Source organism: Dyella lutea, assembly GCF_024158035.1.
GTDB classification, from domain to species: domain Bacteria; phylum Pseudomonadota; class Gammaproteobacteria; order Xanthomonadales; family Rhodanobacteraceae; genus Dyella_A; species Dyella_A lutea.
In genome coordinates this window covers 1-57475 of record NZ_JAMZEK010000002.1, presented here as the reverse complement: position 1 = coordinate 57475, position 57475 = coordinate 1, and the positions used below count along the sequence as shown (strand labels likewise).

Genomic DNA, 57475 nt, shown 5'->3' with positions numbered 1-57475 from the left:
GCCGGGAATGCCCAGGTCGAGCACGGCCTGCGCAGCTTCCGGGCTCATCTGTCGCTTCAGGTAGGCGAACTCGCGACTGGAACGCTGCTCGAGGTAAGTCCGCAGCTGATCGGTGCTGGTGCCGAGCGCCGCGGCGAGCGCCGGCAGATGGTCGTCGCTCTCCAGCACCTGCGAGGGCACGGCAGTGATCGAGACCATCGGCGTGGAGACCGCCAGCGGCTCGCCATTGCGGTCGAAGATCGCGCCGCGCGAGACCGGAATCGGCACTTCGCGCAGGAAGCGGGCATCGCCCTGCTCCTGATAGAAGTTCTTGCGGATCACCTGGATATCGAACGCGCGCGCGACCAGGCCCAGCGAAGCCAGTCCGAGCAGGCCGACGACCAGGGTCAGACGGCGGCGCGCACTCGGTGCCCCGACGCGGCGACGGCTACTGCCGGAATTCGCGGGGACGACCTTGCGTGGGCGACTCATCGGCGCACCAGCTGGATGTCCTGCGGCGCCGGGGTGACCATCCCGAGCTTGCTGCGCGCTTCCTCGTCGATGCGGCGCGGTTCGGCCCAGGTGGCCTGCTCGAGCTCGAGCCGGCCGTATTCCACGTTGAGCGCGTCGCGCTGGTTCTGCAGGGTGGTCAGCCGCACGAACAGCACGCGGCTCTCGTGCCGCGTCCACACCACGCCCAGGGCGCTCAGCAGCACCAGGCTGAGCAGGCCGACCAGGGCGATGGCGCCGAACACCTTCATGCGAGCTTCTCCGCCACGCGCAGCACCGCCGAGCGGGAGCGCGGGTTGGCCACCTGCTCCGCGTCGGAGGGAAAGTGCGCCTTGCCGACCGCCTCCAGGCGGGCGGGTGCCGCGGCCACGGGTGGGCCGCGGCGGCTGCCCTGGACGCGACCGGAGTGATCGCGGATGAACAGCTTCACCGCGCGATCCTCCAGCGAGTGGAAGCTGATGATCGACAGCCGCCCGCCCACGTTCAGGCGCTCCAGCGCCGCCTCCAGCCCGCGCTGCAGCGACTCCAGCTCTCCGTTCACGCGGATGCGCAGGGCCTGGAAGCTGCGGGTGGCCGGATGCTTGCCCGGTTCGCGGCGGCCGACGATGCGCTCGATGAGCGCCGCCAGCTGGCCGGTGCGGGTGAACGGCGTGGCCTCGCGGTCGGCCACGATGGCGCGGGCGATGCGGCGGGCCTGGCGCTCCTCACCGAACTGCCACAGCACGTCGGCGATCTCGCGTTCGTCGGCGCGGGCGAGGAACTCCGCCGCGCTCTCGCCGCGGGTCGGATCCATGCGCATGTCCAGCGGCGCGTCGGCCATGAAGCTGAAGCCGCGGGCGGCCTCGTCCAACTGCGGCGAGGACACGCCGAGGTCGAGCAGCACGCCGTCGAGCCCGGCCGCGGTCTCGTCCCAGTCGGCCAGCGCGGAGAAATTGTCGTGGCGGATCGCAACCCGCGGGTCATCGGCGAACGCGGTACGCGCGGCGGCAATCGCCTGCGGGTCGCGGTCCATCAGCAGCAGGCGACCGCCGGGGCCCAGGCGCGAGAGCACGGCGCGCGCGTGTCCGCCGCGTCCAAACGTGCCATCTAGGTAGCGCCCGCCCGCTTTCACGGCGAGACCCTCCACTGCCTCTTCCAGCATCACCGGAATGTGCTGCAGCGGGGCGGAGCCTGATTTTGTCATCCGGCTCTCGCCCATACCGCACTCCCGCTCCCGTCCCGCCTTTGTCGTTGCGCCGCCTGCAATCTCAGAGGCGCAGATCTGCCATTTCGTGGGTGATGTCGTCTTCGCCGAGGGTCTGGCGGATCTTTGCCAGATGGGCCTGCTCGCTCCACAGCTCGAACTTGTTGCCCATGCCCAGCAGCACCGCCTTCTTCTCGATCCCCGCGGTACTTCGCTGGCTCGCCGGCAGCAGGATCCGCGCGGCGCTGTCCGGCTCGACCACCGCCGCGGCACCCACCAGCTTCATCTGCAGGTTGCGGTGGGCGGCCTTGACGCTGGGCAACGCATTGACCTGGTCCCGCACCTGCTCCCATTGCGCATGAGGAAACAGCCAGAGACAGCCATGCTCGAAGGGGTTGTAGGTCACCACCAGGCGATTGGCACAGGCGCCCGCGACCAGCTCCCGATACATCGTCGGGATGGCCAGCCGGCCCTTGTCGTCAACACTGATGGCGGTCTCGCCCTGAAACACGGCCCAATGACTCCACAAAAACCCACGATTTCACACCGAAACCCACGATAGTCTCGCCCCATGAGACTGTCAAGGGAATTTCTTTTGTGAATCAAGGAGTAAAGGCAAAGAGGTGACCAAATTTCACCTCTTACCTGAGGAAGCCAAGCAAGATGCTTGAAACCATGGAATTTTTGTCCCACGCCAGTGGCGCAGTCACACGCCACCCGGGATGAACCAGCATTCAGAACCGGCCACACCACAAAAAACCCCGGGCGGTCGCCCGCCCGGGGTGGAAAAAGGTGGAGTCGGCCTGTAAGCCGGGTTCTGTACGCCTTGCGACGCGACAGTCATTCCTCTCGGCCAGGCGTCGCCGCCTGGCTCCAGCAACCTACCCGGGAACAACGCGGGCCGCGTTATCGTTCCCCTATTTGGTCTTGCTCCGAGTGGGGTTTACCGTGCCGTACGGCGTTGGCCCCGTACGCGGTGCGCTCTTACCGCACCCTTTCACCCTTACCTGTGCCCTTGCGGGCCATCGGCGGTCTGCTCTCTGTTGCACTGGCCGTCGGCTCACGCCGCCCAGGAGTTACCTGGCACTCTGCCCTGTGGAGCCCGGACTTTCCTCGACGCACTGAAATGCGACGCGACTGCCCGGCCAACTCCGCCTCGTATTGTAGGGGGCGGGAGCGGGAATAGGGAGAACGGATCGGGAACGGACCGCGCAGGCAGCGCTCAGCGCTACTCGCGGTACAGCAGCTTGCGCGGAGCGCCGCTGATCGCCGCGGCCAGCTTGGCCGCCCTGGCCGGCGGCAGCTCCTCGCGCAGGATGGCGAACACCCGCTCCCCCTCGGCCAGCCGGGCGTCGACCTCCTCGCCGCGCCCGGCCACCAGCACCACGCATTCGCCGCGCTGCTGGTCGGGGTCGGCGGCGACCCGCGCCGCCAGCTCGCCCAGCGGCTCGCCCAATACGGTCTCGAACAGCTTGGTCAGCTCGCGGGCCAGCACCGCCTCGCGCTGTGCGCCGAAGGCGTCGCGCATGTCCGCCAGGCTCTCCGCCACGCGGTGCGAGGACTCGTAGAAGATCAGCGTGCGCCCTTCCCCGGCCAGCTCCTGCAGGCGGGCGCGCCGCGCCGCAGCCTTCGGTGGCAGGAAACCCTCGAACACGAAACGGTCGCTGGGCAACCCTGCCACCGACAGCGCGGCGATGGCCGCGCAGGCGCCCGGCACCGGGATACAGCGCACGCCAGCAGCACGCGCAGCGCGCACCAGCCGGAAGCCCGGATCGGAGATCAACGGCGTGCCGGCATCGGAGATCAGCGCCACCGACTCGCCCTCGGTCATGCGGCGAACCAGTCCGTCCACGATTTCGCGTTCGTTGTGCTCGTGCAACGCCACCAGCGGCGTATCGATGCCATGGTGCTGCAGCAGCGGACGGCTGTGCCGGGTGTCCTCGGCGGCGATCACCGCGACGTCGCGCAAGGCCTGAATGGCCCGTGCGGAAATATCGTCGCGGTGGCCGATCGGCGTGGCGACCACCCACAGGGAACCGGATTGGCTGGATGGCATCGACTGGGATCCTCGTCCGCCGCGGCGCGACGGATTGATCGTCTATCATCGCGCAGTCCTACCTTTCCGATCACGACCCAAGGGATTCTCCATGCGCCTGACTCGCGCCGCCGGCCTCGGCCTGCTGATCAGCCTTGCGCTCACCGCCTGCGTACCGACGGCCACCCAGCGCTCGCCCGCCGAGACCGCCGCCTTGCACCAGGCCGACACGCTGCGCCAGCAGGGCAATTTCGACCAGGCGGCCCAGGCGTACCTGACCCTGGCCGGCAATAGCACCGCCCATGCCGACGCCTACCGCCTCAACGCGGCGGAGGCCTACCGGCAGGAAGGCGACCTGGACAAGACCGCCGCCGTGCTCGCGAACATCCGCCGCGATCGCCTCAGCGGCGACGAGCCGGTACGGCTGGACCTGCTGCGCGCCGAGATCGCCCTGCACCACAACGATCCGCGCAGCGCCCTCAACCTCACGACGCAACCCAGCCTGCGGGTGCCGCAGGATCTGCAGTTGCGGTTGCTTGAGATGCGTGCACGCGCCCTAGATGCCATCGGCGACCACTGGACCGCGGCGCGTACCCGCGCACAGATGGACGACTCTCTCAGCGGATTGGACCGCGCACAGAACCAGCGCGAAGTGCTGGCACAGCTCGGCAAGCTAAGCGTGGCCGAACTGCAGCAACGCGCCCGCGCCATGACCCCGTCGGACCGCATGCTGCCGTGGATCAACGAATCCCTCTCGCAGCGCGGCATCACCGTCGCCACGCCGCAGCCATCGCTGGACCAGCCGGTCGGCACGATGATGCCCGGCGCCGACGCCAACATCCGCGAGGGCTACCAGATGCCTGCGCGGATCGCCCTGCTGCTGCCCGACTCGCCGGAGTTCGCCAGCGCATCCACGTCTGTCCGTGAGGGCTTCTTCGCCGCCTATACCGACGCCAGCCGCACCCATGCACCGCGGGCGGAAGTGCGCGTCTACGGCAGCGACGGCACCGCCGCCGGCGCAGTGAAGGCCTACCGGCAGGCTGTCAGCGACGGCGCCGAACTGGTGGTCGGGCCGCTTACTCGCGCGGCGGTCACCGCCGTCGCCACCCAGGCCAGCCTGCCGGTGCCGGTGCTCGCCCTGAATCAGGCCGACGACAACACGCCGCCCTCGGCCAGCGTGTCCGAGTTCGGCCTGCTGCCCGAGACCGAGGGGGCCCAGGCCGCCGACCACCTGATCGAGCGCGGGCTGCACTCGGCCTACGTGATCGTGTCTGCCCAGGATTTCGCCCAGCGTGCCGCCGCGGCGTTCAAGGCCGAGCTGGTCGCGCGCGGCGGGCAGGTGGTGACGCAGGCATCGCTGGCCGTCGGCGCCATCAACTTCACCCAGACCATCGCCGGCATGAACATTCCGGCGACACAGCCCGATGCGGCGATCTTCATCAGCATGCGTCCCGAGCAGGCGCGCCTGCTGCTGCCGCAGCTGCGCGTGGCGCACATCACGTTGCCGGTATTCGGCACCTCCCACATCTACGGCGGCACCGACGATGCCGGCGACGACCGCGACCTCGAAGGCGTGGAGTTCTGCGACGCCCCCTGGCTGTTCGACGCCCAGCCTGGGCTGCCGCCGCACGCCGGCATCGCCGCCCTGCTCCCGGCTGCCAGTGGTGGTGCGGCGCGGCTGTTCGCCTTCGGCATGGACGCGTGGAACCTGGTGCCGTACCTCGGCTGGTTGCGCGACCACCCGGGCAGCTACCTCCCCGGCGCCACCGGCCAGCTTGCCGCCGATCCCTTCGGCCACGTGCGGCGTGTACTGGTGTGGGCGAAGTTCACCGATGGCGTGGCGCGCCCGCTGACCGGCAGCCTGCAACTGGATGCCCCGTCGGTTGCTCCACCGGAACCGGCCCCGGGCAGCGGACTGCCGGCTCCGGCCAGCAGCGCCGGCCAGCCCTGATGCGCAAGGCCGGCGCCGCCTTCGAGGCGCTCGCCCAGCGCGATCTGGAACGCGCAGGACTGGTCCTGCTGTCGTGCAACTACACCACCCGGCATGGCGAACTGGACCTGGTGATGCGCGACGGCGAGCAGATCGTCTTCGTCGAAGTGCGCCAGCGTGCGCGCAACGGCCACGGCGGTGCCGCGGCGTCGATCACCGCTAGCAAGCGCGGGCGCCTCATCCGTACCGCCTCATTGTGGCTCGCCGCCCATCCGCAGCATGCCCGGCGAACCTGTCGCTTCGACGTGGTCAGCTACGACGGCACCGGCGAGGAAGCCCGGATGCGCTGGCTGCGCGGCGCGTTCGAGGCCGACTGAGCCACGGCGCCTTCAGGCCGGACGGTCGCCCAGCAGCAAGCGCAGGCCGAACAGCACGAACACCGCACCCGCCAGCGCATCGATCGCGCGGGCCATCCGCAGGTAGCCGCGACGCACCGCCGGCAGACCGAAGCACGCCGCCACCAGGGCGAACCACGCCAGCGTCTCGCCCACCACCAGCCCACCGATGAGCCAGCGCGTGGCCGCGCTTGCGGCCGGCCCCACCAGCACCGAGAACACGCTGCCGAAGTAGACCAGCGCCTTGGGGTTGGAGAGATTGGTCAGCAGCCCGGAGCGCAGGCTGTGCCAGGCATCGGGCGCGACGCGTGCGGGCGTGGCGCGGCCGGAACCTCGCCAGGTGCTGCGCAGCAGTTGTACACCCAGCCAGATCAGGTAGACCGCCCCTGCCGTGGCGATCGCCTTCTGCAGCCAGCCCAAGCGCGCCATCACCAGATGCAGCCCGAGCAGGGCCAGCGCGGCCCACACCGCCACCCCCAGCGCGATGCCGCACACGCCGGCCATCGCCTGCGCGCGCGAACGGGCCGCAGCGGTCTGCGAGACGAACAGGAAGTCCGGCCCCGGACTTGCAAGCGCGAGCAGGTGGACCACGGCGATGGTGAGGAGGCTGCCCATGGAAACCGATCCGGCGAAAGCGAGGGCAGCTAGTGTAGGGGGCCATGCCCACCGCGGCGCGGCTTGCTCCTCGCCGGCCGGCTCCTCTACGCTGCGGCGCACTGCATCCCGCCCCGGCGGGACCGATCCGGGGAATGCCTCCTGTCGCTTCCGGTCGAAACCGTGGCCCTGGCCGCGATCGCCGCCGCGTGCAGAAATGCCCCTCCCACTTGCCGCATGAAGCCGACCGATGAGCATCAAGTTCCGCCTGGTGGTGATGAATTTCCTGCAGTTCTTCGTATGGGGATCCTGGCTGATCACCATCGGCGCGTACTGGTTCCAGAACAAGCACTGGGGCGGCGCGCAGTTCGGCGCGATCTTCTCCACCATGGGCATCGCCTCGGTGTTCATGCCGTCGCTGATGGGCGTGGTGGCGGACAAGTGGATCAACGCCGAGAAGCTCTACGGCCTGCTGCACATCCTCGGCGCGATCGTGCTGTGCATCGTGCCGACGATCGACCGGCCCGGCGTGCTGTTCTGGGTGATGCTGGTGAACATGTGCTGCTACATGCCCACCATCGCGCTGTCGTACGCGGTGGCCTACAACGCGCTCAAGCGCGACGGGCTCGACGTGGTGACTTCCTTTCCGCCGATCCGCGTGTGGGGCACGGTGGGTTTCATCGCCGCGCTGTGGACGGTGAGCCTGCTGCACCTGGAAACCACCCCTGGCCAGTTCTACGTCGCCGCCGGCGCGGCGCTGGTGCTGGGGCTTTACGCATTCGCCCTGCCGCCCTGCCCGCCCAAGCTCGAACGCATCGCCTCCAGCCGCTCGCTGCTGGACACGCTGGGCCTGACCTCGTTCAAGCTGTTCAAGAACGCCAAGATGGCGATCTTCTTCATCTTCGCCATGCTGCTCGGAGCCTCGCTGCAGCTGACCAACGCCTACGGCGACACCTTCCTGCACGACTTCGCCACGGTGCCCGCTTACCAGCACCTGATCGCGGTAAAGTACCCGGCGATCATCATGTCGATCTCGCAGGTCTCCGAAACGCTGTTCATCCTGGCGATCCCGTTCTTCCTCAAGCGCTTCGGCATCAAGACGGTGATGTTCATCTCGATGGCGGCCTGGGCGCTGCGCTTCGGCCTGTTCGCCTATGGCAACCCGGGTCCGGGGCTGTGGATGATCGTGCTGTCGTGCATCGTCTACGGCATGGCCTTCGACTTCTTCAACATCTCAGGCTCCTTGTTCGTCGAGGGCCAGAGTGACCCGGCGATCCGCGCCAGCGCGCAGGGCCTGTTCATGATGATGACGAACGGCATCGGCGCCGTGCTCGGCAGCTCGATCAGCGGCGTGGTGATCGAGGCCTTCTTCACCGCAGCGGACGGCGCCAAGGACTGGCGCGGCATCTGGCTCAGTTTCGCCGCGTATTCGGTGGTGGTCGCGATCGCCTTCCTGATCCTGTTCCGCCACAAGCACGTGCCGGGGCGCGACCTCGGCGGCGCCATCGCGCACTGATCGACGGCGGGGCTAGTCCATCCTGGCGGCGGCGACCGCCTGGTCGCGACCGGATGACTTGGCGGCATACAGTGCGGCGTCCGCCGCGCGCATCCAACCGTCCAGATCGAGGTGCCGAAGGGCATCGAACACCGCCACCCCGATGCTCACCGTCACGCGCTCCGGGCCGACCTTCGATGACAGGGGCAGCCCGGCCACGCCGGCCCGCAGCGTCTCGGCCAGCCGCATGCCGGCCTCGGCACCCAACGTCGGGCAAAGCACCGCGAACTCCTCGCCGCCGATGCGCGACACGCGGCCGTGCGTGCCGACCGCTTCGCACAGCAATGTCGACACCTGCACCAGCACCCGGTCGCCCTGCGGGTGGCCCGCACTGTCGTTGATGCGCTTGAAATGGTCGACGTCGATCAGCATCAGCACCGGCGCCGGCGCATCCCCGCGCAACGGTAACAGGGCGCCGGCGTGCTGCAGGAACGCCCGCCGGTTGTCGATGCCGGTGAGCGGGTCGCGCAACGCCTGCAGCCGCAGCTCGGCGGCATGCCTGCGCTGCGCCCGCAGCAGCAGGAACAGGAGTACGGCCACCAGCAGCAGCCCGGCCAGCGCGCCGCCGGTGACCCGGCCGACCAGCACGTCGCGCCGGCGCGCCTCTTCGCGCTGTCGAGCCTCGGCGCGCGCCGCCTGGAGGGCCAGGCCCTTGATGCGGTTCTCGCGCTCCAGGTCGTGGATCCGCAGCTCTTTCTCACGGACCGCGTAACGCGCCTCCAGCTCGGCCTCGATGGCGCGCAACGCAGGCGTGCTGGTGGCGGCCGTCCGCTTCAACGCCTCGCGCAACTGGGCCACCGCGTCGCGCATGTGGCCGGCCCGCTCGGCCAGTTCGCTTTCGCTGCGCAGGAGGTCGACCAGTTGCCCATCGATCCCGGCGGCACGAGCGCGCGCCACGGTGGCCTGCATCATGGCGTAGGCCTGACGGGGATGCCCCAGCTCCGCCTCGGCACGCGCGATGTCGGTGCTGGAATCGAGCGAATCGCTGATCCGACCCGCGGCCAGCTCGTGTGCCAGCGAGGTGCGCGACAGCGACAGCGCTTTGCGCGGCCGGGCCAGCTTCAGGTACATCTTGGACAGGTTGTCGCCGACCATCACCGCCAGCTCGGTGGCCCCCAGCCCGGCGAAACGGCGGCGCGAGCGCTGGTAGACCGCTGCCGACTCCCGGGTTCGTCCCAGGGTGGCCAGGGCGATGCCTTCGTCATTCTCGGCATCGGCGATACCCCAGGCATCGCCGACGGCGCGGTAGCTCTCCTCGGCCCGACGGCACAGCGCCAGCGCCTTCGTGGCGCTCTCGTCCAGCGCATAGGCGTCGCAAAGCTGGAACCGCGCCCACGCGACGATCTGCGCATCACCGCTGCCCTGCACCCGCGCGGCAGCGCGCAACGCCTCGCCCAACCCGTCGCCGATGCCGTTGGCCACGTCATGGCGGGCACGCAGGAACCCCGACGCGGCCAGCGCCACGGCGTCTCCCCGGGCGTGCCCGAGGCTGTCCAGACGCAGCGTGGATTCGGCGAATGCCGCTTCGTCGTCGGCGTTGATCGCCGCCGTGCCCATGCCCCAGAGCAATGCTCGCTCGTCGGCCGGCGCCAGGTTGGCGCCGCCACGATCGAGGCGCTGGCGCACGTCGACGATCACGCCATGCGGATCGGTCACGGCCCGACCGCGCAGTGCGTTGATCGACATCGCACCGCCGGCATGTGCCGCCAGCGGCAACAACAGCACCATCGCGACCAGGTGTCTGGACATCGGATCCCTGAGTCTCCCTTGGAGCGCCCAGCCACCGCGACCGCCACAGCCCGGCGCGGGTGCCTCACGGCACAGACGTTACACTAACGCCATGCAGATCGGCCCCTACCGCATCGACCCGCCGGTGGTGCTCGCCCCGATGGCGGGCGTCACCGACAAGCCGTTCCGCCTGCTGTGCAAACGGCTGGGCGCGGGCCTGGCCGTGTCGGAAATGACCACCGCCGATCCCAGCCTCTGGCACACCCGCAAGTCGCTGCGGCGGATGGACCACGAGGGCGAGCCGGAGCCGGTCAGCGTGCAGATCGCCGGCTACGACCCGGCGATGCTGGCCGAGGCGGCGCGCTTCAACGCAAGCCACGGCGCGCAGATCATCGACATCAACATGGGCTGCCCGGCGAAGAAGGTGTGCGACGTGTGGTCGGGCTCCGCCCTGCTGCAGGACGAGCCGCTGGTCGCGCGCATCTGCCGCGCGGTGGTCGAGGCGGTCCAGGTGCCGGTGACGCTGAAGATCCGCACCGGCTGGGATCGCGAACACAGGAATGCGCTGCGCATCGCCCGCATCGCCGAGGACGCCGGGATCGCCGCGCTGTCGGTGCACGGGCGCACCCGCGCCGACAAGTACGAGGGCGAGGCCGAGTACGAGACGATCGCCGCGGTGAAGGCCAGCGTGCGCATCCCGGTGCTGGCCAACGGCGACATCACCACGCCGGAACGCGCCCGCCACGTGCTCGACGCCACCGGCGCCGACGCGGTGATGATCGGCCGCGGCGCCCAGGGCCGGCCGTGGATCTTCCGGGAGATCGCCCACTATCTGGCCACCGGAGAAAAGCTTGCCGAGCCGCCCCCGGACGAGGTCGCGACCATCCTGCTCGGCCACCTCGAACACCTTCATGCGTTCTACGGCGAGCTGGCCGGCGTGCGCATCGCGCGCAAGCACCTGGGCTGGTACGCCAAAGATCGGCCGGAAAACGCCGCTTTCCGCCAGGTGGTGAACCGCGCCGACAGCGCACGCGAACAGATCGCACTGACCCGCGCCTATTTCGCCGCGCTGGCCGCACGCGAGCCGATCCGCGAAGCCGCCGCCTGATCTCCCGCCCTCCTCCGGAGGCTGCGCGATTCGGGGCATCCGAAGGATCGGCCCCGTCGCACAAAGGCGGTGCACAACATGGACCGCGCGCGTACGATAAGCTACCCGCCGTCCACCTGGCCCCCATGGAAGCCATCCCCACCGCAGCTGATGCCAGTGATGCTCTTGCACAGCTCGAGCGCAGCCGCGCGCAGTGGTCGCTGCTAGACGCGCTGCTGCGTCGCCTGGTCACCCGGCTTACCTACGCTGCCGACGGACGTGGTCCGGCCCTGGACGCTGCGCTGGCGACGATTCGCCGCCAGGTCCGCGAGCCGGTCGGCGAGGCGGAACTCGAACCCCTGCTCACCGAGCTCGGCGAGGCGATCAAGGCGCTGGACGAACCCGAGGCCACCGCCGGGCGCGGCCCGGATCCGCTGCCGTTCACCGAATCGCTCTCGGTCGGCCAGACGCTGCTCGCACTGGTGGACCGCCTGAAGCTTGGGGACGAAGCGCTGGACCGTCTCGAGGCCCTGCGCCAGACCATTTCCGAGAGCACCGACCCGGGCACGCTGGCGATCCAGGCGGACGCCATCGCCACCCTGGTCAACCGCCGGTGCGAACGGCTGACCGAAGCACGCGATGCCGCCGAGCGGCTGCTCAAGCATGTCACCGAGCAGCTGGAGGAACTGGCCGTCTACCTGGCGCGCGAGGACATGTCTCATCGCGACGGCGCCAGCGCGCGCGAACAGCTCGACCAGGAGGTGCTGGGCGAGATCCGCGAGCTGGAATCGGAAGTGGCCAGCGCGTGCGAACTGGGGGCGTTGCAGACCCAGGTGCAACAACGCCTCGGTGCGATCAGTGGCCACCTGAAGAACTTCCGCCAGCGCGAGGACGCCCGTGAGCGCGAATGGCAGGCGCGTACCGAGCAGATGAGCCAGCGCATCCGCGAACTGGAACGCTCGACCCAGGCGATGGAGACGAGCCTGCGCCAGGAGCGCGCGCTGGCATCGACCGACCCGCTCACCGGGGTAGCCAATCGACTGGTGTTCGAGCAGCACATCGCCGACGCGTGCCTGCGTGCGGCACGCTCCGGCGGCCAGAGCAGCCTGCTGGTGCTGGACATCGACCGCTTCAAGCAGATCAACGACAGCTTCGGGCACGCCGCCGGCGACCGCGCCTTGCGCATCGTCGCCGAACAGCTGCGCGCAGGGCTGCGCTCGGACGACCTGCTCGCACGCTACGGCGGCGAGGAATTCGTGGTGGTGCTGGCCGGGGTCGGCGCCGAGGCCGCCCTGCGCGCCGCCGAGTCGCTGCGCCGGCGGATCGAGAGCCTGGGTTTCCACGGCCAGCAGCGCCCGGTCCGCATCACACTGTCGTGCGGCGTCACCGTGCTGCGCGCCGACGACACCCCGGAGAGCGCTTTCGAGCGAGCCGACAGCGCCCTGTACCGGGCCAAGCGCGGCGGCCGCAACCGCTGCGAGCTGGCCTGATCCGGAATGTCTGCACGGCCGTCCAGACGGCTGAACGGGAGGCAGGCCGCCCCATCGGGCCGGCGCTGCAAACCTTCGACCGGCGTTGTATCATCCCCGTTTTCTTTTTATCTCTTTATCCGAAAGGAAGGATATAGCCCGCGATGAGCAGCCATCTCTTCACCTCCGAGTCGGTCTCCGAAGGCCACCCGGACAAGGTCGCCGACCAGATCTCCGATGCCGTCCTCGACGCGATCCTCGCGCAGGATCCGCGTGCCCGCGTGGCATGCGAAACCATGGTGAAGACCGGCGTGGCGATCGTCGCCGGCGAGATCACCACCAGCGCCTGGATCGACCTGGAAGCGCTGACCCGCAAGGTCATCGTCGACATCGGCTACGACTCTTCCGAAGTCGGCTTCGACGGCGCCACTTGCGGCGTGCTGAACCTGATCGGCAAGCAGTCGCCGGACATCAACCAGGGCGTGGACCGCAAGAAGCCCGAGGAACAGGGCGCCGGCGACCAGGGCCTGATGTTCGGCTACGCCACCAACGAGACCAGCAGTTTCATGCCGGCGGCGATCCACCTCTCGCACCGCCTGGTCGAGCAGCAGGCGAAGATCCGCAAGAAGAAGAATTCGCCGCTGCCGTGGCTGCGGCCGGACGCGAAGAGCCAGGTCACCCTGCGCTACGAGAACGGCAAGGCCGTGGCGATCGACGCGGTGGTGCTGTCGACCCAGCACGACCCGGACGTCAAGCAGAAGCACCTGATCGAGGCGGTGCGCGAGGAGATCCTCAAGCCGGTGCTGCCGGAGAAGTGGCTGCACAAGGGCACCAAGTACCACATCAACCCGACCGGCAAGTTCGTCATCGGCGGCCCGGTGGGCGACTGCGGCCTGACCGGCCGCAAGATCATCGTCGACACCTACGGCGGCTGGGCCCGTCACGGCGGCGGCGCGTTCTCCGGCAAGGACCCATCCAAGGTCGACCGTTCGGCCGCCTACGCCGCGCGCTACGTGGCCAAGAACGTGGTGGCCGCCGGCCTGGCCGACCGCTGCGAGGTGCAGGTCTCCTACGCCATCGGCGTGGCCGAGCCGACCTCGATCTCGGTCACCACGTTCGGCACCGGCAAGATCGCCGACGACAAGATCGAGAAGTTGATCCGCAAGCACTTCGACCTGCGTCCGTACGGCATCATCCGGATGCTCGACCTGATCCATCCGATGTACCAGCAGACCGCCAGCTACGGCCACTTCGGCCGCAAGCCCTACGAGATGAAGGACGCCGCCGGCAACACCTTCACCGCGTTCTCCTGGGAGAAGACCGACAAGGCCGACGCGCTGCGCGCCGATGCCAAGCTGAAGTAAGCGACCCGCTCTGCCGGGAGTCGCCCAAGGCCCCGCGCTCCGGCGCGGGGCTTTTTTTCGCCCGGACCCAACTGGTCCGCCGCCCGGCAGTCCGCCGGCTCAGGGCAGCGGCGGCGACTTGGCGGCGCCGAGCATGCTCAACGCCTCCTGGCGCTCGCCGCGCAGGCTCGCATTGAGCTTGCCCGGATCCATTGCTATAACCGGATCCATATAGCGCTGGCGCACCGCCTGGGCCGCCTGCGTGTCATGCAGGTGCTCCAGTACGCCGTACAGCCGCGATGCGCTCTCGATGGTGTGCGCGTCGCCCTTGCCGAGCAGCTCGTTGCGCCCTTCCAGTGCCTTCTCGTAGGGGCCGCGCGCGGCAGCCCAGTGGCCGGCGGCCGCCTCGATGTCGCCCAGCAGGTTGTAGGTCGCGAACACGATCGGATGCTGCGGCCCGAGCACGCGGATCTGGCCGGCCAGGGTCAGGCGCGCCTGGCTCAGCGCCTCCTGGTACTGGCCGTCGTAGCTGAGCAGATTGGCGAGACTGCCGTGGGCCATCAGTGTATCGGGGTGGTTCTCGCCCAGCTGCCGCTGGTGCGCGGCGAGAATCTGCTGCTCGATGGCGATCGCCCGGGCCATGAAGGCATGCCGCACGGCCTGATCGTCAGTGGCGTTGCCGCGCTTGGCCAACAGCCGGACCATCAGGGTCATCGAGGCGATGGTCGCGGGGTGATCCCGCCCCAGGACGCGGCTGCGCGCATCGATCACCGCCTTCACATCCTGGTCCGCCTTCGCATAGGTCGCCTCGTCTCCCGACAAATAGACCTCGTCCATCGCCAGCATGTGACGCGCGGCCAGCGTGTCGGGGTGGTTCGCTCCCAGCCGCCGGGTACGGATCGCGACCACCTCGCGCGCCAGCGCCAGGGATTTCTCGAAGTTGTGGCGATAATGCTGCAGCTGCGCCAGGGTGATCATCGCGTCCAGGGTCTCCGGCGCCTCGGCGCCGAACGTGGCCCGGTCCAGGTCGACCATCGGCTGGGCTAGGTCCAGTGCCTCGTCGCGCTGGCCCAGCCCGATCAGGGTGATGACCAGATCGCGTCGCAACCGCAGCAGCCCCGGGTCGGTGGCCGGCATCGTCCGGCTGAGTGCGTTGTAGAGCGACTGCTGCTCCTGGCGCGCCTCCTCCAGATGCCCCTGGCCAGCCAGCACCTTGGCGCGGCCGGCCTGGGCCCGGACCCGCACCGGATCGGCGATCGGCCGCAGCGCGGTGGCCGCGACCACACCGGAGTAGAGCGCGCCCGCCGAGGCCAGGTCGCCCTGCCGCAGGCGCACGCGCGCCAGGTCCAGCTGCGCCGACAGCACTCCGTCCGGATCGGCCGGCTGGAGCTTCTGGCGCGCCGCCAGCACCTGTTCCAGTTCGGCTGCCGCGTGATCGTAGCTGCCGATGTTGAGCAGCACCCGTGCCAGCGACTGGCGGACATCGGCGGCCAGACGTGGCGCGTCGGCGAAGTCGTGGCCGATCCGGTCAAGCGCATGGTTGACCACGAACGTGTCCAGCATCCGCCGCGCCAGATCGGTGGAACCGGCCGGGTTGGCGGAGGCATCGGCCTGATGCAAGCTGGCGATCGCATGCCCCATGGCGTCGATGTCGACGCTGTCGAGCATCGATTGCTGGAAGGTCACCACCCGCTCGAGTTGCTGCTGCCGCTGCTCCGCGAGGCTGCGCGCCGCACGCGCGTCGCCGAGGGCGACCAGCGACGCGAACAGGCCGGCCAGCATGGTGAGCAGCACGGCCGCCGCCGCGGTCAGTGGCCAGCGGTTGCGCCGCATGTAGAGGCGCGCGCGGTACCAGTGCCGGCCGCGCCTCGCCTCCACCGGCCGGCACTCGAGGAAGCGCCGCAGGTCCACCGCGAGCGCGGTGACGCTGGCGTAACGTTCGTCGATCCGACAGCGCAGCGCCTTGAGGATGATCGCCTCCAGGTCCGACGGTACCGCCCGACCGCGGGCGGGCGGCAGGCCGGCCTCCTGCCGCGCCAGGCGCGCGGCACGGCTGGGCGACACGAGGTTGCCGGCGATGATCGCGTTGGACAGCAGGTGCGGGGTCACCAGCTCCTGGTAGGGGCGGCGTCCCGCCACCAGCTGGTACAGCACCACGCCCAGCGAATACACGTCGGCCGCCGCGGTCAGCGGCAACCGCTCGATCTGCTCCGGACTGGCGTAGGCCAGTGTCATCGCCTGCGCGGCGGTGGCGGTCCGCTGGGGGTCGAGGTGGTCGCCGACCATCCGCGCGATGCCGAAGTCCAGCAGCTTTGGCGATCCGTCCGCGGTCACCAGGATGTTCGCCGGCTTGATGTCGCGGTGGATGATCAGGTTGCGATGGGCGTACTCCACCGCCGTGCAGACTTTCAGGAACAGTTCGATCCGTCCGGTCAGGTCCAGCCCGCGGCGGTCGCACCAGACGTCGATCCGCTCGCCGTCGACGTACTCCATCGCCAGGAATGGCCGGCCGTCGGCGAGCAGTCCGCCGTCGAGCAGGCGCGCGATGCCGGAATGCTCGAGCCGGGCCAGCAGCTTGCGTTCCTGGCAGAACCGCTCGGTCAGGACCGGCGAACCCTCGGCGGCGGCCGTCAGCAACTTCAGTGCCACCTGCTGGCTGAAGTCGTCGTCCACCCGCTCGGCCAGGTAGACCGTCCCCATACCGCCCTCTCCGAGGTGCCGCAGCAGCCGGTAGTGGCGAGTATCCCGCGCCTGTGCATCCTGGCCGGTCAGGTCCGGCGACGTGACCTGCAGCACCGGCAGCGGTGCGGTGTGGGTGGAATCGATCGCCGCAAGCATCCAGCGCACCTCGCGCAGCAGCGACTCGTCCAACCCGCATTCGCCCATGACGAAGCCGTCCCGCGCGGACTCCGGCAGGTCGGCAGCGGCCAGCGCCACGCGCTTGGCCTCGGCATAGCGATCGGTTTGTGCCCCCTTCATGCCCTCCCCCCGAGGGTCGCTCGACGCCCGGACTCAGCCGGGCTTGCGTGCCACCAGATCGATCAGCGCGGACATCCCCCGATGCCCGGCACCTTCGTCCAGTTCGGTATCGTACGACGCCAGATGTTCGATCCGCAGGTCGGCGAAGGCCTCCCGCAGCATCGGCTCGGTGTACAGATGGGCGAGCTCGGACGGCCCCCCGGTGCGGTATTCCAGCTGCTCGGGACGGTAACCCTCCAGCAGCAGCACGCCACCGGACTTCAATGCCGCCCGGATGCCCTCGAAGATCCGGGCACGCAACGCCGGGTCGGCGAACTGGAAAAAGATCGCCGCGATCACGTCGAAGCGCTCATGCCCGAAATCCCAGCGGGCCAGGTCGGCCAGCTCCCAGGTAAGGCTCACGCCGCGCTCGGCGGCCAGGCGGCGGCTCTTGGCCAGCCCGGCCTCGGAGGCATCCACGGCCAGCACGTCCAGGCCCTGTTCGGCGAGCCAGACACCGTTACGCCCCTCGCCGTCGGCCAGCGCCAGCGCGCTGCCACGAGCGGGCAGCCGATCCCGCTCGGCGCGGAGGAAGGCGTTGGGCGCGGTGCCGAACAGGAAGTCCGCGCCCGCGTAACGTTCATTCCATCGATTCATGACCGATCCCGGAGGGAAGCCGCCGGAGTCTAGACCACCCCGCCCGGCTCCGCATGTACCGTCCCCCAGACAAGCGCCCTGCACCCGTACAATGGGCGGATGTCCCTGATCCAATTGCAGCGCGTCGACTTCTCGATCGGCGGCCCCCTCCTGCTCGAACGCGTCGATCTGTCGATCGACCGCAACGAGCGCGTGTGCATCGTCGGTCGCAACGGCGAAGGCAAATCCACCCTGATGAAGCTGATCGCCGGCGAGCTGCAGGCCGACGACGGCGAGGTCCGCGTGCAGAACGGCGTGGTGATCGCGCGCATGGCGCAGGAGGTGCCGCAGGGCACCGAAGGCACCGTGTTCGACGTGGTCTCCGACGGCCTGGGCGACCTCGGCCACCTGCTGGCGCGCTACCACCACCTGCTCGCCGAGGGCGACCTGGACGCACTCGGCGACGTGCAGCATCAGATCGAGGCGCGCAACGGCTGGGACCTGGACCGCCGCGTCGCCGATGTGATCGCCCGGCTGGAGCTGCCCGGCGACACCGACTTCGCCGCGCTGTCCGGCGGCATGAAGCGCCGCGTGCTGCTGGCCCAGGCGCTGGTGCGCAAGCCCGACGTGCTGCTGCTGGACGAGCCGACCAACCACCTGGACATCGAGGCGATCGGCTGGCTGGAGAACTTCCTCAAGCAGTTCGACGGCAGCATCGTGTTCGTCACCCACGACCGCGCCTTCCTGCGCGCGCTGGCCACCCGCATCGTGGAGATCGACCGCGGCGCGCTCACCGACTGGCCCGGTGACTACGACAACTACCTGCGCCGCCGCGAGGAGCGCCTGCACGCCGAGGCGCAGGCCAACGCGCTGTTCGACAAGAAGCTGGCGCAGGAAGAGGTGTGGATCCGCCAGGGCATCAAGGCCCGCCGCACCCGCAACGAGGGCCGCGTGCGCGCGCTAAAGGCGCTGCGCGTGGAGCGCGCGCAGCGCCGCGAACTGTCCGGCAACGTGAAGATCACGGCCGCGGCGGCGCAGGCCTCCGGCAAGAAGGTCATCGACCTCGAGCACGTGCACCAGTCCTACGGCGGGCGCGTGCTGATCGACGACCTCACCACCACGGTGATGCGCGGCGACCGCATCGGCATCGTCGGCCCCAACGGCGCCGGCAAGAGCACGCTGCTGAAGATCATGCTGGGCCAGCTCGCCCCCGAGCGCGGCACCGCCACGCTCGGCACCGGCCTGCAGATCGCCTACTTCGACCAGCACCGCGCCCAGCTCAACGACAGCCTCAACGCGCTGGACAACGTGGCCGAAGGCCGCGAGTTCATCGAGCTCAACGGCCAGCGCAAGCACATCGTCGGCTACCTGCAGGACTTCCTGTTCTCGCCGGAGCGCGCGCGCGCGCCGATCACCCGGCTGTCCGGCGGCGAGCGCAACCGCCTGCTGCTGGCCAAGCTGTTCGCCCAGCCGTCCAACCTACTGGTGATGGACGAACCGACCAACGATCTGGACGTCGAGACGCTGGAACTGCTGGAAGAACTGCTCACCGACTATCCCGGCACCCTGCTGCTGGTCAGCCACGACCGCGCCTTCCTCGACAACGTGGTCACCAGCACCCTGGTGTTGGAGGGCGATGGCAGGGTCGGCGAGTACGTCGGCGGCTACAGCGACTGGCTGCGCCAGCGGCCGACGGCTGTACCCGCCACAGCTGCAGCACCCGCGGCCGCGCCGCCTGCAGCCCTCGCCCCGGCAGCTGCATCGACGGTCGCGAAGCGCAAGCTTAGCTTCAAGGACCAGCGCGAGCTGGAGCAGTTGCCCGCACGCATCGAGGCGCTGGAAAACGACATCGCCGAACGCACCGCCGCGATGAGCGAGCCGGCCTTCTTCCGACAGGACAGCGCCGCGGTCACCGCCGCCAACGAGGCGCTGGCAAAGACGCAGGCCGAACTGGACGCCGCCTACGCGCGCTGGAGCGAGCTGGACGGCTGAAGCGCGGGAGCGCGCTCAGCGGGTCGGCGCGAGTTGGGCCTTGATCGGCTCGGCGACGGGCGGCCTGTCCACCTGGAGCGGCGGCGGCCGCAGCGTCTCCGCTTCGGCCGTGCCGATCGGCGAGAGTGCATTGAGCACGCGATGGGCCAGCCCATGGCGCTGCGGATGCGGTGCCGAGGCGAACACAGCCGCTTCCCGCGCGCGATCGGCGAAGCCGCGGTCGAGCAGCTCGGCCATGCGGTGGTCGCGGGCGCGCCAGGTGTCTCCGCCGAGCACCACGCCGAACAGGCGGTGGCCGTTGCGCACCGCTGTCGAGGCCAGGTTGTAGCCGGCGGCATTGGTGTAGCCGGTCTTCAGTCCGTCCATCCCCGCATAATGTGCCATCAGGTGGTTGTGGCCACGGACCAGGCGCCCGCGGAAGCGGAACTGGGTCGTCGCGAACAGCTTGGCGCGGGCGGGAAAATCCCGGTACAGCGCCATCGCCAACCGGCTCATGTCGCGTGCGGTGGTGGTCTCGTCGCCACCCGGCAAGCCGGAGGCGTTGGTGAAGTGGGTGTGGCTCATGCCCAGCAGCAGGGCCTGCGCGTTCATCGCGTCGACGAAACGGGCCTCCGAGCCCTTGCCGAGCCGCTCGGCAACCACGGTGGCCGCATCGTTGGCGGACTTGGTGATCATGCCGAGGATCGCGTCGTGCACGGTGATCGTCTGCCCTGCGCGCAGACCCAGTTTGGTCGGCTCCATCCCCGCTGCGTGGGCCGAGACGTGCATCTTCTCGGTCATCTTCAGCCGACCGTCGCGCAGCGCCTCGAAGGCCAGGTACATCGTCATCATCTTGGTCAGCGAGGCGGGCGCATGCGGATCGTCCGCATGATGCTCGCTGAGCACCAGCCCGGTGGTGCCGTCGATGATCACCGAGGTTTCCTCGGCGTGCGCCACGCCAGTCGCGGCAAGCAAGAGAAGAGCCATGGCGGCCAGACGAGCCGGCCAGCTGGGGCGTGGGGAGGCGGACGAACGGAGGACGGACATGCAGGCGATGCTCGATGAACTGGAGCGAACCGTAACGTGAAGATGGGATCAAATCTACAGGTCGCTGCTCAGAACACGTCTCTAAATGATTGTTTAACATCTGATTGTGACGTGACACGTGACGATCTCCGGAGCCCGGCCCGCAGCCGACTGCCCGCCCGGCAGCCGGGTCTCGACACTGGTTCGCCAACCCATTGAGCGACGTAGGATTTTGCGATATGGGGCATGACTTCTGGCAGGTCTTTCCAGCCAACCTTGTTACGTTATAGCGTCTCGTGTTTCCGACATGCCAGGCGACGCTCCCGGATGCTCTCTCCACGGCTTCACGCGCACTGCGCCCGCCCATCTCGGTTCGTCTGGCGCAGGGCCGGCCAGCTGCTGATCGCGACCACGGTCCTTGGCGGATGCGCGGTCGGGCCGGACTTCAAACCGCCCGCGGCACCCGCCACCAAGAGCTATCTCCAGCAGGCGCCCGCCGCGACGAGCGGCCAGCCGGGCATTGCAGAAGGCGCAACGCAGCGCTTCCACGAGGGCGGATCGATCCGGGCCGACTGGTGGACGCTGTTCCACTCCGCGCCGCTGGACCGGCTGGTGCGCCAGGCGCTGGCCAGAAATCACGACCTGAAGGCCGCGCAGGCGGCGTTGACCGTGGCCCATGAGACGACGCTGGCCGGCCGTGGCAGCTATTTCCCGGCGGTGAGCGCGGGGGTCTCGGCCAGCCGCGAGCAGGATCCGCCCGGCGCGCTCGCCCCGGTACCCAGCTCCAACGCCTACCTGTACAACCTGTTCACCCCGCAGGTGAGCGTGTCCTACGTGCCGGACGTGTTCGGGCTGAACCGGCGCACGGTCGAGTCGCTGGCCGCACAGGAGGACGCCGCCCGCTACCAGCTGGTCGCTGCGCGGATCTCGCTGAGCGCCAACGTGGTGAACACCGCGGTGCAGGTCGCTTCGCTGCAGGCGCAGCTCGATGCCACGCAGGACCTGCTCGGGCTCAACCGGCAGATGCTTGAGATCGTCCAGCGCCAGCTTGACAAAGGCTATGCCAGCCGGCTCGACCTGGCCGCGCAGCAGTCGCAGCTTGCCCAGGTCACCGCGACGCTGGCGCCGCTGCGGCTGCAGCTGGCCCAGCAGCAGCATGCGCTGGCGGTGCTCACCGGCCAGTTCCCCGGCGATGCCGATGCAGCGCACTTCACGCTCGACGGTTTCACCCTGCCGACCGAGCTGCCGCTGAGCCTGCCTTCGCAGCTGGTGGCGCAGCGGCCCGACGTACTGCAGGCGCAGGCCAATCTGCATGCGGCGAGCGCGGCGATCGGCGTGGCCGAAGCGGCACGGCTGCCGCAGATCGAGCTGAGCGCCACCGCCGGCAGCACCGCGCTGGCGATCAACCAGGTGTTCCACGCCGGCACCGGCTTCTGGAACATCGGCGCCGCGATCACCGCCCCGCTGTTCCAGGGCGGCGCGCTGCGCCACCAGGAGCGCGCGGCACGCGCCGCCTACGTGGAAGCCGCCGAGCAGTACCGCAGCACGGTGCTGGTCGCCTTCCAGAACGTGGCCGACACCCTGGTCGCGCTGCAGCAGGACGCCGACGGACTGAAGTCCGCGGCGACCGCCGCGGATGCAGCCAAGGTCACCCTCGATCTCTCGCAGCGGCAGTGGAAGGACGGCTACACCGACTACCTCGCCGTGCTCAACGCCGAGCAGGCGTACCAGCAGGCGCGCATGACGCTGGTGCAGGCGCAGGCCGCCCGCCTCGCCGACACCGCCGCGCTGTTCCAGGCACTCGGCGGTGGCTGGTGGCATGCCGAGACCCACACCCCGCCCCCTTCCGACGGGAACACCCATGACCAGTAATCCTCCCCGCCTGGTGCGGATCCACGCCGGCGCCCTGGCACTCGCGCTCGGCGCCGTGGCGCTGGCCGGTTGCTCGGACGGCCGGCACGACGCCACCGACGCCGCCAAGGTCACCGCCCACGACGTCACCCTCACCGCCGCACAGCGCCAGCACATCCACCTGCAGGCGGTGACGATGGGCAGCTTCCACCCGGCCATCGCCACCACGGGCCGGGTGGACTTCGACAACGAGCGCGCCACCAGCGTGATCGCGCCGTTCACCGGCCCGGTCGTGCAGCTGAAGGCCGCGCCCGGCGATCGGGTGACGAAGGGCCAGGTGCTGGCCACCGTGGCTTCGTCCGACTTTGCCGCCGCGATCGGCGGGTATCGCAAGGCGCTGGTTGCCGCGCGCAACGCCCGCCACATCGCCGACATGGACCAGGACCTGCTCGCCCATCACGGCGTGTCGGCACGCGAGGCGGCCCAGGCATCCACCGACGCCACGAGTGCCGAGGCCGATCGCGACGCCGCGCGCCAGGCGCTGCTGGCGATGGGCTTGGACGAAGGATCGATCCGCGCGATCGCGGCCGGGCGCGCCGTACCCGACGCCGGCGGCGCGATCCGCGCACCGATCGCCGGAACCGTGGTGGAACGGCTGATCAGCCCAGGCCAGCTGCTGCAGGCCGGCAGCACCGCCTGCTTCACCGTGGCCGACCTCTCGCACATGTGGGTGATGGCGCAGGTGACGCCCGCCGAAGTGGCCCGCGTGCACCTCGGCGACCCTGCCGAGATCCGTACCGGCGATGGCGGCGAGCCGATCGCCGGCACCGTCACCAGTATCGGCGGCGTGGTCAACCCGGATACCGGGCTGGTCGACGTGCGCGTCAGCGCCGCCAACCCGGGGGACGCGCTGCGCAAGCAGATGTACGTCAACGTGACGCTGAGTGCCAAGGCGGTTGCACAAGGCCTGCTGGTACCGATCTCGGCGATCCTGCGCGACGACGAGAACCTGCCGTTCGTCTACGTTGCGCAGCCCGACGGCAGCTTCGCCCGTCGCCACATCACGCAGGGCCAGCGCACCGGCGACAACGTGGTGGTGGACAAGGGACTGCAGGCCGGCGACAAGGTGGTGGTCGACGGCGCCCTGTTCATGCAGTTCATGCAGAACCAATGAGCACGCCGACGCCCGGGGGCGAGACCCCTTCCCGCACCGCCTCGGTGATGAACCGCATCGTCGGCGCCTCGCTCGGCCAGCGCCTGCTGGTACTGCTGCTCACCCTGATCCTGGTCGGCGCCGGCCTGCATTCGATCGGCCGGCTGCCCGTGGACGCCTATCCCGACCTGTCGCCGCCGATGGTCGAGCTGGTGACACAGTGGCCCGGCCACGCCGCCGAAGAAGTGGAGCGGCTGATCACCGTGCCGGTCGAGCGCGGCATGACCGGCATCCCGCACACCCAGGTCACCCGGTCGATCTCGCTGTACGGTCTGTCGGTGGTGGACATCACCTTCGCCGACGGCACCGACAAGTATTTCGCCCGGCAGGAAGTGTTCAACCGGATGGCCGACCTCGGCCTGCCCGACGGCGTCACGCCCTCGGTGTCGCCGATGTCCTCGCCCTCGGGCCTGATCTACCGCTACGTGCTGCAGAGTCCGGACCGCTCGCCCACCGAGCTGAAGACGATCGAGGACTGGACCGTCGAGCCGGCCTTTCGTGCCGTGCCCGGCGTGGCCGACGACTCCGGCTTCGGCGGCGGCACGCTGCAGTACCAGGTGAAGCTGGACCAGGCGCGGCTGGCCGCGCTCGGCCTCACCGCCACCCAGGTGGAATCGGCGCTGGCGGCGAACAACGCCAATGCCGGCGGCGGCTTCTACACCCAGGGCAGCCAGTTCTATTACATCCGCGGCGAGGGCCGACTGAAGACGCTGGAAGACATCGGCAACGTCGTACTCATGCAGCACAACGGCTCGCCGGTGCTGGTCAAGGATGTCGGCACCGTCACCACCGGCATCGCGCCGCGGCTCGGCGAATTCGGCTACCAGGACCAGAACGACGCGGTCGAGGGCGTGATCTTCCTGCGCACCGGCTCGAAGACCCAGGACGTGCTCAAGCGGGTCGAGGCGAAGACCCGCGAGCTCAACGAGAACGTGCTGCCGAAGGACGTCAAGATCGTCCCGTTCTACGACCGCAGCGAGCTGATCAGCCGCACCACCGACGTGGTCCGCGACAACCTGGTGCGCGGCATGCTGCTGGTGGTCGTGGTGCTGGTGTTCTTCCTGTACGACCTGCGCGCCGGCCTGATCGTCGCCACCACCATCCCGCTGGCGCTGCTGTTCGCCTTCATCTGCCTCGATGCGCAGGGCGCCTCGGCCAACCTGCTGTCGATCGGTGCGATCGACTTCGGCATCCTGGTCGACGCGGCGGTGGTGATGGTGGAGAACATCTACCGCCAGCTGGCCGAACGGAAGGGCGAGGACGTCGGGGTGTTCGAGGTGATCCGCGCCGCGGCGGCCGAGGTCGACCGCCCGCTGTTCTATGCGGTGGCGGTGATCGTGGTCAGCTTCCTGCCGATCTACGTGCTCTCCGGCCCTTCCGGCACGCTGTTCAAGCCAATGGCCGACACCATGATTTTCGCCCTGGTCGGCTCGCTTATCGTGACGCTGACGCTGCTGCCGGTGCTGTGCTCGTGGTTCATGCGCAAGGGCGTGCGCGAGCGTCGCAATCGCGCGTTCGAGGCGGTCAAGTCGGTCTACGTCAAAGGCCTGGACTTCTGCCTGGCCCGCGCCCGTGGCACCGTGCTCGCCTCGGTCGTGGTGCTGGCCGCCTCACTGCTGCTGGTGCCACGCATCGGCGCCGAGTTCATGCCGCACCTGGACGAGGGCGCGCTGTGGGTGCGAGCCACCATGCCGTACACCATCTCGTTCGACGAGGCGGCCAAGGTCACGCCGCAAATCCGCACTATCCTGCGCAGCTTCCCGCAGGTCACCACCGTGTCCAGCGAGCTGGGCCGCCCGGATGACGGCACCGACCACACCGGCTTCTTCAACGCCGAGTTCTACGTCGGCCTGAAGCCGTACTCGCAATGGACCGGTGAGTACCGCACCAAGCCCGAGCTGATCGCGGCGATGAACCGCAAGCTGGCGCAGTTCCCCGGCATCGGCTTCAACTACACCCAGCCGGCCGAGGACGCGGTGGATGAGGCCGAGACGGGCCTGAAGAGCGCGCTGGCGGTGAAGGTGTTCGGGCCGGACCTGGCCACGCTGCAAGCCAAGGGCCTGGCGATCAAGCACGTGCTGGAAAAGGTCCGCGGCATTACCCACGTGACCCTGGTGCAGGAGCTCGGCCAGCCCAGCCTGACCATCGACGTGAACCGTGCGGCGATCGCCCGTTACGGCGTCAACGTGTCGGATGTCAACGACCTGATCCAGACCGCGATCGGCGGCGATGTAGCCACCCAGGTGGTGCAGGGCGAGAAGGAGTTCGATCTGGTCGTGCGGCTGCAGAAACGCTACCGCGACAATCCCGAGGCGATCGGCAACCTGCTGGTGGTGACGCCCGAGGGCAAGCAGATCCCGCTCAAGGCACTGGCGGATATCCGCGTCACCAACGGCGCCTCCTTCATCTATCGGCAGGACAGCTCGCGCTACATCGGCGTGCAGTTCTCGGTGCAGGGACGCGACCTGGCCGGTGCGGTCGGCGATGCGATTGCCCAGGTGAAGAAGCAGGTGGCGCTGCCGCGCGGCTACCACACCGACTGGGGCGGCGAGTACTCCGAGTATGTGGCCTCCAGCGCCCAGCTGCGCGTGATCGTTCCGCTCACGGTGGGCCTGATCTTCCTGCTGCTGTTCACCCTGTACAGCAACTTCAAGTTCCCGTTCATCACCGTGCTCGGCGTCGCGCTGTCGGCACCGGTCGGCGGAATCGTGGCGCTGTGGCTCACCGGCACGCCGTTTTCGGTGTCCTCGGGCATCGGCTTCCTGGCGCTGTTCGGCGTGTCGGTGCAGACCGCAGTGGTCTACATCTCCTATGTCAACGAACTGCGCCTGGGTGGCATGGCGCTGGCGCCGTCGATCCGCGAGGCGGCGATCCTGCGCCTGCGACCGATCATGATGACCGCACTGGTCGCCGCGCTCGGCCTGCTGCCGGCTGCGCTGGCCACCGGCGTGGGCACCGACACCCAGCGGCCGTTCGCGCTGGTGATCGTCAGCGGTCTGTTCACCCGCCTGCTGATCAGCGTGTTCCTGATGCCGGCGCTGTACGCGCTGGTGGCGCGCCCGGACGACCGGCTGGAGGTGTAGCCCCTAGGCCGCATGTGGGAGCCCGCTCGCGGGCGATGCTCTTCGCTCTGATGCCACATTAAATGCAAAAGCATCGCCCGCGAGCGGGCTCCTACAGGGCGTAAACGAGCGTCAGTGAGCGTCGCGCATGCGCGCCACGCCGGCCTGCATGATGCGGTCGGTCCAGGCGATGCCGATCGCCGAGGCGATGAACACCACGTGGATGATCGTCTGCCACATCACGCCCACCGTGGTCAGGGTGGAGCACTTGAGGGTGCTGGCGGTGTTCATGGTGTCGGCCATCGTGGCGAGCACCTCGGGCGAGCAGAACGGCAGGCCTTGCAAGGCGCCGGCAGCGATGAAGGTCTTCAGCAGGTGGATCGAGGAGATGCCGATGATCGCCATCGCCAACTTCACCTTGAGCACCGAGGCGTTGACGTGGCTGAGCCACTCCGGCTGGTCCGGGTGGTCCTCCAGCCCCAGCCGCGAGACGAAGGTCTCGTAACCGCCGACGATCACCATGATCAGCAGGTTGGAGATCATCACCACGTCGATCAGGCCAAGCACGATCAGCATGATCTCCTGCTCGCCCAGATGCGACGCCTCGTGGATCAGGTGCCACAGCTCCTTGCCGAACAGGAACACGTAGACGCACTGGGCGACGATCAGCCCCAGGTACAGCGGCAGCTGCAGCCACCGCGAACTGAAGATGAGGAAGGCCAGCGGGTTGAGGCGAGGGGGAACGGGAGTGGTCATGGAATGCGTTTCCAATGGGGAGCCAGAGCGTACCCGGGAGCGCATCCTCCCGCCACGCATCCGCACCAACGACGGTCACCGTCCACCGCCACAACCGCAACCGGGGTTATGGATGGTCGGCGGGCCGGGGCAGCCAGAGCGTCGCCACGGCACCGCGCGTGTTGGTGCGGGCCAGCAAGCTGACGCCGCCGTCGTGCGCCTCGGCGATCTGCCGTACCAGCGCCAGCCCGATCCCCGAGCCACCCGGCTTGGTGGTGAAGAACGGCACGAACAGGTTGTCGCTGGCCGGCGGGCCCTCGCCCTCGTCCAGTATCTCGATCGAAACCCGCTCGGCCTTCGCCTGCCAGCGAAGGACCACGCCTCCCCGCGTCGGCAGGCTCGCCTCCGCCGCATTGCGCACCAGGTTGATCAGCGCCTGCTCGAGCTGGTCGGGATCAGCCATCAGGTGCAGCGCGGGGCCGGCCTCCAGTGTCACCGGCAAACGCGACTCCAGCCGCGCCACCTTCTCCAGCAACGGCCCCAGCGCCACCTCGCGCCGCTGCGGCGGCGGCAGCCGGGTCAGCCGGCTGTAGCTGGCGAGGAAGCGCGACAGCGCACCGGAGCGATGGCCGATCAGCTCCAGGCCGTTGCGGAAGTCCTCGCGCCAGTCCTCCGGCAGAGGGTCGCGCAACGCCAGCGTGGCCAGCGTGCCGGCCATCGACTGGATCGGCGCCAGCGAATTGTTCACCTCGTGGCCGAGCACGCGCAGCAGGCGCTGCCAGGCCTGGCGCTCCTCCTCGCGCAGCACGCGGCCGACGTCGTTGATCACCAGCAGGCGGCCGCCGCGCCCCTCGGTGCGCAACGGCGCATGGCGGATCTCGAAGCGTCCGCTGCGGCCGGCAAACCGATGATTCAGCAGCTGGCCGGAGGGCTGGTCCAGCAGCGGCTGCAGGCCCAGTTCCTCGGCGCGGCGACCGAACAGCTGGTGCCGGTCGGCCTGCAACAGTTGCTGCGCGGCGGGGTTGAGCAGGCGCAGGCGGGTGTCCTGGTCGAACACCAGCACCGCGTTGTCCAGCGCCGCCAGCGTCTTGCCCAGCAGATAGGACGACTCCTCGAACTGCAGCCGCTCCTGCTGCAGGCGTTCGGCCAGCGCGTTGATGTCGTAGACCAGGTCGTCCAGCGCGCCGCCGACGCGGCCGCGCAGGCTGTAGTCACCCAGCCGCAAGGCGTCGAGCAGGCTGGCGAAGGACTGCAACGGATAGACCAGCCGTCGCCGCTGCCAGCGCACCAGCAAGGCGGTAACGATCACCGCCGCCGCCAGCACCCAGCCATCCGCCTCGCGCCAGCTGCTGCTGCTCCAGGCCATGAACGCCGCCGCCAGCAGCCCCGGCGCGGCGATCAGCGCGCTGCCGCCGAGGATGCGCCGCTCGTAGGCCGGCAGCCGCGACGCGGCGGGACGTGCGGATGTCGCCGGTGACGGCTCAGGCGTCGTCATCGTCGGCGTCCGCCGGATCCCGCAAACCGTGCTTCTCCAGCCGCCGGTACAGCGCCTGGCGGGTGATGCCCAGCGCGTCGGCGGCGCGCAGCAGGTTGCCGTCGAAGCGATCCAGTGCGCGCCGAACCAGCCAGCCCTCGGCCTGCTCCAGGGTCATCTGTTCGAAGCCACCCTCGGCCGACGCCGACTCGGTGCGGCCGAAGGCCAGCGCCGCGGCACCGACCTCGTCATGCTCGGCGAGCAGCGCAGCGCGCTCCATCAGGTGGCCCAGCTCGCGCACATTGCCTGGCCAGGCATAGGCCTGCAGCGCCCGCTCGGCCGACGGCGCGAGCCGCAGGCCATGCCGACCGTAGCGCTGCGCACTGCGGGCCAGCGCGACGCGCGCCAGCGGCACGATGTCATCGCCGCGCTCGCGCAGCGGCGGCAGCACGATCTCCAGCGTGTTGAGCCGGTACAAGAGGTCGCGGCGAAAGCGCCCGGCCGCCACGTCGGCAGCGAGGTCCGCGTTGGTGGCCGAGACCAGCCGCACGTCGGTGCGCTGGGTGCGCGAGGAGCCCAGCCGCTCGAACTCGCCGTCCTCCAGCACGCGCAGCAGCTTCGGCTGCTGCGAGGCCGGCACGTTGCCGACCTCGTCGAGGAACAGCGTGCCGCCGTCGGCCAGCTCGAAGCGGCCGATGCGTTCGCTCTTGGCGTCGGTGAACGCGCCGCGCACGTGGCCGAACATCTCCGACTCGAACACCGTCTCGGCGATGCCGCCCATGTTGACCTTCACGAACGGCTGCGCCGCCCGCGCCGACAGCGCGTGGATGCGCTGCGCGATGACCCCCTTGCCGGTGCCGTTCTCGCCCAGCACCAGCACGTTGGCATCGCTGGGCGCGACCCGCGCCACCAGTGCCATCACCCGCTGCATCGCCGCCGACTCGGCGATGAACTCGGCATCGCCCTCCCCGCGCAGCAGCGCGTTCTCCGCTTCCAGCCGGTGCTGGCGCCGCACGCTGCGCGCCAGCGCCATCTGCGTGCGCAGCACGCCGAGCAGGCGGGCGTTGTCCCACGGCTTCTCGATGAAATCGGCCGCGCCGCGGCGCATCGCCTCCACCGCCAGCGGCACGTTGCCCCAGGCGGTCATCACCACCACCGGCAGTTCCGGATCGAGCTGGCGCAGGCGTTCGAGCAGTCCCATGCCTTCGGCGCCCGAGGTGGTGTCGCGGGTGTAGTTGAGGTCGATCAGGGCGACGTCGAAGCCGCGCCGCCGGGCCTCGTCCAGCGCACCGGCGGGACCGTCCACGCCGGTGCTGGCGATGCCCTCGGACTTCAGCAGCAGGCGCAGCGCCTCGCGCACGTCGGCCTGGTCGTCGGCCAGCAATACCGTCGGATTCGTTTCGCGCGCCACGCTGTCATCCATCCCGCCAGTGTAGTGGTCACTCGTAGCGCAGGGCGACGGCAGGATCGACCCGCAAGGCGCGCAGCAGCGGCACCAGCGCGGCCAGCATCGACACGCCCGCTACCAGCAGGAAAACCGTCACGAACACCGCAGGATCGCGAGCCCGCGTGTGCAAACCCGGGTCTGCCAGCACGTTCGACCACGGCACCGACAGCAGCAGGCCGATCCCCAGCCCGATCCCGAGCTGCCACAGCAGCTGCCGCCCCGCGTCGCGCAGGATCGCGCCATGCCCGGCACCGATCGCGCGACGGATGCCAATCTCTCGCGTGCGCTGCGCCACCGAGAATGCCAGCACGCCGTACAGGCCCGCGCCGGCCAGCAGCAGGGCAACCAGCCCCAGCGCGCCGAACACGCTGGTGAGCACGGTGAGGTACACGCGCCCCTCCGCCACCGCGGCTGCCTGGCTGCGCACGTCGTAGACCGCGGCCTGCGGATCGACCGCGCGCACGGCATCGACCAGTTGTGGCTCGAAACGCCGGGCATCGGCATGCATGCGCAGCGCGACCCCCACGTCATGCAGTGGCCCCTGGCCCACCGACTGGTCCAGGGGCAGCAGCAGCCCGGGCAGCGACCTTTCCAGCAGGCGATCCAGCTGCAGCGACTCGATCACACCGATCACCGTCAGGCGCCGCGCCTGCGTCCGGCCGGGCCAGAGCACCAGCGTGCGACCCAGCGCATCGCCGTGCGGCCACATCGCCGCGGCCATCTTGGCGTCCACCACCGCCACCGGTGCACTGTCCATGCGATCGCGCGCGTCGAAAAAGCGACCCTCGCGCAGGCGTACGCCGTAGGTGGCGAGGAAGTGCGGATCGACGATGCCCATCTGCGCCCGCGGCCAGCCGTCCGTCGGCTCGGGCTGGCCCGGCAGCGAGAACGACTCGTGACTGCCGAGCACCGCACCGGGCACGGTGTCGGACGCCGTAGCGTCGACCACGCCGGCCTGCTGGTGCAGATGCCCGATCACCGCGTCGAAGAAGCGGATGCGCTGGGCATCGCCCGCGTAGGCCGCGGGTGGCAGCAGCACGTCGGCGGTGAGCACCTGCGTGGCGTGCGATGTGCCAGCCGTCGGCTGCGACAGCACGATGTCCACCGCACGCACGAAGGTACCCGCCCCGACCAGCAGCACCACGGTGAGCGCGATCTCCGCCATCACCATGATCTTGGCCATGCGCGCAAAACCGCCGCCCGAACCCTTGGCGCCATCGCGCAGGACATCCTGCAGGTCGGGGCGCGAGGCGCGCCACGCGGGAATCACGCCGGCCAGCACGGTGCTGAACAACGCGGCCAGCACCGCCGCCGCCAGCACGCGGGCGTCGATGCTGAAGTTGTACACGGGCATCCCGTCCGGAGAATGGGCGAAGACGATCGCCATGAACCAGCGGTTGCCCCCGTACACGACGGGCAAGGCCACCGCCAGCGCGGCCAGGCTGAGCAGCAGGCTTTCCACCAGCGCGCCGGTCATCAGACGCACGCGACCACCGCCCAGCGCGCTGCGCAGCGCCAGCTCGTGCCGCCGCTGCAGCGCCTGCACCAGCTGCAGGTTGGCCACGTTGACGCAGGCCAGCAACAACACCAGCACGGCGGCACCGAACATCAGCCACACCCAGTGGCGCATGTCCTCGGGCACGAAACCGTACTTCCAAGGCTTGATCGTGACGCCGCGCATGTGCGTGCCGGCCGGCATGGCCGCCTGCAGCCGCGCGTTCCACGCGTCCAGTTCGGCCCGCGCCTGCCCCAGCTGGATGCCGGGCGCCAGACGTGCCACGCCCCACACGTCACGATGCTCGCCCGGGCGCAGCGTCATCGGCATCCAGACCTGGTTGTCGGTGACCGGCAGGCGGGTCATTCGCGCAGGCACCACACCCACCACTGTGGCCCACGTGCCATCCACGCGGATCGCGCGACCGACGATGTGCGGATCGGCACGGAAACCGTTCCGCCACAGCGTTTCGCCCAGCATCACCACCTTCGGCGCACCGGGCACTTCGTCCGATGGCTGCAGGACGCGGCCCAGCAAGGATTTGATGCCGAGCAGGGACATCATCGATGCGGTCATGCGACTGCCCACGTGATAGGTGGCACCGTGGCCCTGGTCCACGCTCACCCCGGTACCCAGGTAGGCGCCCATCGCGTCGATGCTGCGCATGCCCTCGCGCAGGGCCAGATAGTCCGCGCTGTCGATCGTCTCGATGCCGTTGTCGTGGAACGACGGTTCGCCCACCGCCAGGAGTCGATCCGGCTGCGGCATCGGCAACGGTTCGATGATCAGCGTGTTGACCAGGGAGAACAGGAAAAGCGTCACGCCCAACCCCACCCCCAGCACCGTCATCGACAGCAGTGCATATCCCGGCCGCTTGAGCAGTCGCCGCATGGCCCCACGGAACTCCTGCACGATCATCCTCACTCTCCCCTCAGCGCGCGCATTGGCTGCACGCGCGATGCGCGCAGCGCCGGAAGCAGACAGGCCAGCAGACCGGACAGTGCCAGCACTGCGGCTGCCGCGGCGATCGACCAGGGATCGAACACGCTACGCCCGAGCTGCACCACCACCGCCCGCAGCACGCCGGAACCCAGAAACCCCAACACGAAGCCCGCGAGCAGGCCGAGGACGATCTGCACCAGGCCGGCGCGCAGCACCAGCATCAGCAGCCCTCGTGGCGCCGCGCCGAGCGCGGCGCGCACGCCGAACTCGCGCTCGCGCGCTGCCACCGCAACCGCCATCACCGCATACACACCTACGCCGGCGAGCAACAGCGCCAGGCCGCCAAACAGGCCGACCAGCATCAGGTTGAATTCGGTATCGGTGATCGTGTCGTGCACCACATGGGCCATGCTGTAGACGTGGTCGATCGGCTGGTCGGGCGCCACTTCGGCCACGGCCCGCTGCACGGCATCGCGATAGCTGTCGGGGCCGCCCTGGACCTTCAGCGCGAAGCGCAGCGGCTCGTACATGCGAAACGCGCGCAGGGCGTCGTTGGGCATCTGCGCCAGCGGCAGGTACAGGATCGGCACGACCGAGTCCGGATCCTCCGGCCCGAACTGGTAGGTATCGGCCACCACGCCAACGATGCGCGCCGACCACATGCCCTTGCCTTCGCCCCGCTGGATCGTCTGCCCCAGCGCATGGCCCTGGAAACGCACGTCGGCGAAGCGCTGGTTGACCACGGCCACGTCCTCGCCGCCACGCACATCGCTGGCGGCGAACGGACGCCCCTGTCGCACATGGATGCCGAACACCCGGAAGAACCCCGGGTCGGCCGCGTGGAACTGCGCGCCAAACTGCTCGCCACCCGGCAGATGCAGCCCGCCCATGTTCCATTGCCCGCTGAAGTCGCCCGCAGGCAGATTGGTGCCGGCCGCCGCAAGCTGCACACCGGGGATCTGTTTCAGGCGCTCGACCAGTCGGCTGGACAGTTGCTGTACCGAGGCCGCATCCGGATAGGTCGCCTTGACCGGCGCCAGCTCAAAGGTGAGCACGTGGTCCGGTTTGAAGCCCAGATCCACCCGCGCGCTGGCCAGCAGGCTGTGCAGGAACACGCCCGCCGTGCACAACAGCAGCGAGGCCAGCGCCACCTGGGCCATCACCAGCAACCGACCGAGCAGGCCGCTGCGGCGACTCAGGCCGCTGCGGCCGCCCTCGCGCAGGCTGTCCATCGACAACGCAGCCTGCCCGCGCCACAGCCCCAGCCCGGTCGCGACCAGCGCGCCGAAAAGACCGGTCGCGACGGCGATCGTCCAGGCCATCCCGCCAAGGTTCAGGCCTCCGGGGCGCGTCCACTCCACGGCCATCCAGTCCACCGGCATCCACGTGCGCACGGCGAGCAGGGCCAGCGCCGCCAGCCCCTGACCGACCAGCACACCGACCACACCGATCAGCATGCCCTCGGCGATCGACGGCAAGGCGACCCGCCAGCGGGAGGCACCGAGCGCCCCGCGTACCGAGGCGTCATGACTTCGTCCCATCGCGCGCAGCAGCATCAGGTTGGTGAGGTTGACCAGTGCGAGCAGCAGCAGCAGCGCGGCGCAGGCCACCCACATCAACGAAGTACTGCGCTGCCCGGCATGCTGCGCGGCACTGAAATCCTGGGCACCGAAGTGCACGCGCTGCCAGAAGCTGCCGGCATAGGCCTGTTTCCCCTGCTCGGCGTAGAACGCGTGCAGGCGGGTATTCACTTCGGCCGCCAGTGTCGCAACCGTGGTGCCGGGCGCCAATCGCGCCACCGCGGTGTAGTTGGTGCCGTCGTCGCCCGAATGCGCGGGAAATGCCGTGGGCAGGGCGATCGAGGCCTGGCCCAGATCGAAACCGGCCGGGAGCACGCCGACGATGGCGTGCGGTACGCCCTCCACCGTCAGGGTCTGGCCGATCGCCGAGGGATTGCCGCCGAAACGGCGCAACCAGAAACCGTGGTACAGCATCACCGCAGGCGGGCCGTTGGGCTGGTCTTCCTCAGCGCTGAAGTTGCGGCCCAACGCCGGCTGCACGCCGAGCGTCGGCAGCAGGCCCCGGTCGATCTCCAGCGCCGGAACCTGTTCCGGCCGGCCGTCGCCGGCGATGTTGGACGCTGTCTGGCCATCCTTGAACAGGCCCATCGATGCGATCCCGGGCAGCCCGGCGAGGTGCTGGTACTGCTGCGGCGAGACCGCCTGCACATCGCCCTGTTCGACATGGCCAACCGCGACCAGTTGATGCGGCTGTGGATAAGGCAACGGCTGCAGCAGCACGCCATCGATCAGGGTGAACACGGCGCTGGCCGCGCTAACGCCCAGCGCCAGCACGCCACTGGCCAGCAACACGAAACCCGGCCGGCGCAGGCTGGCCCGCCAGGTACGCCAGATCTCACTCAACCAGACGCTCATGCCGAATTCCTTTCAGAAGATGGAGTCACGGGAGCCCTCGCTACTCAGTCACCGCGCAGCACCGACATCGGCTGGACCCGGCCGGCACGCAGCGCCGGCAGCAGGCAGGCCAGCAGGCCGGACAGGGCGAGCACGACGCATACGCCGAGCGTCGCGACGGGGTCGAAGACGCCGATGCGGCCGATCGAGGACATCGCCACCGCCATCGACAGGCTTGCCAGCAACCGCGATGCGCCCAGCGCGAGACCGACACCGATCACCAGGCCGACAACGACCTGTCCCAGGCCGCCACGCAGCACCAGTCGCGTCATGCGTGAAGGCGAGGCACCCAGCGCCGTGCGCACGCCGAACTCGCGTTCGCGCGCCGCCACCGCGACCGCTATCACCGCGTACATGCCGGCCACCGCCAGCAACAGCGACAGCGCGTCGAACAGGCCGACCATCAGCATGCCCAGACGCGCGTCGGCGGTGGTCTGGCGGACGATGCTGCGCATCGATTCCAGGTGGGCGATCGGCTGACCGGGCGCGACTTCGGCCACCGCCTGCTCCACGCTCGCGCGCCAGTCGGCCGGGCGGCCGTGGACACGCAGGACGAAGCGCAGCGGTTCCAGGCCGAGGAAGATGTCCATCGTGTTGCGCGGCATCTGCGCCAGCGGCAGGTACACCATCGGCTGCCGCGGCTGCAGCGGTCCGCGCTGGTAGGTGTTGGCGACCACACCGACGATGCGCACCGGAAGATCCGGGCCGTGGCTGACTTCGACCATCACGGTCCTGCCGATCGCGTTGCCGTCGTAATAGCGGTCGGCCAGGTCGCGGCTGACCACCGCCACCGGTTCGCTGCCGGCGGTGTCGTCACGACCGAATACCCGCCCCTGTTTCAGGGCGATGGAAAACACCTGGAAGAAGCCGGTGCCCACGCCATGCAATTGCGCCTCGAACTGTTTGCCCTCCGGCGTCTTCATGCCGTTGTTGAACTGGCCGTAGAGCCCGTCGCTGGCCGGCAGGTTGGTGGTCACCGCCGCCCCGGTGACCCCGGGAATGGCGCGCAGGCGTCGCGCCACGCGCTGCGCCAGGGTCTGCACGGCTCCGACATCCGGGTAATGCGCCTTCACCGGCACCAGTTCGAAGGTGAGCAGCTGGTCGCTGGCGAAGCCGAGCTGCACCCGTGAAGCGGCAAGCACGCCATGGGCGATCGCGCCCGCCGAGCACAGCAGGGCCACCGCCAGCGCGACCTGCACCACCACAAGCACGCGCCCGAGACGCCCGCTGCGCGCGCCCATGCCGCTGCGTCCGCCCTCGCGCAGCTCGTCGACGCCGGTCGCACCACGGCTTCGCCACAAGCCGAGCGCGGCGGCCAGCAGGGCACCGAGCAGTCCGACGGCGAACGCCATGATCCACAGCGGAGCCCCCATGTCGATCCGGCCGCCGTGCAGCCACTGGCTGGGGATGAAAGGCAGCAGCAGGCGCAGCCCGGACCATGCCAGCAGCATGCCCAGAGCCGTCCCCACCACTCCGACCAGCAGGCCCTCGGCCGCCGCCGGCAACAGCAACCGCAGCAGCGGTGCGCCCAGCGCGCTGCGCACCGCCACATCGTGGCTGCGCGACAGTGTCCGCAACAGCATCAGGTTGATCAGGTTGACCAGGGCGATCAGCAGGATCAGCACGGCGCTGGCCACGAACAGCATCATCACCGGGCGCTCGCCGCGGTGCAGTGCCGCCTGCAGGGAGGTGGCGCCGAACCAGGGCTGCTTCCAGTTCCCGCCCATGGCCATGTCGCGGTACATCGCGCGCTCGCGTGCATCCGCCTGGGCACCGACCGACGCCAGGCTGACGCCCGCGGCCAGACGCGCGATCGCCAGGTGGCCGTTGTGGTTGTAGTCGCGGCTGGCCGGCGGCAGGGCCAGCGGCAGCACGATGCCGCCGGGATCGGGGAGGCTATCGAACGCCTGCGGCAGCACACCGACGATGGTCGCCGGCCGACCTTCCACCTGCATGGCCTGACCGACGACGCCGGCAGCGGCGCCGTAGTCGCGTTGCCACAGGCCGTAGCTCAGCATCACGACGGCCGGCCCGTTCGGCCGGTCTTCCGACTCGCTGAAGTTGCGCCCGAGCACCGGGCGAATGTCGAGCGCCGCCAGCACGCCGCGGTCGATGTAGGTCACCGGTACCTGCCGCGGCGCACCGGCACCGGCAATGTTGGCGACCGAGCCCGGACGAATCAGGCCCAGCGCTCTTACCCCATGCATGCCGTCGAGGAACTGGTACTCGTGCGGCGAGATGGTGCCGACCTCGCCGCCGAAGATCCGGCCGACCTCCGCGATACGCGATGCCTGCGGAAACGGCAGCGGCCGCAGCAAGGTGGCATCGAGCAACGCGAACACCGCCGCGCTGGCGCCGACGCCCAGCGCCAGCACGCCGCTGGCCAGCAGCAGGAAGCCCGGCCGGCGCAGGCTGGCCCGCCAGGCTCGCCACAGCTCGGCGAGCAAGGGACTCATGCCTGCAGGCCATCGCGCGAGCCGATCAGCGCGTCCAGCCGGGCCTCGTCCTCGCGGCGCAGGCGGTCAAAGGTGTCTTCGTCCACCACGCGGCCGTCGAACAGGCGGATCTTGCGCTGGGCCAGCTCGGCATAGCGGGCGTCATGGGTGACCATGCAGATGGTCGCGCCGCCCTTGTGCAGTTCGTCGAGCAGCGCCATCACCGCCTCGCCGTTGCGCGAGTCGAGGTTGCCGGTGGGTTCGTCGGCGAGCAGGATCGCCGGTTTGCCGACCAGTGCGCGCGCCACCGCCACACGCTGCTGCTGGCCGCCGGAGAGCTGCGCCGGGTGGTGCCGCATGCGATGCGCCATGCCCACGCGCTCCAGTGCCTCGTGCGCGCGCGCGCGCCGCTCGGCAGTACCGATGCCGCCGCGGTAGGTCAGCGGCAGCTCCACGTTTTCCTGCACGGTGAGGTCGCCGATCAGGTTGAACGCCTGGAAGATGAAGCCGATCTCGGCGTTGCGGATGCGCGCCCGCGCGGCGGCATCGAGCTGCGCCACGTCGTGGCCATTGAGCACATAGCTGCCGGCGCTGGCGGTGTCGAGCAGGCCGAGGATCGACAGCAGCGTGGTCTTGCCGCAGCCGGAGGGGCCGGAGATCGACACGTACTCGCCGCGATGCACCGCCAGGTGCACGTCGCTCAGTGCGTGGGTTTCCACCTCGTCGGCCTGGAACACCTTGCGGATGCCGTCGAGGGCGATGACGCTGGACGATGGGTTCATCATGATTCCCGTCTACATGGTTGGTTGTGTGTAGGAGCCCGCTTGCGGGCGATGCTTTTGCTCCCGATCTGCATCAAAGCCGAAAAGCATCGCCCGCAAGCGGGCTCCTACCCTGCGGCATGGTTCACTTCACGCGGATCCTGTCGTAGCGGTCCCACTGGCTGGTGTCGGAGAGGATCACCTGATCGCCGGCCTTCAGGCCACGACGGATCTCCACCCGATCGACCGACGCCGCGCCCAACCGCACCGGCACGCGGGTGGCGATGCCGCTGGACGGATCGAGGCGGAACAGCGTGATGTCGGCATCGGCGCGCGCGGAGGCCGGCCGACCGACCGAGAGCACGTGGTCCAGCGTGGCGACGCGGATGCGTCCGTCCACCGAGAGGTCCGGACGTGCGCCGGGCGGCAGCTTGCCGTCCAGCCGCACATCCACCTGCACGCTGCCGTCGCGCACGGCCGGGTCGATGCGCTCGACCGCGCCGGCGACCAGGCCGTTGTGCGTGTCCACGCTGACCGGCATGCCGAGGGCCACGTCCTTGGCCTGTACCTCGGGCACCTGCAGGCGCGCGATCAGCACATCCGGCCGCGCCACCCGTGCCAGGTTGGCGCCCTCGGCCACCTGCGCACCCTCCTGCACCGCCACCTCCTGCAGTACCCCGGCGATGCCGGCCTTCACCTGCAGGGCATCGGCCTGGCGCTGGCGCAGTTCGAGGTTGCTCTGCTGCTGGCACAGCCTGGCCTGCACCGCGTCGAGCTGGGCATGCATGTTGCCGGCGAAGGCGGCCACGCGCTGCCGCTCGATGTCACGGCGGGTCGCCAGCTGCTTCAGCGCGATCTGGCCCTGGCGGAACTGCACGTCGGGAATCAGGTGCAGCGCGGCCGCCGTGGCGTCGGCGTCGGCCTTGACCTTGGCCGAGGCGTAGTCGGACTCGGCCTGGGCCAGTGCCGAGCGCTGGTCCAGCAACTGCGAGCGCAGTTCCGCGCGCTTGGCGGCGACGTCGGCTTCCGCCGCCGCCACCAGGGCCTGGGCGTTGCGCAGCGCATCCTCCACCGCGGGATTGGCCAGCGTCATCAGCACCGTGTCAGGTTTCACCGTGGCGCCGGGCCAGACCTTGATCTGCTCGACCTGTGCCGCGGTGGATGCGGCCAGCCAGCGGCTGGAGCGCGGCACCAGGGTGCCGGTGGCGCGCACCTCGCGCAGCATCTGCCCCTGCTGCACGGTATCGATCCACAGGCTGCCCCGCTCGACTACCGGCAACGCCGGCCCCAGCCGCATCACCAGCACCACGACGGCGACCAGCGCGACCGCGCCGCCGGCGATCGACCACCGCAGCCGGCGACGCCGCTGGATCCTGAACTGGGGGTTGGCGATATCCATGCGACAGGACATCGCAAGCAGCGTGCCAGCTACCCGCGAAAAGCGAAAACGGCGCCGTAACGCCGTTTTCGGGACGCGGACACGCCGATGTGTCCGGTCACAGTGTCCGCTTCCGGAATCGCCCGACCAAAGACGGACAGCCCCGGGACGGCGACCGCTCAGCCGGTGTTCTGCAGCCCCTGCGAGACACCGTTGACGCAGGCGACCAGGGCGCGCAGCAGGGCCTCGTCCCCGCGATCGCTGGCGCGCCAGCGCCTGAGCAGGTCGATCTGCAGCACGCTCATCGGGTCCACATACGGGTTGCGCAGGCGGATCGACTGGGCCAGTCGCGGCGAGTCCTGCAGCAGCTCGTCGCTGCCCTTCAGGCGCAGCACCCAGTGGCAGGTGCGCGCGAACTCCTCGCGGATCAGCGCGAAGAACGGCGCGTGCAGCTCGCCGGCCAGCGTCGAGAACGCCTCGGCGATGGCCAGGTCGCACTTGGCCAGCACCATCTCCACGTCGTCGAGCATGTTGCTGAAGAACGACCAGTCGCGCGCCATCTCGACCAGCGCCGCTTCGCCGAATTCGGCCGCGCCGTGTTCCAGCGCGGTGCCCAGGCCGTACCAGCCGGTGAGGATCGAACGGCACTGGGTCCAGGAGAACACCCAGGGGATCGCGCGCAGGTCCTGCACGCCGCGCATCGAGCGCCGGCGCGAGGGGCGCGAGCCCAGGGTCATGCGCTCGATCACGTCGATCGGCGTGGCGGCACGGAAATACTCGACGAATCCCTCGCGGTCGACGAAGGCGCGGTAGTGCTTGCGACTGGTCGCCGAGAGCACGTGCATGCGCTCGCGCCAGATGTCCTCGCGCGATTCCACCTCGCGCGGACGCAGGCTGGCGCGCAGCACGGCGCCGACGGTCTGCTCCAGGTTGCGCAGCGCCAGCGCGCGGATGCCGTACTTGCGGTGGATCACTTCGCCCTGTTCGGTCACCCGCAGCACGCCGGCCACCGAGCCGCGCGGCGAGGACATCAGCGCCGGCGTCATGCGGCCGCCGCCGCGGCTGGCCGAGCCGCCGCGACCGTGGAAGAAGGCGAGCTGGATGCCGGCCTCGTGCGCGATGTCCAGCAGCTCCACCTGGGCGCGCTGCAGGCCCCAGCGTGAGGCCAGCGTGCCGCCGTCCTTGCCGCTGTCGGAGTAGCCGAGCATCACCCACTGGCGGTCGCCGCGCGAGGCCAGGTGCGTGCGGTAGACCGGGTCGGCCAGCAGCGCGCGCAGCGTGGCCGGGGCGTTCTTCAGGTCGTCCACCGTCTCGAACAGCGGCGCCACGTCCAGCGGCACCGGCTCGCCTTCCACGGCCAGGCCACCGTGGCGGGCCAGCGCGAGCACGGCCAGCACGTCGGCCGCCGTGCGCGCCATCGAGATGATGTACAGGCCGATCGCCTCGGCGCCGTAGCGGCGACGGGCCGTGCCCAGCGCCTGGAACACCGAGCGCATGCGCTGGGCGTTCTCCTCCTCGACCGGGGCGAGCGCCTGCTCGCCGCTGGCGAACGGATGCAGCTTCTCGACCCGCTCGGCCGGGCTGCGCTGGCCCCAGTCGGCGTCGCCCTGCAGCGCGGCCAGCGCGTCGTCGTGCACCTGCGAGTCCTGCCGCACGTCGAGCCGCGCCAGATGCAGGCCGAAGGTGCGCACGCGGCGGACCAGCCGCTGCACCGCATAGGCGCCGGCGTGCAGGCCGTGGTGGTCGATCAGGCTGTGCGCGATCAGCTCCAGGTCGCCGGCCAGCTCGTCGACCGAGGTATAGCCTTCCGGATGATCGTCCTCGTGGGTGGCCTCCAGCCGCGCACCGATCAGGGTCAGGAGGGTGCGGTACGGCATGTCGGCGTGGCGCGGGCGGATCTTCTTTGCCGCTTCCGGGAAGCGCTCGCGGTAGTCCTCCAGCCGCGCCAGCAGCTCCGGCGATACGGCCACGCGGCCCTCGGTCTGGCTGAGCAGGCGGGCCAGCCCGGCCACATCCTCCTCGTAGTGCTCGATCACATGGGCGCGCTGGCTGGCAAGGCTCGCGGCGATGGTGTCGGCGCCCACATTGGGATTGCCGTCCATGTCGCCGCCGACCCAGGTGGCGAAGCTGAGCAGCCGCGGCATCGGCACCGCGATGCCGTAGACCTGCTGCAGCGCATCGGCCAGTTGCTCGTACAGCGCCGGCACGATGCGGTAGATCGGGTTGGCCAGGTAGAAGCCGACGTGGTGGTGCTCGTCCTGCACGGTGGGCTGCACCGGCGAGGCCTCGGCGGTCTGCCAGCCGGAGGACAGCGCCATGAAGATGCGGTCGTCGTCCTCCTTGCGCTCCTGCGGGGTGCGGGTAGGGTCGAAGTTGTCCACCAGCGAGCGCACGATCGCCTGCTCTTTTTCCAGCAGCGAGCGGCGCACCGCCTCGGTCGGGTGCGCGGTGAACACCGGCTCCACGTGCAGGCGACCCAGCCAGTCGACCAGTTCGGCGGCGGTGACGCCCTGCGCCTTGAGCCGGGTCAGCACGTCGAGCAGGGACTCGGGCTGCGGATGGCTATCGCTGCGCTGGTAGTCGCGGCGGCGGCGGATGCGGTGCACCCGCTCGGCGATGTTCACCGCCTGGAAATAAGTGGCGAAGGCGCGCGCCAGCGCTTCGGCCTCCTCCGCCTGCATGCCGCTCAGCGCCCGGTCCAGCAGCGCCACCGGCTCGTCCTCGCGGCGGCGGCGGATCGCCGTGGTGCGCACCGCCTCGACCTTCTCGAAGAAGGCCTCCCCGCGCTGCTCGGCGAGCATCTGCCCGACCATCGCGCCGATCCGGCTGACGTCCTCGCGCAGGGGGGCATCGTGCGGCAGGTCGGGGGTGTCGGGCTGGAAAGGCATGGAGGTCTCCCTTGTGTGAATCCGCCCAAGACTAGCAAATGCTGCGGGTGCAGCATGTCAAGAGTCGGTCCACGGCACACGGCGGCACCGGACACGCACGGCCGGTTGCGGCTACAATGCCCAGATGCCCGTCGAGGGGCGCTGCGACCACAGGCAGGCGGAATTCCGCCATTCCGTCCGGTTATCCGGACCGGAAAGCACCGGTGGCCAGGCTCGACGCGGCAGGTTCGAAAACGGCGCCCGGTTGCTATCACGCGGCAGTCTCGCGAGCGACCTTCCCCGGCGCCGCGGGGCTCCTGCACAGAACTGGAGCTCTCCGAATGAATGCTGTTACCCGCGAAACCGTGTCGCACGACTACAAGATCGCCGACATCGGCCTGGCCGACTTTGGCCGAAAGGAACTGGACATCGCCGAGCAGGAAATGCCCGGCCTGATGTCGATCCGCAAGAAGTACGCCGCCAGCGCCCCGCTCAAGGGCGTGCGCGTGACTGGCTCGCTGCACATGACCATCCAGACCGGCGTGCTGATCGAGACGCTGAAGGACATCGGCGCCGACGTGCGCTGGGCCTCGTGCAACATCTTCTCCACCCAGGACCACGCCGCCGCGGCGATCGCCGCCTCCGGCACCCCGGTGTTCGCCTGGAAGGGCGAGACGCTGGAGGAGTACTGGGACTGCACGCTGGACGCGCTGTCCTTCCCCGACGGCAAGGGCGGCTACCTCGGCCCGCAGCTGGTGGTGGACGACGGCGGCGACGTGACGCTGCTGATCCACAAGGGCTACGAGCTCGAGAACGGCGACAAGTGGGTCGAGACCGCCTCGGAGAGCCACGAGGAACAGGTGATCAAGAACCTGCTCAAGCGCGTGCACGCCGAGCGCCCGGGTTTCTGGCACACCGTGGTGAAGGACTGGAAGGGTGTATCCGAAGAGACCACCACCGGCGTGCACCGCCTGTACCAGCTGGCCGAGGCCGGCAAGCTGCTGATCCCGGCGATCAACGTCAACGACTCGGTCACCAAGAGCAAGTTCGACAACCTGTACGGCTGCCGCGAGTCGCTGGCCGACGGCCTGAAGCGCGCGATGGACGTGATGCTGGCCGGCAAGCTGGCGGTGGTCTGCGGCTACGGTGACGTCGGCAAGGGCTGCGCCCACTCGCTGCGCGCCTACGGCGCCCGCGTGGTGGTCACCGAGATCGACCCGATCAACGCCCTGCAGGCGGCGATGGAAGGCTTCGAGGTCAACACCGTCGAATCCACCCTCGGCCGTGGCGACATCTACGTCACCACCACCGGCAACAAGGACGTGATCACCCTGGAACACATGCAGGGCATGAAGGACCAGGCGATCGTCTGCAACATCGGCCACTTCGACAACGAGATCCAGGTCGAGCGTCTGCAGAAGAGCGGTGCCACCAAGCTCAACATCAAGCCGCAGGTGGACAAGTACACCTTCAAGGACGGCCGCGCGATCTTCCTGCTGGCCGAAGGCCGCCTGGTCAACCTGGGCTGCGCCACCGGCCACCCGAGCTTCGTGATGTCGAACTCGTTCTCCAACCAGACCCTGGCGCAGATCGACCTGTGGGCGCACAAGGACATCTACGAGCCCAAGGTCTACATCCTGCCGAAGAAGCTGGACGAGGAAGTGGCCCGTCTGCACCTGGAGAAGATCGGCGTGAAGCTGACCACGCTCACCGCGGCCCAGGCCAAGTACCTCGGCGTGGCGGTGGAAGGTCCGTACAAGCCGGAGCACTACCGCTACTGATCGGCGACGGCGTTCCGCAACACCGAAGCGAAGGGCGCAGCGATGCGCCCTTCGTCGTTTCCGGCGGCTGCAACTGTAAGAATTGGGCGGGCCGGTGCGTCTGAAGGGTGAATCCACCCGGAGACGTACCATGCCCCTGTCACTTTCCCGCGGAGGCGAGCCCATGACGGACACCGCTCCGCCCGACGTCAATGCCCTGGCCCGCGGCTACGGCCGCGCCGTCTATCTCGCCGCCTGGCGCGTGCTCGGCGACGCCGGCCAGGCAGAAGACGTGCAGCAGGACGTGTTCCTGCGCCTGCTGGAGAAGCCACCTACCGACGTCGCCTCGTGGCCGGCCTACCTCGCCGCCATGGCCACGCGGCAGGCGATCGACCGCCTGCGCAGCAGGCAGCGTTGGCGCCGCCTGCGTCCGCTGTGGAAAGCCGCCGAGCCGGAAGCCACCGATACCGCCGCGGACGATGCCGAACAGGCCGAACGGGCACAGCGCCTGCGCGCCGCCCTGGCCCGGCTGAAGCCGCAGCACGCCGAGTGCTTCGTATTGCGGCACCTCCACGGCCTGGACACCGTGGCGATCGCCCGCGCCACCGGCCTCACCCCAAACCACGTCGGCGTCTGCCTGCACCGTGCGGCGCAGGCGCTGGAATCGCTGCTCAACGACCGTGCGCGCTCCGCGCAGGAGGTGCTGTGATGGAACCGATCCTGTCCCCCGCCCTGGCCAGCCATCTGCAGGCGCTGGTCCGCGAGCCGACCACCGCCGCGCTCGATGCCGCGCAGGCAAAGCTGGAGCGCCGCCTCGTCGAGGCCCGTCCACGGCGCGTCCGCGCGGCCCGCTGGATCGGCGCATTCGCCACCGTCGCCACCGCCTGCCTGGTGCTCGCCCTGGTGCTGATGCCGACCTCGCGTGGCGTCGCCTTCGACCTGGCACTGAAGCACCTGCGCGACTTCCGGACCCTGTCGATGACCATCGAGCAGCAGTCGCAGGGCATCGCGATGCCGACGATCCGGGTCCGCATGGACCGCGCCGGCAACGCCCGCACCGACATCGGCGAGGCCACCAGCGTGGTGGTGAACGCCGCCGAGCATCGCGTGCTGACCCTGCTGCACGGGCCGCGCATGGCGATGCTGCTTACTCTGCCGGCGGATGCGAAGCCGAAATCCGACGCCGCGCTGAAGTGGCTGGACGCGATCCGCCAGTTCCAGGGCAAGGCGGTCGAGCTGCCCGGCCAGCGCATCGTCGACGGTCGCATCACCCACGGCTGGCAGCTCGATGTGCAGGGCATGCGCATCGCGCTGTGGGCCGATGACGAGGGCGTCCCGCGGGCGGTCAAGGTCGGTGGCAACGGCATGGCGATGAGCCAGCGCATCCACGTCACCGTCGATCCGCCGCTGGATGCCGCGATCTTCAGCACGGCGATCCCCGCCGGGTACCACGAAGCACAGCCCGATCGGGATTGAGCCGACACGGCAGGACCCGACGCGCCGCGAGCACTGAGCCCGCGGCGCGTTGCCTTCATCGGGACCGCGGCCCGCAGCCCAGCGCGGCAAGCGCGTCGTGCAGGGCCGGCACCTGCATCAGCCACGGCGCCGCCATGGTCAGCACGCCCGCCACCAGTACCAGCGCGCCCGCGCCATGACGCACCCCCGGCCGCTGCAGCCAGCGCCCCATGCGCGCGCCCGACCAGGTCAGCGGCAGCATCACCGGCAGGGTGCCGAGCCCGAACGCCGCCATGGTCAGCGCACCGTGCACCGCGCTGGCCTGCATCCAGGCCGCCGCCAGCAGGGTGGTGCTGAGCCCGCACGGCAGCCAGCCCCACAACATGCCGGCCGCCAGCCGCCGCGGCGCGGTGTTCGCCGGCAGCAACGGACGCAGCAGCGGCTGCAGCGCGCGCCAGATCCGCGCCCCCGGTCGCGACAACACGTTGAAGCGACCGCTGCGATCGAGCAGGCGCAGACCGGCGAGCACCAGCACCAGACCCACGGCCACCCGCATCGCCACCGCCAGGCCGGGAATCTCGAACACGCGCAGCAGGCCGTCGCCCACGCCACCGACCAGCGCCCCGGCGAGCACGTAGCCGCCGACCCGGCCGAGGTTGAGCTGCAGCGCTCCGGCCCATCCGGCCTGCGGCGCACGCGCGGAGAAGCCGGTGGCGATACCGCCACACATCGCCGCACAGTGCGCGCCACCGAGCAGACCGCTGAGCAGCGCCGCGGTGAGCGTCAGGCTATCGAGCGTCATCGTCCGCCTCGGTCGGCGCGGCCGGTGGGTCATCGCGCAGGATGTCCAGCGCCGGCGTGTCCAGGTCGTCGAACTGGCCCTTGCGCACCGCCCACACGAAAGCGCTGATGGACACGGCCAGCAGCACCACGCTGAGCGGAATCAGCATCAGCAGGATGGTCATGGACGATGCTCCTCGCGCGAACGACGCATCAGTCGCAGCGCGTTCAGGGTGACGACCAGCGAGGATACCGCCATGCCCAGCGCAGCCCAGCCCGGCGTGACGCGGCCCATCGCAGCCAGCGGCAGCGCAACCAGGTTGTAGCCGACCGCCCAGATGAAGTTCTCGCGGATGATGCGCCGCGTGCGCCTCGCCAGCGCGATGGCGGCCGGTACGCGCATCAGCTCCGGCGCGGTCAGTACGAGGTCGGCGGCGCGCTGCGCCAGCGCCACGCCCTCGCCCATCGCCAGCGAGACATCGGCACCGGCCAGCACCGGGGCATCGTTGAGCCCGTCGCCGACCATCGCCACGGTACGTCCCCGCGCCTGCAGTTCATACACCAGGGCAAGCTTGTCTTCCGGACGCTGCCGGGCCCGCGCATCGTCGATGCCCAGGGTCGCGGCCATACGCTCCACCGCGGCAGCGCCGTCGCCGCTGGCCAGATGCACCGTGAGGCCAAGCGCCCGAAGTGCGCGGAGGGTATCGGCCGCGTCGGTGCGAAGCCCCTCGCGCATGGTGAAGCGGGCGAACGCGCGCGTACCGTCACCCAGCCACACCTGGCCGTCGTCGGCGCGGCCGGCAGCGAACGGTGCGACACCCAGACGCCAGTCGACGCCCTCGATCCGGCCGCTAAGCCCCTGTCCCGCGACCAGCTGCAGCGACTCGACGGCGAGAGGCTCTTCTTCGCCAGCGAATGCGGCGGCGATCGGGTGGCCGCTGTCGCGCTCCAGCGCGGCGGCCAGCGCGCAGGCACGTGCCTCGTCCATGCCATCGAAAACCTCGACCGCCTCGAGCACCGGATGCACCCGGGTCAGCGTGCCGGTCTTGTCGAACACCAGGTCGGTGACGCGGGCGAGCCGATCCAGCGCGCCGGCACGCACCGGCAGGATGCCCCGCCGCGCCAGCGCACCGCTGGCTGCGGCCAGCGCCGCAGGAACGGCCAGCGACAGCGCGCAAGGGCAGCTCACCACCAGCAGCGACAGCGCCACCTCGAACGCGCGCTCCGGCTCGACGATGCGCCAGCCCAGGTAAACCGTCAGTGCGGCCAGCAGCACCCCCCCGACGAACAGGGCACCGATCCGGTCGGCCAGTTGCGCCAGCGGCGGACGCTGGGCCTGCGCCTGCTCGACCAGCCGGGTCAGCTGCGACAGGCGCGTGGCGCTACCGATGCCGGTGATGCGCAGGCGCGCAGGCGTCTCGCGGCAGTGCGTGCCGGCGTACACCGGATCGCCGGCACGCTTGGTCACCGGATGCGACTCGCCGGTGAGCAGGGCTTCCTCGAACTGCGCGTGCGGATCCAGCAGCTCGCCATCGGCCGGCACCGCCTCGCCGACGGCGACACAGGCGACATCGTCCACCCGAAGGGCCGACAGCGACACCGACTCGCGCGTGCCGTCGGCGCGCTCGCGCACCGCCAGCACCGGTCGCGCGCGCGCCAGCGTGTCCACCTGGGCGCTGGCGATGCGCCGCGCGCGCTGCTCCAGCAGCCGCGCCAGCAGCAGCAGGAAGACGAACATCGCGGCCGCGTCGAACCACACGTGCGGCCCCCCGCGCACGGTCGCGACGGCACTGGCGAAGTAGGCCAGCAGGGTCGAACCGGCGACCAGCACATCCATGCCGAGGTGACGGCGCTTCAGGCCGCTCCAGGCGCCCTCGATGAACGGCCAGCCGGAGTAGAACACCACCGGAGCGCAGACCAGCAGGGTGAACCAGCGGAACAGGTCGCGCGTAGGCACGCTCATATGGTGGCCGAAATCGAGGTACGAAGCCTCCGACAGCATCATCGTCTGCATCGCCGCGAGTCCGGCGATGCCCAGGCGCAGCAGCCATTGCCGACGATCGGCCACGCGCTGGCGCTCCGCCGCCGGGTCTCCCGCCAGGTAAGCCCGGTAGCCGAGCATCGACAGCTGGCCCAGCACCGCCGAAAGCCGCGTGCGCGCGGGATCCCAGGCGATGCGGATGCGCCCGGTCACTGCATTGGCGCCGGCATCGAGCACGCCCGGCGTGCGCTCCAGGGCCCGGTCGACCAGCCAGGCGCACGCCGCGCAGCGCATGCCGTCGGTGAGCACGGTGATCTCGCAGCCGCCGTCGACCGGCACGGTGTGCTCGGCCAGCAGCTCCTTGCCGTCCCAGGCGCCGAGATCGGCCGCCTCGACATCGACCCGCGCACCGGGGTCGCTGCGCAGGCGGTAGTAGTCGCCCAGATCCGCGTCGCGGATCCACTGCGCGGCGGTGGCGCAGCCGTGGCAGCAGAACGGCTGCGGCCGACCATCGAGTGCCACAAGCACAGGTGAGGGCGGCAACCGTGCGCCGCAGTGGTAGCAGCTGTGAACGACGCGCTGGTCCACCGGCACGGCCCGCCTTACGGCGCGAGCCGCGCGAACCGCGCCTCGGCCGGCCACTGTCCCTGCAGTCGCCACGGTGCACGGTCGGAGGTGGCCTCGATGCGCCAGTTGCGCGCGTCGCTGATCACCCCGGCGCCGCGCCAGCCCAGTTCGCTGGGCTTGAGGTGCAGGGTCAGCACCTCGGCGGACGCGTCCTGCGCGGTCAGCACGACGGTAAGGTCGCCGCCCCGGGCGATGCGCGCGTCGGTCGGCACCGCTTCGATCATGCCGCCGTTGTGGCGGAGGATCAGCTCGGTCACCGGCTTGGATCCCCGGGTCTGCGGCGCCTCTTCCGCGGTCAGCTGCAGGTGGCCCAGACGGGTGACCCTGTCCGGCGTGTCGGCGGTCGGGCCGGCGTGATCGACGGCGGCGAACAACAGCGCGAAACCGATCGCCACCATCGCAAGCGGCAGGCCGATCAGCATCCACACCATGGGTTCACGCCAGGCGTTGCGGGGCTTGTTCATGGCGAAGGTCCGAAGAAGCTGCTGTCGATGGTCACGGTCGCCTGCGTATCGACGCCGTGCACGGTGAAGTGCACCACGTGGCGCCCGATCGTCTCCGAGGAGGCCGCCACGGTGACCGGCACCGAAAGCACCTCGCCGCTGTTGGCGACGACCACCTTCGGGCCGCCGCGCAGCGAGAGATCCTCCAGGTCCGCGCCGCCGGCCACTTCGATGCGGTAGCGATGCGTCTGCTGGCTCTTGTTCACCAGCTTGATGGTGTAGCTATTCTCGACATTGCCGTCGTCGGCCTGTGCGTACATGGCGTTGCGGTCGCGCAGCGCCTCGGCCAGCAGCGGACTGCGATGGGTGACGCCCCAGCCCCAGGCGGCGGCCAGCGCGGTCAGCAGCAGGCCGTACACGATGATGCGGGGGCGCAGCACCTTCGCCGGCGCGCCATCGATCGCATTCTGCGTGGAGTAGCGGATCAGGCCTCGCGGATAGCCGACCTTGTCCATCACCTCGTCACAGGCGTCGATGCAGGCGCCGCAAGCGATGCACTCGTACTGCAGGCCGTTGCGGATGTCGATGCCGGTCGGGCACACCTGCACGCAGATCGTGCAGTCGATGCAGTCGCCCAGTTCCTCGAGGGCGAACTTCGGCAGCGGCTCGACCTTCACGCCCGGACCGCTGAGCGTGATCGTGCCGCTGGCCTGGGTGCGGTTGTCCGCGGCCGACGGATGCCGGCTGGCGCGGAACACGTAGTCGTGGGCGACGACCTTGTCGAGCAAGCCGCGGGCACGCGCCAGCACGCTGGTCAGGCCGCGCTTGCGCGGACCGCGCGGCTCGCCGCGCATCGGGTCATAGGCGATGATCAGCGTGTTGCGGTCGAACATCGCGCTCTGGAAGCGCGCGTAGGGGCACATGTACTTGCACACCTGCTGGCGCAGGAAGCCGGCGTTGCCCCAGGTGGCGACGCCGTAGAAGACGATCCAGAACGCTTCCCAGCCGCCGAGCTGGAACGGCACTCGCCGCGCCAGGTCGACGATCGGGCTGAAGAAGCCGACGAAGGTGAAGCCGGTCCACAGTGAGAACAGCGCCCATGCGAGGTGACGGCCGCCCTTGCGCAGGATCTTCTCGCGGTTCCACGGCATCGCGTCGAGCTTGATCCGCTTGTTGCGGTCGCCCTCGATCCACTGCTCGATCCACAGCGAAACCTCGGTCCACACCGTCTGCGGGCAGGCATAGCCGCACCACAGGCGCCCGGCCAGCGCGGTGAAGAAGAATAGCGCCAGCGCGGCGATCATCAGCAGCATCGCCAGGAACAGGAAGTCCTGCGGCAGGAACAGCAGGCCAAAGATGTGGAACTGCCGCGCCGGCAGGTCCAGCAGCACCGCCTGGCGGCCGTCCCAGCGCAGCCACGGGAATAGGTAGAACATGCCCAGCAGCCACACCACCGCGGCGACGCGCAGGCGGTTGTAGCGGCCGGAGACCTCGCGCGGGTAGACCTTGCGCTCGCTCACGTAGAACGAGTCGCTGCCTTCCTCGACGAGCTTGAGGGGAATGCGTGATGTCATGGGCGGTGTTCAGGCGTACCGGGCGCGTGGTGGAAGGCCTTGCGCGGTCGCAGCAGGATCCAGGTGAACAGGCTGGACGAGGCGGTGCCGATCCAGGCGAGGAAGAAGCCGAACGTGTAGCCCAGCTCGCGATCCAGGTGCAGCGTGGGGAAGGTCATGTCCTGCAATGCCTGCGGATCGACGTAGGCGAAGAACACCATGGTCATCACACCCGCCGAAAAGAAGCTGGGCCAGAGGATGGCGCCGGCGCGCCGGAGCAAGCGGCGCGCCGGGGCGGAGGGTTGCCCTTCCGCCAGCCGGTTCACGGAGCCGCCTCCGGCGGCGCCGCATCGTCATGCTTCGACAGCGTCCAGACATAGGCGCCGACCAGTCGCACGCGGGTTTCGCCCAGCCGCGGTTCCCATGCCGGCATGATGCCGTTGCGGCCTTCCGCGATGGTCTTGTGCAGGGCTTCCTTGCTGCCGCCATACAGCCAGTGGGCCGTGGTCAGGTCGCGCGCGCCGAGCATCGGGTTGCCCTTGCCGTCCGGGCCATGGCAAGCGATGCACAGCGTGCCGAACATCGCCTTGCCGCGCTGCGCCGCAGCGTCCTCGACGTGGCCCGGCTTGGACAGCGACTGCACGTAGGCGACCACGTCGTCCACCGCCAGCGGGCCGCCCTGCGCCGTGAGCACGGTGCCCCAGGCCGGCATCACCGCGTTGCGGCCCTTGAGGATGGTCTCCAGCACGCGGTCGGGCGAGCCGCCCCAGTACCAGGCCTTGTCGGTCAGGTTGGGGAAGCCCTTGGCGCCCAGGCCGGTGGAGCCATGGCAGGCCGCGCAGTTGTCGGCGAAGATCGTGCGACCGATCGCCACCGCACCCGGATCCTTGGCCAGCACGTCGATCGGCTTGCCGGCGTAGAGCTTCAGGGTTTCTTCCAGCCGCGCATCCTCGGCGGCCTTGTCCAGCGCCCATTCCGACTTGGAGCTCCAGTGGCCGAAGCCGTGCATGCGGCCCACGCCGTACCAGAACAGGTAGCCGATGCCGAAGACGATGGTGATGTAGAACAGGTTGATCCACCAGCGCGGCAGCGGCTTGTTGTATTCGGTGATGTCGCCGTCCCACACGTGGCTGGTGTCTTCCGGCGCAGGGTCGCCGGGGCGGCGCTTCACGTTCGCCATCAGCAGCCAGAAGCAGCCGGCGATGTTCAGCGCGACCAGGATGACCACGTACCACGTCCATCCCGAGGTCATCATGGCGTTTCCTCCCCGTTGTCGTCTTCAAGCGGCATGCGCGCGGCGGCATCGAGCGCCGGCTTGTTGCGCGGCAGCCACAGCCAGATCCAGCCGCCGACGAACAGCACCAGCAGTACTGCGGTAATCAGTCCGGCCACCATGTCAGTCACTCCCCTGCGGTGCGTTGTCGTCGGCCGGCGTCAGGTGCGTGCCGAGATGCTGCAGGTACGCGACCACCGCGTCCTGCTCGGTCTTGCCCTTGACCTCCTCCGGCGCCGCTGCGATCTCGGCATCGGAGTACGGCACGCCGATGCGCTGCAGTGCCTTCATGTGCCGGGCGACCTCTTCGCCGTCGAGCTTGTTTTTCTCCAGCCACGGGTAAGCCGGCATGATCGACTCCGGCACCACGTCGCGCGGGTTGTGCAGGTGCGCGCGCTGCCAGTCGTCGGAGTAGCCGCGCAGGCCGACGCGGGCCAGGTCCGGTCCGGTGCGCTTGCTGCCCCACTGGAACGGATGGTCGTAGACCGACTCGCCGGCCAGCGAGTAGTGGCCGTAGCGTTCGGTCTCGAAGCGCAGCGTGCGGATCATCTGCGAATGGCAGTTGTAACAACCCTCGCGGATATAGATGTCCCGCCCGGCAAGCTGCAGCGCAGGGTAGGGCTTGATGCCCGGCAACGGCTTGATCGTCTCGGCCTGGAACATCAGCGGGACGATCTCGGCCAGGCCGCCGAAGGAGACGGCGGCGGCGATCAGGATGGCCATCAGGCCGATGTTCTTTTCGATCTTGTCGTGGAAATGCGTTGTCTCGGTCATGTCCGTCCCCTCAGGCCCTGGCATCGGCAGCGTCCGCCGGCAGCACCGGCTGCGCGACGATCGCGCCCCGCGCCTGCTGGAAGGTCTTGAACACGTTCCAGGCCATCACGAACATGCCGCTGAGCACGATCAGGCCACCGCCCAGGCGGAACAGGTAGTAGGGCTTGGTGGCATTCAGCGACTCGACGAACGAGTACACCAGGGTGCCGTTGTCCGGGTCGGTGGCACGCCACATCAGGCCCTGCATCACGCCGGCGATCCACATCGAGGCGATGTACACGACCACGCCGATGGTATGCAGCCAGAAGTGGGTGTCGATCAGCTTGACCGAGTACATCTGCTGCTGGTTGAGCAGGCGCGGCAGCATCGCGTAGATCGAACCGATCGAAATCATCGCCACCCAGCCCAGCGCGCCGGAATGCACGTGGCCGATGGTCCAGTCGGTGTAGTGGCTGAGCGAGTTGACCGTCTTGATCGACATCATCGGCCCCTCGAACGTGCTCATCATGTAGAACGAGAGCGAGACGATGAGGAACTTCAGGATCGGGTCGGTGCGCAGCTTGTGCCAGACACCCGACAGGGTAAGGATGCCGTTGATCGCGCCGCCCCACGAGGGCGCCAGCAGGATCAGCGAGAACACCATGCCGAGGGACTGCGCCCAGTCGGGCAGCGCCGTGTACATCAGGTGGTGCGGGCCGGCCCACATGTAGATGGCGATCAGCGCCCAGAAGTGCACGATCGACAGCCGGTACGAGTAGATCGGCCGGCCTGCCTGCTTGGGCACGAAGTAGTACATCATGCCGAGGAAGGCGGTGGTCAGGAAGAAACCGACCGCGTTGTGGCCGTACCACCACTGCACCATCGCGTCGACCGAGCCGGAATAGATGGAGTAGGACGTCATCCATCCGGAAGGAATCGACAGGTTGTTGACGATGTGCAGCAGCGCGATGGTGATGATGTACGCGCCGTAGAACCAGTTGGCCACGTAGATGTGCTTCACCTTGCGCTTGGCGATGGTGCCGAAGAACAGCACCGCGTAGGCCACCCAGACGATCGCGATGGCGATGTCGATCGGCCATTCCAGCTCGGCGTATTCCTTGCCCTGGGTGTAGCCCAGCGGCAGGCTGATCGCGGCCGCCACGATGATCAGCTGCCAGCCCCAGAACACGAACGCGGCCAGCTTGTCCGACAGCAGCCGGACATGGCAGGTGCGTTGCACCGTGTACAGGCTGGTAGCGAACAGCGCGCAACCGCCGAACGCGAAGATCACCGCATTGGTGTGCAGCGGCCGCAGCCGCCCGAACGTGAGCCACGGCACGTTGAAGTTCAGTGCCGGGAAATAAAGCTGCGCCGCGATCAGCACGCCTACCAGCATGCCGACCACGCCCCATACCACGGTCATCACGGCGAACTGCCGCACGACCTTGTCGTTGTAGTTGCCCACTGGGCCCCCTCCTGAGCGTCGGAACGAGCGCATCGTGGGCGATGTGGGGGGCGGGCTAACTGATGCCGGTCAAAAATACTTGCGATGGCCGGGCGGACAGCTTGTCGCAGGGACTACGCCGACTCGGGCGGACAGCCATACATCTTTTCATCGCGAATGAAAGATATATACTGCCCCGATCGCTCCCCGGTTCGACGCCATGCTACCGATCAGTTTCGAATTCTTCCCACCCAAGACCGACGAGCAGCGCGCGCAGCTCGACCGCACCGCCACCCTGCTCAAGGCACGGGGGCCGGAGTACGCGTCGGTGACCTTCGGTGCCGGCGGCTCCACGCTCAGCTACACCGGCGAGACAGTGGCCCGGCTGCATCGCGAACACGGCATCGACGTGGCGCCTCACCTGTCGTGCATGGGCGGTACCCGCAGGGAGATCGCCGAGCTGCTGGACGGCTACCGGGCCGCCGGCTACCGCCGGATCGTGGCGCTGCGCGGCGACCTGCCGTCCGGCATGGCCTCGCCCGGCGATTTCCGCTACGCCGCCGAGCTGGTGCGTTTCATCCGGGAGCATTCGGGCGACCACTTCCACGTGGAAGTGGCGGCGTACCCCGAGACGCATCCGCAGGCCGACGACGCGCTGGCCGACCTGCGCCACTTCAAGGCCAAGGTCGACGCCGGCGCCGACGGGGCGATCACCCAGTATTTCTTCAATGCGGATGCCTACTTCCGCTTCGTCGACGACGTGCGGCGGCTGGGCGTGGAGGTGCCGGTGGTGCCAGGCATCATGCCGATCGGCAACTTCAGCCAGCTCAAGCGCTTCTCCGACGCCTGCGGCGCGGAAATCCCGCGCTGGATCGTCAAGCGCATGCAGGCGCACGGCGACGATGCCGAGTCGGTCCGCCAGCTCGGCGCCGAGGTGGTGGCCCAGTTGTGCCGACGCCTGCTCGACAGCGGTGCGCCGGGGCTGCACTTCTACACGCTGAACCGTGCCCGGCCGACGCTCGCAATCCTGGACCAGTTGCACTGATCGCCTGCGGCGGCGGCTCTATGCTGCCCCGATGCGCCCTCCGTCCTCACTGGTCCTGCTGCCGCTGCTGGCCCTTGGTGCCATTCCGGTCGCACACGCGCAGGGAGCGATCCACCGCTGCGTGGATCCGGCAGGGCACCCGGTGTTCACCGACCGTCGCTGCAGCACGCTGGATGCCACCCCGGTGCTGCCGTCGGCCGCGACCGTCGCCGGCCCCGCCCAGCCGCCCACACCAGACCAGGCAGAGCAGCTCTGTGCCGCCGATCCGGCGACGCTGCGGCGACAGGTGCTGGAAGCGTTCGCCCGGCACCAGCCCAACCGGCTGGCCGGCATGATGCTGTGGGACGACTACGGCGAGCGCGGTGCCGTCGACCAGATCCAGGCACTCGGCGCACTGGTCGCGCGGCCCCTGCTGGACCTGCATGACGACACCGATGGAAGCCGGACCGCGAGCACCGGGCCGGCCCCCTCGATCTACGACCCCACCCGCCCGTTGCGCGAGCAGCTCGACACCCCGGCCGCGAACGCGCCGCCAGCCGCCGTCGCGCCGGACCCGCAGGCGCTGATCGCGGTCACCGTCGGCGCCGACGGCGGCCCGCAGAGCACCCGTTTCGCGATCGAGCGGCGCGCCGGCTGCGTGTGGCTGCTGCCGCCGGCCGGATGACCTTCGTCCGGGGCGGCCGCCGGGGCGATCCGCTATCATGGGCGGTCCCCAACGGAGAACCGTCATGGCGCAGCAATACCCCGAATGGATCTGGCAGAACGGCGAGATCAAGCCGTGGAAAGACGCCACCACCCACGTGATGTCGCATGCCCTGCACTACGGCTCGTCGGTGTTCGAGGGCATCCGCAGCTACGCGACGCCCGACGGTGCCGCGATCTTCCGCCTCACCGACCACCTAAAGCGCCTGTATCAGTCCGCGCGCATTTACGACATGGAGCTGCCGTACTCCATGGATGAGCTGGCCCAGGCCTGCCGCGACATCGTCAAGAAGAACGGCCTGACCGCCGCCTACCTGCGCCCGGTGGCCTACCGCGGCCTGGGCGGCTTCGGACTGTCCGCCGACACCCCGATCGACGTCGCCGTGGCCACCTGGCCGATGGGTCCCTACCTCGGGCCGGGCGCGCTGGAAAAAGGCATCAGCGCCTGCGTCTCCAGCTGGCAGCGCTTCGCGCCGAACACCATCCCAGCTGGCGCCAAGGCCGGCGGCAACTACCTCTCCGGCCAGCTGATCGCGCGCGAGGCGCGCCGGCTGGGCTTCGGCGAAGGCATCGCCATGGCCTCCACCGGCCTGCTCAGCGAGGGTGCCGGCGAGAACCTGTTTCTGGTCTTCGACGGCGTGCTGCACACCACGCCGGCCAGCGCGTCGATCCTCACCGGCATCACCCGCGACACGCTCAAGGTGCTGGCCCGCGAGGAAGGCATCGAGGTGGTCGAGCGCGACCTCCCGCGCGAGTACCTTTACCTGTGCGACGAGCTGCTGATGTGCGGCACCGCGGCCGAGATCACCCCGATCAACGCGGTCGACGGCAAACAGATCGGCCACGGAACCGCCGGCCCGGTCACCCGTCGCCTGCAGGAGCTGTATTTCGGCCTGTTCGACGGCCGCACCAACGACAAGTGGGGCTGGCTGGAGCCGGTCTGATCCGGCCGCCACAGCCCACACGAAAACGCCCCGCACAGCGGGGCGTTTTTTTGCCCACCGTAGATACCGTCTTACTTACCCCCCGACAAGGGCACGATTGGGATCGAACGGCAGGCCGGAACGCACCACTCCCCAAGCGATATGCAGCAGCTTGCGCATGGCTGCGCCCAAGGCCAGCTTGG

General features: G+C 69.5%; 45 protein-coding genes, 1 other RNA gene and 1 riboswitch (1 of these 47 cut by a window edge). Of the genes, 16 read left to right on the top strand and 30 right to left on the bottom strand.

Going from position 1 to position 57475, the window contains the following annotated elements; all coding sequences use genetic code 11:
* From NC595_RS07490 to rsmI, 6 genes are all read right to left on the bottom strand, one after another.
* Positions 1-471, bottom strand: the 5' portion of a protein-coding gene (locus NC595_RS07490) for a peptidoglycan D,D-transpeptidase FtsI family protein (protein ID WP_253565756.1). The gene continues 1353 nt to the left of window position 1, outside the view; the window shows 471 of its 1824 coding nt (coding positions 1-471); it begins with the start codon at positions 469-471; the stop codon falls past the left edge of the window.
* On the bottom strand, positions 468-740 hold the full coding sequence (ftsL, locus tag NC595_RS07485) for a cell division protein FtsL (RefSeq protein WP_253565755.1): 273 nt from the start codon (positions 738-740) through the stop codon (positions 468-470). The genes NC595_RS07490 and ftsL overlap by 4 nt, the downstream gene beginning before the upstream one ends.
* Entirely contained in the window at positions 737-1672 is a 936-nt protein-coding gene (gene rsmH / locus NC595_RS07480) for a 16S rRNA (cytosine(1402)-N(4))-methyltransferase RsmH (protein ID WP_253565754.1), read from the bottom strand. Before rsmH ends, ftsL begins: the two co-directional genes overlap by 4 nt.
* A gap of 64 nt (positions 1673-1736) precedes the next feature.
* Positions 1737-2183 (bottom strand): division/cell wall cluster transcriptional repressor MraZ, encoded by a 447-nt coding sequence (mraZ, locus tag NC595_RS07475; protein WP_253565753.1) that lies wholly within the window; start codon positions 2181-2183, stop codon positions 1737-1739.
* 279 nt (positions 2184-2462) lie between these two features.
* An RNA gene (rnpB, locus tag NC595_RS07470) (RNase P RNA component class A) lies at positions 2463-2825 on the bottom strand.
* Between the two features lie 75 nt (positions 2826-2900).
* Entirely contained in the window at positions 2901-3728 is an 828-nt protein-coding gene (rsmI, locus tag NC595_RS07465) for a 16S rRNA (cytidine(1402)-2'-O)-methyltransferase (protein WP_253565752.1), read from the bottom strand.
* Between the two features lie 91 nt (positions 3729-3819).
* Between rsmI and NC595_RS07460 the strand changes: the two genes are divergently transcribed.
* Both NC595_RS07460 and NC595_RS07455 read left to right on the top strand, forming a co-directional pair.
* A complete protein-coding gene (locus NC595_RS07460) occupies positions 3820-5658 on the top strand; it encodes a penicillin-binding protein activator (protein WP_253565751.1) in 1839 nt (612 codons plus the stop codon).
* Positions 5658-6014 (top strand): YraN family protein, encoded by a 357-nt coding sequence (locus NC595_RS07455; RefSeq protein WP_253565750.1) that lies wholly within the window; start codon positions 5658-5660, stop codon positions 6012-6014. Before NC595_RS07460 ends, NC595_RS07455 begins: the two co-directional genes overlap by 1 nt.
* Before the next feature lie 12 nt (positions 6015-6026).
* Here NC595_RS07455 and NC595_RS07450 read toward each other — a convergent pair whose 3' ends face one another.
* Positions 6027-6647, bottom strand: a complete 621-nt coding sequence (locus NC595_RS07450; RefSeq protein WP_253565749.1) for a LysE family transporter — start codon at positions 6645-6647, stop codon at positions 6027-6029.
* Between the two features lie 229 nt (positions 6648-6876).
* Between NC595_RS07450 and NC595_RS07445 the strand changes: the two genes are divergently transcribed.
* Complete coding sequence (locus tag NC595_RS07445; protein ID WP_253565748.1) at positions 6877-8142, top strand: nucleoside permease; 1266 nt, start codon at positions 6877-6879, stop codon at positions 8140-8142.
* Positions 8143-8154: 12 nt separating this feature from the next.
* On the opposite strand, the gene NC595_RS07440 is transcribed toward NC595_RS07445, so the two are convergent.
* The gene (locus NC595_RS07440) at positions 8155-9930 is read right to left on the bottom strand and encodes a GGDEF domain-containing protein (protein ID WP_253565747.1); all 1776 of its coding nucleotides are present in this window, start codon (positions 9928-9930) and stop codon (positions 8155-8157) included.
* A 91-nt stretch (positions 9931-10021) separates the two neighbouring features.
* Here NC595_RS07440 and dusB point away from each other — a divergent pair, with 91 nt between their 5' ends.
* From dusB to metK, 3 genes are all read left to right on the top strand, one after another.
* Complete coding sequence (dusB, locus tag NC595_RS07435) at positions 10022-11017, top strand: tRNA dihydrouridine synthase DusB (protein WP_253565746.1); 996 nt, start codon at positions 10022-10024, stop codon at positions 11015-11017.
* 125 nt (positions 11018-11142) lie between these two features.
* The gene (locus NC595_RS07430) at positions 11143-12486 is read left to right on the top strand and encodes a GGDEF domain-containing protein (protein ID WP_253565745.1); all 1344 of its coding nucleotides are present in this window, start codon (positions 11143-11145) and stop codon (positions 12484-12486) included.
* A 143-nt stretch (positions 12487-12629) separates the two neighbouring features.
* Positions 12630-13829 (top strand): methionine adenosyltransferase, encoded by a 1200-nt coding sequence (gene metK / locus NC595_RS07425; RefSeq protein ID WP_253565744.1) that lies wholly within the window; start codon positions 12630-12632, stop codon positions 13827-13829.
* A gap of 99 nt (positions 13830-13928) precedes the next feature.
* Here metK and NC595_RS07420 read toward each other — a convergent pair whose 3' ends face one another.
* Positions 13929-16787 carry a serine/threonine-protein kinase gene (locus NC595_RS07420; protein WP_253565743.1) on the bottom strand — a complete coding sequence of 953 codons (2859 nt, stop codon included), beginning with the start codon at positions 16785-16787 and terminating at the stop codon, positions 13929-13931.
* Positions 16788-16820: 33 nt separating this feature from the next.
* Positions 16821-17423, bottom strand: coding sequence for a class I SAM-dependent methyltransferase (locus NC595_RS07415; protein ID WP_253565742.1), 603 nt, complete (start codon positions 17421-17423; stop codon positions 16821-16823).
* A gap of 99 nt (positions 17424-17522) precedes the next feature.
* On the opposite strand from NC595_RS07415, the gene NC595_RS07410 reads away from it, so the two are divergent.
* Positions 17523-19394, top strand: a complete 1872-nt coding sequence (locus NC595_RS07410) for an ATP-binding cassette domain-containing protein (protein WP_253565741.1) — start codon at positions 17523-17525, stop codon at positions 19392-19394.
* Positions 19395-19409: 15 nt separating this feature from the next.
* Here the strand turns inward: NC595_RS07410 and NC595_RS07405 are convergent, their stop codons facing one another.
* Positions 19410-20360 (bottom strand): D-alanyl-D-alanine carboxypeptidase family protein, encoded by a 951-nt coding sequence (locus NC595_RS07405; RefSeq protein ID WP_253565740.1) that lies wholly within the window; start codon positions 20358-20360, stop codon positions 19410-19412.
* Positions 20361-20726: 366 nt separating this feature from the next.
* Between NC595_RS07405 and NC595_RS07400 the strand changes: the two genes are divergently transcribed.
* The 3 genes from NC595_RS07400 to NC595_RS07390 are packed head-to-tail and all read left to right on the top strand — an operon-like array spanning position 20727 to position 26546.
* Complete coding sequence (locus tag NC595_RS07400) at positions 20727-22271, top strand: efflux transporter outer membrane subunit (RefSeq protein ID WP_253565739.1); 1545 nt, start codon at positions 20727-20729, stop codon at positions 22269-22271.
* Positions 22261-23424, top strand: a complete 1164-nt coding sequence (locus NC595_RS07395) for an efflux RND transporter periplasmic adaptor subunit (RefSeq protein WP_253565738.1) — start codon at positions 22261-22263, stop codon at positions 23422-23424. The genes NC595_RS07400 and NC595_RS07395 overlap by 11 nt, the downstream gene beginning before the upstream one ends.
* Positions 23421-26546 (top strand): efflux RND transporter permease subunit, encoded by a 3126-nt coding sequence (locus NC595_RS07390; protein ID WP_253565737.1) that lies wholly within the window; start codon positions 23421-23423, stop codon positions 26544-26546. The genes NC595_RS07395 and NC595_RS07390 overlap by 4 nt, the downstream gene beginning before the upstream one ends.
* Before the next feature lie 111 nt (positions 26547-26657).
* Here NC595_RS07390 and NC595_RS07385 read toward each other — a convergent pair whose 3' ends face one another.
* The 9 genes from NC595_RS07385 to ppc form a co-directional block, all read right to left on the bottom strand.
* Complete coding sequence (locus NC595_RS07385) at positions 26658-27281, bottom strand: TIGR00645 family protein (protein ID WP_253565736.1); 624 nt, start codon at positions 27279-27281, stop codon at positions 26658-26660.
* Between the two features lie 106 nt (positions 27282-27387).
* Positions 27388-28755, bottom strand: a complete 1368-nt coding sequence (locus NC595_RS07380; RefSeq protein ID WP_253565735.1) for a sensor histidine kinase — start codon at positions 28753-28755, stop codon at positions 27388-27390.
* Complete coding sequence (locus NC595_RS07375) at positions 28742-30145, bottom strand: sigma-54-dependent transcriptional regulator (RefSeq protein WP_253565734.1); 1404 nt, start codon at positions 30143-30145, stop codon at positions 28742-28744. Before NC595_RS07375 ends, NC595_RS07380 begins: the two co-directional genes overlap by 14 nt.
* A 28-nt stretch (positions 30146-30173) precedes the next feature.
* On the bottom strand, positions 30174-32594 hold the full coding sequence (locus NC595_RS07370; protein WP_256489009.1) for an ADOP family duplicated permease: 2421 nt from the start codon (positions 32592-32594) through the stop codon (positions 30174-30176).
* A gap of 2 nt (positions 32595-32596) precedes the next feature.
* On the bottom strand, positions 32597-35053 hold the full coding sequence (locus NC595_RS07365) for an ABC transporter permease (protein ID WP_253565732.1): 2457 nt from the start codon (positions 35051-35053) through the stop codon (positions 32597-32599).
* A 44-nt stretch (positions 35054-35097) separates the two neighbouring features.
* The gene (locus NC595_RS07360) at positions 35098-37548 is read right to left on the bottom strand and encodes an ABC transporter permease (protein ID WP_253565731.1); all 2451 of its coding nucleotides are present in this window, start codon (positions 37546-37548) and stop codon (positions 35098-35100) included.
* Positions 37545-38309, bottom strand: a complete 765-nt coding sequence (locus NC595_RS07355; protein ID WP_253565730.1) for an ABC transporter ATP-binding protein — start codon at positions 38307-38309, stop codon at positions 37545-37547. Before NC595_RS07355 ends, NC595_RS07360 begins: the two co-directional genes overlap by 4 nt.
* A gap of 124 nt (positions 38310-38433) precedes the next feature.
* Positions 38434-39687, bottom strand: a complete 1254-nt coding sequence (locus NC595_RS07350; RefSeq protein WP_253565729.1) for an efflux RND transporter periplasmic adaptor subunit — start codon at positions 39685-39687, stop codon at positions 38434-38436.
* 158 nt (positions 39688-39845) lie between these two features.
* Positions 39846-42554, bottom strand: a complete 2709-nt coding sequence (ppc, locus tag NC595_RS07345; protein WP_256489008.1) for a phosphoenolpyruvate carboxylase — start codon at positions 42552-42554, stop codon at positions 39846-39848.
* A gap of 127 nt (positions 42555-42681) precedes the next feature.
* Positions 42682-42803: riboswitch (S-adenosyl-L-homocysteine riboswitch) on the top strand.
* 71 nt (positions 42804-42874) lie between these two features.
* Between ppc and ahcY the strand changes: the two genes are divergently transcribed.
* The 3 genes from ahcY to NC595_RS07330 all read left to right on the top strand — a co-directional run bounded on the left by ahcY (position 42875) and on the right by NC595_RS07330 (position 45769).
* Entirely contained in the window at positions 42875-44314 is a 1440-nt protein-coding gene (gene ahcY, locus NC595_RS07340; protein WP_253565728.1) for an adenosylhomocysteinase, read from the top strand.
* A gap of 163 nt (positions 44315-44477) precedes the next feature.
* A complete protein-coding gene (locus NC595_RS07335; RefSeq protein WP_253565727.1) occupies positions 44478-45002 on the top strand; it encodes an RNA polymerase sigma factor in 525 nt (174 codons plus the stop codon).
* On the top strand, positions 45002-45769 hold the full coding sequence (locus tag NC595_RS07330; protein ID WP_253565726.1) for a hypothetical protein: 768 nt from the start codon (positions 45002-45004) through the stop codon (positions 45767-45769). Before NC595_RS07335 ends, NC595_RS07330 begins: the two co-directional genes overlap by 1 nt.
* A gap of 55 nt (positions 45770-45824) precedes the next feature.
* Here NC595_RS07330 and NC595_RS07325 read toward each other — a convergent pair whose 3' ends face one another.
* From NC595_RS07325 to ccoN, 10 genes are read right to left on the bottom strand one after another with little or no spacing between them, the layout of a single operon-like run.
* On the bottom strand, positions 45825-46550 hold the full coding sequence (locus tag NC595_RS07325; protein ID WP_253565725.1) for a sulfite exporter TauE/SafE family protein: 726 nt from the start codon (positions 46548-46550) through the stop codon (positions 45825-45827).
* Positions 46537-46713: a cbb3-type cytochrome oxidase assembly protein CcoS gene (gene ccoS, locus NC595_RS07320; protein ID WP_253565724.1), complete on the bottom strand. Its 177-nt coding sequence runs from the start codon at positions 46711-46713 to the stop codon at positions 46537-46539. Before ccoS ends, NC595_RS07325 begins: the two co-directional genes overlap by 14 nt.
* Positions 46710-49097, bottom strand: a complete 2388-nt coding sequence (locus NC595_RS07315; protein WP_343214896.1) for a heavy metal translocating P-type ATPase — start codon at positions 49095-49097, stop codon at positions 46710-46712. The genes ccoS and NC595_RS07315 overlap by 4 nt, the downstream gene beginning before the upstream one ends.
* A 14-nt stretch (positions 49098-49111) precedes the next feature.
* Entirely contained in the window at positions 49112-49600 is a 489-nt protein-coding gene (locus NC595_RS07310; protein WP_253565722.1) for a hypothetical protein, read from the bottom strand.
* Positions 49597-51153: a 4Fe-4S dicluster domain-containing protein gene (locus NC595_RS07305; RefSeq protein ID WP_253565721.1), complete on the bottom strand. Its 1557-nt coding sequence runs from the start codon at positions 51151-51153 to the stop codon at positions 49597-49599. Before NC595_RS07305 ends, NC595_RS07310 begins: the two co-directional genes overlap by 4 nt.
* Complete coding sequence (locus NC595_RS07300) at positions 51150-51458, bottom strand: hypothetical protein (protein ID WP_253565720.1); 309 nt, start codon at positions 51456-51458, stop codon at positions 51150-51152. Before NC595_RS07300 ends, NC595_RS07305 begins: the two co-directional genes overlap by 4 nt.
* Positions 51455-52387: a cytochrome-c oxidase, cbb3-type subunit III gene (gene ccoP / locus NC595_RS07295; RefSeq protein ID WP_236886409.1), complete on the bottom strand. Its 933-nt coding sequence runs from the start codon at positions 52385-52387 to the stop codon at positions 51455-51457. Before ccoP ends, NC595_RS07300 begins: the two co-directional genes overlap by 4 nt.
* Positions 52384-52527, bottom strand: coding sequence for a cbb3-type cytochrome oxidase subunit 3 (locus NC595_RS07290; RefSeq protein ID WP_253565719.1), 144 nt, complete (start codon positions 52525-52527; stop codon positions 52384-52386). The genes ccoP and NC595_RS07290 overlap by 4 nt, the downstream gene beginning before the upstream one ends.
* A 1-nt stretch (position 52528) precedes the next feature.
* On the bottom strand, positions 52529-53179 hold the full coding sequence (gene ccoO, locus NC595_RS07285) for a cytochrome-c oxidase, cbb3-type subunit II (RefSeq protein ID WP_253565718.1): 651 nt from the start codon (positions 53177-53179) through the stop codon (positions 52529-52531).
* Positions 53180-53189: 10 nt separating this feature from the next.
* A complete protein-coding gene (gene ccoN, locus NC595_RS07280) occupies positions 53190-54656 on the bottom strand; it encodes a cytochrome-c oxidase, cbb3-type subunit I (protein WP_253565717.1) in 1467 nt (488 codons plus the stop codon).
* Between the two features lie 166 nt (positions 54657-54822).
* Here ccoN and metF point away from each other — a divergent pair, with 166 nt between their 5' ends.
* The 3 genes from metF (at position 54823) to NC595_RS07265 (ending at position 57293) form a co-directional block, all read left to right on the top strand.
* Positions 54823-55647, top strand: coding sequence for a methylenetetrahydrofolate reductase [NAD(P)H] (gene metF, locus NC595_RS07275; protein ID WP_253565716.1), 825 nt, complete (start codon positions 54823-54825; stop codon positions 55645-55647).
* A 31-nt stretch (positions 55648-55678) separates the two neighbouring features.
* The gene (locus NC595_RS07270; protein ID WP_253565715.1) at positions 55679-56311 is read left to right on the top strand and encodes a DUF4124 domain-containing protein; all 633 of its coding nucleotides are present in this window, start codon (positions 55679-55681) and stop codon (positions 56309-56311) included.
* Positions 56312-56375: 64 nt separating this feature from the next.
* Positions 56376-57293: a branched-chain amino acid transaminase gene (locus NC595_RS07265; RefSeq protein ID WP_017462975.1), complete on the top strand. Its 918-nt coding sequence runs from the start codon at positions 56376-56378 to the stop codon at positions 57291-57293.
* The last annotated feature ends 182 nt before the right edge of the window (positions 57294-57475 follow it).

What these genes read in the sequence shown, in the direction of transcription:
- NC595_RS07270 (WP_253565715.1), top strand. Translation starts at nt 55,679, where the DNA reads ATGCGCCCTCCGTCCTCACTGGTCCTGCTGCCGCTGCTGGCCCTTGGT.
- NC595_RS07365 (WP_253565732.1), bottom strand. Translation starts at nt 35,053, where the DNA reads ATGAGCGTCTGGTTGAGTGAGATCTGGCGTACCTGGCGGGCCAGCCTG.
- NC595_RS07390 (WP_253565737.1), top strand. Translation starts at nt 23,421, where the DNA reads ATGAGCACGCCGACGCCCGGGGGCGAGACCCCTTCCCGCACCGCCTCG.
- NC595_RS07370 (WP_256489009.1), bottom strand. Translation starts at nt 32,594, where the DNA reads ATGATCGTGCAGGAGTTCCGTGGGGCCATGCGGCGACTGCTCAAGCGG.
- NC595_RS07335 (WP_253565727.1), top strand. Translation starts at nt 44,478, where the DNA reads ATGACGGACACCGCTCCGCCCGACGTCAATGCCCTGGCCCGCGGCTAC.
- NC595_RS07395 (WP_253565738.1), top strand. Translation starts at nt 22,261, where the DNA reads ATGACCAGTAATCCTCCCCGCCTGGTGCGGATCCACGCCGGCGCCCTG.
- ccoO (WP_253565718.1), bottom strand. Translation starts at nt 53,179, where the DNA reads ATGACCGAGACAACGCATTTCCACGACAAGATCGAAAAGAACATCGGC.
- ccoN (WP_253565717.1), bottom strand. Translation starts at nt 54,656, where the DNA reads ATGCGCTCGTTCCGACGCTCAGGAGGGGGCCCAGTGGGCAACTACAAC.
- NC595_RS07290 (WP_253565719.1), bottom strand. Translation starts at nt 52,527, where the DNA reads ATGGTGGCCGGACTGATTACCGCAGTACTGCTGGTGCTGTTCGTCGGC.
- NC595_RS07415 (WP_253565742.1), bottom strand. Translation starts at nt 17,423, where the DNA reads ATGAATCGATGGAATGAACGTTACGCGGGCGCGGACTTCCTGTTCGGC.
- NC595_RS07350 (WP_253565729.1), bottom strand. Translation starts at nt 39,687, where the DNA reads ATGGATATCGCCAACCCCCAGTTCAGGATCCAGCGGCGTCGCCGGCTG.
- NC595_RS07360 (WP_253565731.1), bottom strand. Translation starts at nt 37,548, where the DNA reads ATGAGTCCCTTGCTCGCCGAGCTGTGGCGAGCCTGGCGGGCCAGCCTG.
- ccoS (WP_253565724.1), bottom strand. Translation starts at nt 46,713, where the DNA reads ATGACCATCCTGCTGATGCTGATTCCGCTCAGCGTGGTGCTGCTGGCC.
- NC595_RS07385 (WP_253565736.1), bottom strand. Translation starts at nt 27,281, where the DNA reads ATGACCACTCCCGTTCCCCCTCGCCTCAACCCGCTGGCCTTCCTCATC.
- NC595_RS07445 (WP_253565748.1), top strand. Translation starts at nt 6,877, where the DNA reads ATGAGCATCAAGTTCCGCCTGGTGGTGATGAATTTCCTGCAGTTCTTC.
- NC595_RS07450 (WP_253565749.1), bottom strand. Translation starts at nt 6,647, where the DNA reads ATGGGCAGCCTCCTCACCATCGCCGTGGTCCACCTGCTCGCGCTTGCA.
- rsmI (WP_253565752.1), bottom strand. Translation starts at nt 3,728, where the DNA reads ATGCCATCCAGCCAATCCGGTTCCCTGTGGGTGGTCGCCACGCCGATC.
- NC595_RS07440 (WP_253565747.1), bottom strand. Translation starts at nt 9,930, where the DNA reads ATGTCCAGACACCTGGTCGCGATGGTGCTGTTGTTGCCGCTGGCGGCA.
- NC595_RS07430 (WP_253565745.1), top strand. Translation starts at nt 11,143, where the DNA reads ATGGAAGCCATCCCCACCGCAGCTGATGCCAGTGATGCTCTTGCACAG.
- NC595_RS07380 (WP_253565735.1), bottom strand. Translation starts at nt 28,755, where the DNA reads ATGACGACGCCTGAGCCGTCACCGGCGACATCCGCACGTCCCGCCGCG.
- ftsL (WP_253565755.1), bottom strand. Translation starts at nt 740, where the DNA reads ATGAAGGTGTTCGGCGCCATCGCCCTGGTCGGCCTGCTCAGCCTGGTG.
- NC595_RS07455 (WP_253565750.1), top strand. Translation starts at nt 5,658, where the DNA reads ATGCGCAAGGCCGGCGCCGCCTTCGAGGCGCTCGCCCAGCGCGATCTG.
- NC595_RS07305 (WP_253565721.1), bottom strand. Translation starts at nt 51,153, where the DNA reads ATGACATCACGCATTCCCCTCAAGCTCGTCGAGGAAGGCAGCGACTCG.
- ccoP (WP_236886409.1), bottom strand. Translation starts at nt 52,387, where the DNA reads ATGATGACCTCGGGATGGACGTGGTACGTGGTCATCCTGGTCGCGCTG.
- NC595_RS07325 (WP_253565725.1), bottom strand. Translation starts at nt 46,550, where the DNA reads ATGACGCTCGATAGCCTGACGCTCACCGCGGCGCTGCTCAGCGGTCTG.
- rsmH (WP_253565754.1), bottom strand. Translation starts at nt 1,672, where the DNA reads ATGACAAAATCAGGCTCCGCCCCGCTGCAGCACATTCCGGTGATGCTG.
- NC595_RS07460 (WP_253565751.1), top strand. Translation starts at nt 3,820, where the DNA reads ATGCGCCTGACTCGCGCCGCCGGCCTCGGCCTGCTGATCAGCCTTGCG.
- metF (WP_253565716.1), top strand. Translation starts at nt 54,823, where the DNA reads ATGCTACCGATCAGTTTCGAATTCTTCCCACCCAAGACCGACGAGCAG.
- NC595_RS07410 (WP_253565741.1), top strand. Translation starts at nt 17,523, where the DNA reads ATGTCCCTGATCCAATTGCAGCGCGTCGACTTCTCGATCGGCGGCCCC.
- NC595_RS07400 (WP_253565739.1), top strand. Translation starts at nt 20,727, where the DNA reads ATGCTCTCTCCACGGCTTCACGCGCACTGCGCCCGCCCATCTCGGTTC.
- NC595_RS07355 (WP_253565730.1), bottom strand. Translation starts at nt 38,309, where the DNA reads ATGAACCCATCGTCCAGCGTCATCGCCCTCGACGGCATCCGCAAGGTG.
- NC595_RS07420 (WP_253565743.1), bottom strand. Translation starts at nt 16,787, where the DNA reads ATGAAGGGGGCACAAACCGATCGCTATGCCGAGGCCAAGCGCGTGGCG.
- NC595_RS07310 (WP_253565722.1), bottom strand. Translation starts at nt 49,600, where the DNA reads ATGAACAAGCCCCGCAACGCCTGGCGTGAACCCATGGTGTGGATGCTG.
- ahcY (WP_253565728.1), top strand. Translation starts at nt 42,875, where the DNA reads ATGAATGCTGTTACCCGCGAAACCGTGTCGCACGACTACAAGATCGCC.
- NC595_RS07405 (WP_253565740.1), bottom strand. Translation starts at nt 20,360, where the DNA reads ATGGCTCTTCTCTTGCTTGCCGCGACTGGCGTGGCGCACGCCGAGGAA.
- NC595_RS07265 (WP_017462975.1), top strand. Translation starts at nt 56,376, where the DNA reads ATGGCGCAGCAATACCCCGAATGGATCTGGCAGAACGGCGAGATCAAG.
- NC595_RS07330 (WP_253565726.1), top strand. Translation starts at nt 45,002, where the DNA reads ATGGAACCGATCCTGTCCCCCGCCCTGGCCAGCCATCTGCAGGCGCTG.
- dusB (WP_253565746.1), top strand. Translation starts at nt 10,022, where the DNA reads ATGCAGATCGGCCCCTACCGCATCGACCCGCCGGTGGTGCTCGCCCCG.
- ppc (WP_256489008.1), bottom strand. Translation starts at nt 42,554, where the DNA reads ATGCCTTTCCAGCCCGACACCCCCGACCTGCCGCACGATGCCCCCCTG.
- metK (WP_253565744.1), top strand. Translation starts at nt 12,630, where the DNA reads ATGAGCAGCCATCTCTTCACCTCCGAGTCGGTCTCCGAAGGCCACCCG.